The sequence below is a fragment of the Elusimicrobiota bacterium genome (assembly GCA_016180815.1).
In the GTDB taxonomy this organism is placed as follows: domain Bacteria; phylum Elusimicrobiota; class Elusimicrobia; order JACQPE01; family JACQPE01; genus JACPAN01.
On sequence record JACPAN010000017.1, the window covers coordinates 1 to 55523 of the forward strand.

General features: G+C 55.2%; 69 protein-coding genes (1 of these 69 running past the window's edge). 16 read left to right on the plus strand and 53 right to left on the minus strand.

The window, feature by feature from the left end:
- The 4 genes from HYT79_09585 to HYT79_09600 all read left to right on the plus strand — a co-directional run.
- On the plus strand, positions 1-174 hold a 174-nt coding region (locus HYT79_09585), incomplete at its 5' end, for a hypothetical protein (protein ID MBI2070836.1).
- A gap of 69 nt (positions 175-243) precedes the next feature.
- Positions 244-600, plus strand: a complete 357-nt coding sequence (gene erpA / locus HYT79_09590) for an iron-sulfur cluster insertion protein ErpA (protein ID MBI2070837.1) — start codon at positions 244-246, stop codon at positions 598-600.
- Between the two features lie 117 nt (positions 601-717).
- On the plus strand, positions 718-996 hold the full coding sequence (locus HYT79_09595) for a type II toxin-antitoxin system VapB family antitoxin (GenBank protein ID MBI2070838.1): 279 nt from the start codon (positions 718-720) through the stop codon (positions 994-996).
- A complete protein-coding gene (locus tag HYT79_09600; protein MBI2070839.1) occupies positions 993-1427 on the plus strand; it encodes a PIN domain-containing protein in 435 nt (144 codons plus the stop codon). The genes HYT79_09595 and HYT79_09600 overlap by 4 nt, the downstream gene beginning before the upstream one ends.
- A 134-nt stretch (positions 1428-1561) precedes the next feature.
- On the opposite strand, the gene HYT79_09605 is transcribed toward HYT79_09600, so the two are convergent.
- Positions 1562-2623 carry an ATP-binding protein gene (locus HYT79_09605; GenBank protein ID MBI2070840.1) on the minus strand — a complete coding sequence of 354 codons (1062 nt, stop codon included), beginning with the start codon at positions 2621-2623 and terminating at the stop codon, positions 1562-1564.
- A gap of 289 nt (positions 2624-2912) precedes the next feature.
- On the opposite strand from HYT79_09605, the gene HYT79_09610 reads away from it, so the two are divergent.
- Positions 2913-3716 (plus strand): hypothetical protein, encoded by an 804-nt coding sequence (locus HYT79_09610; protein MBI2070841.1) that lies wholly within the window; start codon positions 2913-2915, stop codon positions 3714-3716.
- 36 nt (positions 3717-3752) lie between these two features.
- Here HYT79_09610 and HYT79_09615 read toward each other — a convergent pair whose 3' ends face one another.
- Together HYT79_09615 and HYT79_09620 are read right to left on the minus strand one after the other, a co-directional pair.
- Positions 3753-6464, minus strand: a complete 2712-nt coding sequence (locus HYT79_09615) for a pyruvate, phosphate dikinase (protein ID MBI2070842.1) — start codon at positions 6462-6464, stop codon at positions 3753-3755.
- A 12-nt stretch (positions 6465-6476) separates the two neighbouring features.
- A complete protein-coding gene (locus HYT79_09620; GenBank protein MBI2070843.1) occupies positions 6477-7472 on the minus strand; it encodes a metallophosphoesterase in 996 nt (331 codons plus the stop codon).
- 72 nt (positions 7473-7544) lie between these two features.
- Here HYT79_09620 and hemB point away from each other — a divergent pair, with 72 nt between their 5' ends.
- Genes hemB through HYT79_09645 form a run of 5 tightly spaced genes read left to right on the plus strand, consistent with a single transcriptional unit; the run spans position 7545 to position 12985 of the window.
- Positions 7545-8564, plus strand: coding sequence for a porphobilinogen synthase (gene hemB / locus HYT79_09625; protein ID MBI2070844.1), 1020 nt, complete (start codon positions 7545-7547; stop codon positions 8562-8564).
- A 38-nt stretch (positions 8565-8602) separates the two neighbouring features.
- Positions 8603-10270, plus strand: coding sequence for a carbon starvation protein A (locus tag HYT79_09630; protein MBI2070845.1), 1668 nt, complete (start codon positions 8603-8605; stop codon positions 10268-10270).
- Entirely contained in the window at positions 10239-11408 is a 1170-nt protein-coding gene (locus HYT79_09635; protein MBI2070846.1) for a glutamate-1-semialdehyde 2,1-aminomutase, read from the plus strand. Before HYT79_09630 ends, HYT79_09635 begins: the two co-directional genes overlap by 32 nt.
- A 31-nt stretch (positions 11409-11439) precedes the next feature.
- Positions 11440-12177, plus strand: a complete 738-nt coding sequence (locus HYT79_09640; protein ID MBI2070847.1) for a hypothetical protein — start codon at positions 11440-11442, stop codon at positions 12175-12177.
- Entirely contained in the window at positions 12158-12985 is an 828-nt protein-coding gene (locus tag HYT79_09645; protein MBI2070848.1) for a hypothetical protein, read from the plus strand. The genes HYT79_09640 and HYT79_09645 overlap by 20 nt, the downstream gene beginning before the upstream one ends.
- Positions 12986-13011: 26 nt before the next feature.
- On the opposite strand, the gene HYT79_09650 is transcribed toward HYT79_09645, so the two are convergent.
- The 3 genes from HYT79_09650 to HYT79_09660 form a co-directional block, all read right to left on the minus strand.
- Positions 13012-13470, minus strand: a complete 459-nt coding sequence (locus HYT79_09650) for a response regulator (protein MBI2070849.1) — start codon at positions 13468-13470, stop codon at positions 13012-13014.
- A gap of 130 nt (positions 13471-13600) precedes the next feature.
- Complete coding sequence (locus tag HYT79_09655; GenBank protein ID MBI2070850.1) at positions 13601-13882, minus strand: ATP-dependent Clp protease adaptor ClpS; 282 nt, start codon at positions 13880-13882, stop codon at positions 13601-13603.
- A 4-nt stretch (positions 13883-13886) separates the two neighbouring features.
- Complete coding sequence (locus HYT79_09660; protein MBI2070851.1) at positions 13887-15152, minus strand: cation-translocating P-type ATPase; 1266 nt, start codon at positions 15150-15152, stop codon at positions 13887-13889.
- Positions 15153-15217: 65 nt separating this feature from the next.
- On the opposite strand from HYT79_09660, the gene HYT79_09665 reads away from it, so the two are divergent.
- From HYT79_09665 to HYT79_09690, 6 genes are all read left to right on the plus strand, one after another.
- On the plus strand, positions 15218-16351 hold the full coding sequence (locus HYT79_09665) for a branched-chain amino acid ABC transporter substrate-binding protein (GenBank protein MBI2070852.1): 1134 nt from the start codon (positions 15218-15220) through the stop codon (positions 16349-16351).
- Entirely contained in the window at positions 16352-17254 is a 903-nt protein-coding gene (locus tag HYT79_09670) for a branched-chain amino acid ABC transporter permease (protein ID MBI2070853.1), read from the plus strand. It abuts the gene before it with no gap.
- A gap of 11 nt (positions 17255-17265) precedes the next feature.
- Complete coding sequence (locus HYT79_09675; GenBank protein ID MBI2070854.1) at positions 17266-18282, plus strand: branched-chain amino acid ABC transporter permease; 1017 nt, start codon at positions 17266-17268, stop codon at positions 18280-18282.
- Between the two features lie 40 nt (positions 18283-18322).
- Positions 18323-19108, plus strand: a complete 786-nt coding sequence (locus tag HYT79_09680; protein ID MBI2070855.1) for an ABC transporter ATP-binding protein — start codon at positions 18323-18325, stop codon at positions 19106-19108.
- Positions 19089-19820: an ABC transporter ATP-binding protein gene (locus HYT79_09685; GenBank protein MBI2070856.1), complete on the plus strand. Its 732-nt coding sequence runs from the start codon at positions 19089-19091 to the stop codon at positions 19818-19820. Before HYT79_09680 ends, HYT79_09685 begins: the two co-directional genes overlap by 20 nt.
- An 85-nt stretch (positions 19821-19905) precedes the next feature.
- Positions 19906-21186 carry an amino acid permease gene (locus tag HYT79_09690; GenBank protein ID MBI2070857.1) on the plus strand — a complete coding sequence of 427 codons (1281 nt, stop codon included), beginning with the start codon at positions 19906-19908 and terminating at the stop codon, positions 21184-21186.
- 50 nt (positions 21187-21236) lie between these two features.
- On the opposite strand, the gene HYT79_09695 is transcribed toward HYT79_09690, so the two are convergent.
- From HYT79_09695 to rpoC, 47 genes are all read right to left on the minus strand, one after another.
- A complete protein-coding gene (locus HYT79_09695; GenBank protein ID MBI2070858.1) occupies positions 21237-21551 on the minus strand; it encodes a 4Fe-4S binding protein in 315 nt (104 codons plus the stop codon).
- 38 nt (positions 21552-21589) lie between these two features.
- Positions 21590-22528, minus strand: coding sequence for a thioredoxin-disulfide reductase (gene trxB / locus HYT79_09700; protein MBI2070859.1), 939 nt, complete (start codon positions 22526-22528; stop codon positions 21590-21592).
- Between the two features lie 45 nt (positions 22529-22573).
- Positions 22574-23356, minus strand: coding sequence for a hypothetical protein (locus tag HYT79_09705; GenBank protein MBI2070860.1), 783 nt, complete (start codon positions 23354-23356; stop codon positions 22574-22576).
- A gap of 40 nt (positions 23357-23396) precedes the next feature.
- The gene (locus HYT79_09710) at positions 23397-24212 is read right to left on the minus strand and encodes a PHP domain-containing protein (GenBank protein MBI2070861.1); all 816 of its coding nucleotides are present in this window, start codon (positions 24210-24212) and stop codon (positions 23397-23399) included.
- A gap of 3 nt (positions 24213-24215) precedes the next feature.
- Positions 24216-25865 carry a S8 family peptidase gene (locus HYT79_09715; protein ID MBI2070862.1) on the minus strand — a complete coding sequence of 550 codons (1650 nt, stop codon included), beginning with the start codon at positions 25863-25865 and terminating at the stop codon, positions 24216-24218.
- Positions 25862-27304 carry an Rne/Rng family ribonuclease gene (locus tag HYT79_09720; protein ID MBI2070863.1) on the minus strand — a complete coding sequence of 481 codons (1443 nt, stop codon included), beginning with the start codon at positions 27302-27304 and terminating at the stop codon, positions 25862-25864. Before HYT79_09720 ends, HYT79_09715 begins: the two co-directional genes overlap by 4 nt.
- Positions 27305-27342: 38 nt before the next feature.
- Entirely contained in the window at positions 27343-28644 is a 1302-nt protein-coding gene (locus HYT79_09725) for a DUF2344 domain-containing protein (protein ID MBI2070864.1), read from the minus strand.
- 10 nt (positions 28645-28654) lie between these two features.
- Positions 28655-30073 carry an FtsW/RodA/SpoVE family cell cycle protein gene (locus HYT79_09730; GenBank protein ID MBI2070865.1) on the minus strand — a complete coding sequence of 473 codons (1419 nt, stop codon included), beginning with the start codon at positions 30071-30073 and terminating at the stop codon, positions 28655-28657.
- A 2-nt stretch (positions 30074-30075) separates the two neighbouring features.
- A complete protein-coding gene (gene mrdA, locus HYT79_09735) occupies positions 30076-31878 on the minus strand; it encodes a penicillin-binding protein 2 (protein ID MBI2070866.1) in 1803 nt (600 codons plus the stop codon).
- 26 nt (positions 31879-31904) lie between these two features.
- A complete protein-coding gene (locus tag HYT79_09740; protein ID MBI2070867.1) occupies positions 31905-32408 on the minus strand; it encodes a hypothetical protein in 504 nt (167 codons plus the stop codon).
- Entirely contained in the window at positions 32405-33274 is an 870-nt protein-coding gene (locus HYT79_09745; protein ID MBI2070868.1) for a hypothetical protein, read from the minus strand. Before HYT79_09745 ends, HYT79_09740 begins: the two co-directional genes overlap by 4 nt.
- Before the next feature lie 71 nt (positions 33275-33345).
- Positions 33346-34383, minus strand: a complete 1038-nt coding sequence (locus tag HYT79_09750; GenBank protein ID MBI2070869.1) for a rod shape-determining protein — start codon at positions 34381-34383, stop codon at positions 33346-33348.
- Between the two features lie 57 nt (positions 34384-34440).
- The gene (gene rplQ, locus HYT79_09755; protein ID MBI2070870.1) at positions 34441-34806 is read right to left on the minus strand and encodes a 50S ribosomal protein L17; all 366 of its coding nucleotides are present in this window, start codon (positions 34804-34806) and stop codon (positions 34441-34443) included.
- Between the two features lie 30 nt (positions 34807-34836).
- The gene (locus tag HYT79_09760) at positions 34837-35880 is read right to left on the minus strand and encodes a DNA-directed RNA polymerase subunit alpha (GenBank protein ID MBI2070871.1); all 1044 of its coding nucleotides are present in this window, start codon (positions 35878-35880) and stop codon (positions 34837-34839) included.
- A 118-nt stretch (positions 35881-35998) separates the two neighbouring features.
- Positions 35999-36637: a 30S ribosomal protein S4 gene (gene rpsD / locus HYT79_09765; GenBank protein MBI2070872.1), complete on the minus strand. Its 639-nt coding sequence runs from the start codon at positions 36635-36637 to the stop codon at positions 35999-36001.
- A 13-nt stretch (positions 36638-36650) separates the two neighbouring features.
- Positions 36651-37055, minus strand: a complete 405-nt coding sequence (gene rpsK / locus HYT79_09770; GenBank protein ID MBI2070873.1) for a 30S ribosomal protein S11 — start codon at positions 37053-37055, stop codon at positions 36651-36653.
- Between the two features lie 14 nt (positions 37056-37069).
- Positions 37070-37483 (minus strand): 30S ribosomal protein S13, encoded by a 414-nt coding sequence (gene rpsM / locus HYT79_09775; protein ID MBI2070874.1) that lies wholly within the window; start codon positions 37481-37483, stop codon positions 37070-37072.
- 14 nt (positions 37484-37497) lie between these two features.
- Positions 37498-37611 (minus strand): 50S ribosomal protein L36, encoded by a 114-nt coding sequence (rpmJ, locus tag HYT79_09780; GenBank protein MBI2070875.1) that lies wholly within the window; start codon positions 37609-37611, stop codon positions 37498-37500.
- Positions 37612-37616: 5 nt separating this feature from the next.
- Entirely contained in the window at positions 37617-37835 is a 219-nt protein-coding gene (gene infA / locus HYT79_09785) for a translation initiation factor IF-1 (protein ID MBI2070876.1), read from the minus strand.
- Entirely contained in the window at positions 37836-38609 is a 774-nt protein-coding gene (gene map / locus HYT79_09790; protein ID MBI2070877.1) for a type I methionyl aminopeptidase, read from the minus strand.
- The gene (locus HYT79_09795) at positions 38606-39259 is read right to left on the minus strand and encodes an adenylate kinase (protein ID MBI2070878.1); all 654 of its coding nucleotides are present in this window, start codon (positions 39257-39259) and stop codon (positions 38606-38608) included. Before HYT79_09795 ends, map begins: the two co-directional genes overlap by 4 nt.
- Complete coding sequence (secY, locus tag HYT79_09800; GenBank protein ID MBI2070879.1) at positions 39256-40599, minus strand: preprotein translocase subunit SecY; 1344 nt, start codon at positions 40597-40599, stop codon at positions 39256-39258. Before secY ends, HYT79_09795 begins: the two co-directional genes overlap by 4 nt.
- A 34-nt stretch (positions 40600-40633) precedes the next feature.
- A complete protein-coding gene (gene rplO, locus HYT79_09805) occupies positions 40634-41104 on the minus strand; it encodes a 50S ribosomal protein L15 (protein ID MBI2070880.1) in 471 nt (156 codons plus the stop codon).
- 54 nt (positions 41105-41158) lie between these two features.
- A complete protein-coding gene (gene rpsE, locus HYT79_09810; protein ID MBI2070881.1) occupies positions 41159-41716 on the minus strand; it encodes a 30S ribosomal protein S5 in 558 nt (185 codons plus the stop codon).
- 87 nt (positions 41717-41803) lie between these two features.
- Positions 41804-42154, minus strand: coding sequence for a 50S ribosomal protein L18 (locus HYT79_09815; GenBank protein MBI2070882.1), 351 nt, complete (start codon positions 42152-42154; stop codon positions 41804-41806).
- 10 nt (positions 42155-42164) lie between these two features.
- Positions 42165-42749 (minus strand): 50S ribosomal protein L6, encoded by a 585-nt coding sequence (rplF, locus tag HYT79_09820; GenBank protein MBI2070883.1) that lies wholly within the window; start codon positions 42747-42749, stop codon positions 42165-42167.
- 7 nt (positions 42750-42756) lie between these two features.
- Positions 42757-43146 (minus strand): 30S ribosomal protein S8, encoded by a 390-nt coding sequence (gene rpsH / locus HYT79_09825; GenBank protein MBI2070884.1) that lies wholly within the window; start codon positions 43144-43146, stop codon positions 42757-42759.
- A 7-nt stretch (positions 43147-43153) separates the two neighbouring features.
- The gene (locus HYT79_09830) at positions 43154-43339 is read right to left on the minus strand and encodes a type Z 30S ribosomal protein S14 (GenBank protein ID MBI2070885.1); all 186 of its coding nucleotides are present in this window, start codon (positions 43337-43339) and stop codon (positions 43154-43156) included.
- 4 nt (positions 43340-43343) lie between these two features.
- A complete protein-coding gene (rplE, locus tag HYT79_09835) occupies positions 43344-43958 on the minus strand; it encodes a 50S ribosomal protein L5 (GenBank protein ID MBI2070886.1) in 615 nt (204 codons plus the stop codon).
- Positions 43955-44269, minus strand: coding sequence for a 50S ribosomal protein L24 (locus tag HYT79_09840; GenBank protein ID MBI2070887.1), 315 nt, complete (start codon positions 44267-44269; stop codon positions 43955-43957). The genes rplE and HYT79_09840 overlap by 4 nt, the downstream gene beginning before the upstream one ends.
- A 37-nt stretch (positions 44270-44306) precedes the next feature.
- The gene (rplN, locus tag HYT79_09845) at positions 44307-44675 is read right to left on the minus strand and encodes a 50S ribosomal protein L14 (protein ID MBI2070888.1); all 369 of its coding nucleotides are present in this window, start codon (positions 44673-44675) and stop codon (positions 44307-44309) included.
- Between the two features lie 4 nt (positions 44676-44679).
- The gene (gene rpsQ / locus HYT79_09850) at positions 44680-44964 is read right to left on the minus strand and encodes a 30S ribosomal protein S17 (GenBank protein MBI2070889.1); all 285 of its coding nucleotides are present in this window, start codon (positions 44962-44964) and stop codon (positions 44680-44682) included.
- The gene (gene rpmC, locus HYT79_09855) at positions 44961-45176 is read right to left on the minus strand and encodes a 50S ribosomal protein L29 (GenBank protein MBI2070890.1); all 216 of its coding nucleotides are present in this window, start codon (positions 45174-45176) and stop codon (positions 44961-44963) included. The genes rpsQ and rpmC overlap by 4 nt, the downstream gene beginning before the upstream one ends.
- On the minus strand, positions 45176-45589 hold the full coding sequence (rplP, locus tag HYT79_09860) for a 50S ribosomal protein L16 (GenBank protein ID MBI2070891.1): 414 nt from the start codon (positions 45587-45589) through the stop codon (positions 45176-45178). The genes rpmC and rplP overlap by 1 nt, the downstream gene beginning before the upstream one ends.
- A 4-nt stretch (positions 45590-45593) precedes the next feature.
- Positions 45594-46403, minus strand: a complete 810-nt coding sequence (rpsC, locus tag HYT79_09865) for a 30S ribosomal protein S3 (GenBank protein ID MBI2070892.1) — start codon at positions 46401-46403, stop codon at positions 45594-45596.
- The gene (gene rplV, locus HYT79_09870; GenBank protein MBI2070893.1) at positions 46381-46761 is read right to left on the minus strand and encodes a 50S ribosomal protein L22; all 381 of its coding nucleotides are present in this window, start codon (positions 46759-46761) and stop codon (positions 46381-46383) included. Before rplV ends, rpsC begins: the two co-directional genes overlap by 23 nt.
- 1 nt (position 46762) lies before the next feature.
- The gene (rpsS, locus tag HYT79_09875; protein ID MBI2070894.1) at positions 46763-47050 is read right to left on the minus strand and encodes a 30S ribosomal protein S19; all 288 of its coding nucleotides are present in this window, start codon (positions 47048-47050) and stop codon (positions 46763-46765) included.
- A gap of 30 nt (positions 47051-47080) precedes the next feature.
- On the minus strand, positions 47081-47950 hold the full coding sequence (gene rplB / locus HYT79_09880) for a 50S ribosomal protein L2 (protein ID MBI2070895.1): 870 nt from the start codon (positions 47948-47950) through the stop codon (positions 47081-47083).
- Positions 47951-47955: 5 nt separating this feature from the next.
- Complete coding sequence (rplW, locus tag HYT79_09885; GenBank protein ID MBI2070896.1) at positions 47956-48225, minus strand: 50S ribosomal protein L23; 270 nt, start codon at positions 48223-48225, stop codon at positions 47956-47958.
- A gap of 10 nt (positions 48226-48235) precedes the next feature.
- Positions 48236-48874 (minus strand): 50S ribosomal protein L4, encoded by a 639-nt coding sequence (gene rplD, locus HYT79_09890; GenBank protein ID MBI2070897.1) that lies wholly within the window; start codon positions 48872-48874, stop codon positions 48236-48238.
- Positions 48875-48892: 18 nt separating this feature from the next.
- Positions 48893-49597 (minus strand): 50S ribosomal protein L3, encoded by a 705-nt coding sequence (gene rplC, locus HYT79_09895; protein ID MBI2070898.1) that lies wholly within the window; start codon positions 49595-49597, stop codon positions 48893-48895.
- Between the two features lie 52 nt (positions 49598-49649).
- Positions 49650-50021, minus strand: coding sequence for a 30S ribosomal protein S10 (gene rpsJ, locus HYT79_09900; GenBank protein MBI2070899.1), 372 nt, complete (start codon positions 50019-50021; stop codon positions 49650-49652).
- Positions 50022-51218 carry an elongation factor Tu gene (tuf, locus tag HYT79_09905; GenBank protein ID MBI2070900.1) on the minus strand — a complete coding sequence of 399 codons (1197 nt, stop codon included), beginning with the start codon at positions 51216-51218 and terminating at the stop codon, positions 50022-50024.
- A gap of 19 nt (positions 51219-51237) precedes the next feature.
- Complete coding sequence (gene fusA / locus HYT79_09910) at positions 51238-53331, minus strand: elongation factor G (protein ID MBI2070901.1); 2094 nt, start codon at positions 53329-53331, stop codon at positions 51238-51240.
- Positions 53332-53337: 6 nt separating this feature from the next.
- The gene (gene rpsG / locus HYT79_09915) at positions 53338-53808 is read right to left on the minus strand and encodes a 30S ribosomal protein S7 (GenBank protein ID MBI2070902.1); all 471 of its coding nucleotides are present in this window, start codon (positions 53806-53808) and stop codon (positions 53338-53340) included.
- Positions 53809-53849: 41 nt separating this feature from the next.
- Positions 53850-54257 carry a 30S ribosomal protein S12 gene (locus tag HYT79_09920; protein ID MBI2070903.1) on the minus strand — a complete coding sequence of 136 codons (408 nt, stop codon included), beginning with the start codon at positions 54255-54257 and terminating at the stop codon, positions 53850-53852.
- 3 nt (positions 54258-54260) lie between these two features.
- A protein-coding gene (gene rpoC / locus HYT79_09925; protein ID MBI2070904.1) for a DNA-directed RNA polymerase subunit beta' crosses the window boundary here: on the minus strand, positions 54261-55523 show its end. 2922 nt of this gene lie beyond the right edge of the window; only the last 1263 of its 4185 coding nucleotides appear in the window; the start codon falls outside the window, past its right edge; its stop codon occupies positions 54261-54263.

A 55523-nucleotide genomic window follows, 5' to 3' on the forward strand; every position in this document is an offset into this window, starting at 1 on the left:
GAATTCGAAGGTAAAAATTACGCTCAAGCCGCGCTGGTGGGGCATCAACCGCAATTGGGCGGCCTCGTTCAATGGCTCACCGGAGAGACCCCTTCCATTTACCCCGGAACATGCCTCACGCTTGATACGGATGCAAAGCCAAAAGCCCGGTTGCTCGACATCGACAACCCATAAGCCCCCGGCAGGCGCCCCCCCTTGCGCTCTGATATAATAAGGAGGTACCCTTAATTGAAGGAGAATCTCATGGTCACATTAACCGAACCCGCAAGCCAAAAAGTCAAAGAATTGCTGGCCAAGCAAGCGGCCCAGGATTTAGGCCTGCGCGTTTTCGTGCAAGCAGGCGGGTGCCGCGGATTTTCCTACGGCATGGCCTTTGATAAAAAACAAGAAGGCGATACGGTCAGCGATCTTCACGGCATTACGGTTTTAGTGGACGCCAACAGCGTCAACTACCTCGATGGCGTGACCATCGATTACAAAGACGCCATGATGGGCGGCGGATTCACCATCAACAACCCCAACGCCACCTCGACCTGCGGCTGCGGTCAGTCCTTCAAAGCCAAAGGCGAGCAAGGCTCCCCCAAAAGCTGCTGCGGCTGATTTCAGCCGACGACGTTTTAGCTTAGACAATTCGTCGGTATTTTTTTCTGAACCCAACCATTTCTGTTATTTGCCCTTATTGACGTAAATATGGTTTTATGGTAAACTGTATTTGAAATGCATAAAACGACGCTGATGCTGGACGACTCTTTATTCAAGCAAGCTAAACGCTTGGCCTTAGAGCAGGATAAACCGCTTCGAGCGGTAGTGGAGGAGGCGTTACGCCAATATCTCTACAAACCTTCCCACGCTCCGGCGCAGGGAGATTCCCTCATGGATCGCTTTCCCCCCTTCAACGCGTCGCTTAAAGGCGGTTTGGATCGGGGGTCCATTTATGAAGAATACCTGGAGCATAAAGTGCCCAAAGTCAAAGAAAGGCGAGGTAAATACCGTTGACTTTAATCGATACCAACATCCTGGTTTACGCTTGGCTGACGAATGCGCCCGGGCATGAACGCGCCCGTTCGTTCCTATCGGACGCTTTCAACAGACGCGGGGAATTCTGCCTGGCTCCTCAGGTGTTATGGGAATTTTTTTCCGTCGTGACTCATCCTAAAAAAACCAACCCGCCCATTGCGGCTTCCGTCGCTGCGGAAATCGTGGAATCCATGATGCATTGCGGCCTCTCCATCCTCATCCCATCGTTGAAAGCGAATGCCATCACGGCGGAATTGCTCAAAAATTTTCCCCAAAGGCGTGGCGGGTTGATTTTTGATCTTTACCTAGCCGCCACGGCCCTGGAGCACGGCGTCAATCAAATCTGCACGGCGGACCTGAAGCATTTTGAAAACATTCAGGGGCTTTCCGCCGTCAATCCGCTTCAATAGCGGCCCGGCCGTCGTTTCTAGCTTGTTTCTCCCTTGTATCGCTTTTGAGAAAAAAGCCTGAAGGAAAGTATTTGTGCCAAAATTTTCGATCGCAGCCTGCGGCTGCGGCTGATTTAGCCGACGGCACTTCTTGACTAAATAAGACTTTTCAAAAATTCCAAAGCGTGGACGACGCGAATGCCATCGGGGGAAACGTAGTCTTTTTTGCCGGCGGCTGAAAGTTGCCAGGCTTCGGCCTCTGGGAACTTTACCTTAAGGTAGCGTAAATTTTTACTGATTTCCGAATCGCTCCACTTGCATTCAACCAGCTGTATCGGTTTCCTGTCTTCCAACACCACGAAATCCACCTCGCGGCCATCCGGAGTGCGGAAATACCTCAATTCCATGTCCTTGCCCTTGGCGTCCTCTTTAAAATGAATTGTCTTTAAAAGATGCGCGGCCACCATATTTTCAAAACGCGCAGCCAAATCTGGAACCAAAGACCAGTCGAAATGATAATGCTTCTGCTCCTTTTTGATGGCGCGAACTTTCGGTGGGCCGAATGGGGCAATTCGGAAAACAGCGTATAGGCGCTCGAGCGCCATAATCCAATGAGCCATTGTTTTGTGGCTTACCAAAAGATCCTCCCGGAGGGCATTTAAGGAAAGAGGGCTGCCCACCAATTCGGGCAGGCGAAGAATAAGAAGCTCCAAATTGCCAAGGTCTTGAATGCCTTCCAGGGCGGTTATGTCTTCGCGGATGAGGCGGTTGCGATATTCGCGGGCCCAGCGTTTGGCCGCCTCCGGCGATCCTTTAAAAAACGGCTCTGGAAACCCGCCGAGAGTCAAGAGTGCGTCAAAATCTTTTCTGTTGGTGATTTTTAATTCCGCGACAGAAAGCGGATGGAATCTTAAATAGTGATAGCGGCCTTGAAGCGAGTCGCCGCCAAAACGGTAGAAATCCAAACGAGCGCTTCCCGTAACGAGCATTTTCTGCCCGGGGCCGTTTTTATCGTAAAGCCCCTTTAAGTAATTGCGCCAAGAGCGGTATTTGTGTATTTCGTCAAACACCCAAAGGGGAGCCCGGGGGAGTTGGTATCTCAGAATTTTTTCGCGATGCTCTGGAATATCCCAATTAAGGTAGCCCTGCGTATTTTTAAGCAGGCTTTTGGCCAAAGTGGTTTTGCCCACCTGCCTGGGTCCCCCCACAATCACCATTTTTTCCTTAAGATCGCGGGTAACTTGCGGGGCCAGGTAACGTCGTATAGGAACCATAATGTATCTATACTATTTTAACCTATAGTATAAAAAAATCAATAGTTTTTTTGACCATAGATGAAATTAGTCAATTTTTAAAACCAGCCTTGCGAAATACGGTCTTGGCTCATCGCTAAGGGCAGGCTGCATTATCAATTCTTTACCCCTGGCCAACTTTTTATTTCCTCTTGAAATTCCCAGGGGGGGGTGTATACATATAAAAGACCTAAAAGAGCAGGGGGTGCTGAAAATGTCCTCTCGACAAAAATCGGCGGCCACCATGATGGCTTGGATTTTAACGCTGACCAATGTTATCGAGGCAGCAGCATGGACACAGAACGTCGCACTAATCGGCGACGGCGCGCACGAACTTATCAACGTCTACGATTTTCTTAATTTTCATGCCGGGGTTACGGTCAACGAAGGACAGACCGTGACGCTGATCAAAAGATTGCCGGATTCAAATAATGAGAATTGTACCTACACCTACTGGCGTTATGGCGCCAGCGAGGAAGAGGTGACCAAAATGCCTAATCCCGAGAGGCGTCACCCCTGCTGCCCCAACGCTTGGATTGGAGAAGCTGTCGTCCCCTGCAATCGCTATGGCCGCATTTCTCTTGGCGCGACAGGGCCAATTGATCCTCCCGAAAGTCCGATCGAACTGCTTCTCTTTCATATCATCCTCCCTGGCGCGATCATTAATGAGATCACCGACAGACTGTCCTCTTCTCCCCAAATTGTTGTCTCAAAGAGCAGAGATGGGCGTCTGGTTAGAGCATCGGTGGGAGATTTTTTGCATCGGTTTGTGGGACTAAAAAAGTCCAAAGCCCGTACCGGTGCAATCCTAAGCGTTTCCTATTCGAACGGGAATTTAGAAAGTCCCGATTGCCGGTCTGTTTTGTCTTATGCCTACAACGCAGGAATAGAAAATAGAAACTACCACGCTGAGGCTTCTGTTCTCTGCCGGCATATTCTTAGTATTGAGTACGACGGCGTCCCATCGACTTTAGATGGATCTAGAGAAGACTCAAGAACAGAACGGAAGGGGCCGTAAATAACAAAAGGCCGACGCATAGAGCCGCCAATGCTTTCACTCGTTCTCAGAAAGCGCGGCTTGGGCCGCGGCGAGGCGCGCGACGGGCACCCGGAAAGGCGAGCAACTGACGTAATCAAGGCCCGCTTTATGGAAAAAATGAACGGACGCGGGATCGCCGCCGTGCTCGCCGCAAATGCCGATTTTCAAATCCTTTCTTGTTTGGCGGCCCAATTTGACGGCCTGGATGACCAAAGCGCCCACGCCCTCCTGATCGAGCGAGCTGAAGGGGTCCGTTGCAAAAATTTTCTTCTCGACGTAAGACCCGATAAACGAAGCCGCGTCATCGCGGGAAATGCCCAAGGTCATCTGGGTCAAATCATTGGTGCCGAAGCTGAAAAACTCGGCTGTTTTCGCGATTCGATCCGCAACCAGGCAAGCCCTGGGCAGCTCGATCATGGTTCCGATTTTATAGTCCACCTTGGTTTTTAATTTTTGAAGCACGGCCCGGCACTGACGATCGATGTCCTCGCGGATCGCCTCGAACTCGGAATCATACCCCACCAGCGGGATCATGATTTCCGGCAACACCTCGACGCCCTGAATGGCTAGCTCCGCAGCCGCCTCCATAATGGCTTTGGCCTGCATCGAATAGATTTCCGGGTAAATCACGCCCAGACGGCAGCCGCGAAAGCCCAGCATGGGATTAAATTCTTTTAAGTGCTCCGCCCGGCGGTGGATGTCCTCGACGCTGATGCCTAAATCATCGGCCAGCTCTTTCAATTCCTGGTCGCCATGAGGCAAAAATTCATGAAGCGGCGGGTCCAAAAGACGGATCGTGACCGGAAATCCGCGCATGGACTTTAAAATACCGACAAAATCCTGCTTTTGCATGGGGAAAATTTTATGAAGGGCGCGCTCCCTGTCTTCGGCGGTCTTAGCCAAAATCATCTCGCGCACTGCGGTGATGCGATCCGGCTCAAAAAACATATGTTCGGTGCGGCAAAGCCCGATGCCTTCCGCGCCAAAGGAACGGGCTTGGGCCGCGTCTTTTGGGGTGTCGGCATTGGCCCGCACGCCCAAACGGCGGAATTCATCCGCCCAACCCATGAATTCCGTAAAATTTGCGTCGCCGGCCGCAGGGACCGTGGGCAGGACCCCGGCCATCACCTCGCCGGTTGCGCCGTCGAGCGTCAAGTCATCGCCTTCTTTGAAAACCCGGCCGCTGAAAGCGACCTCTTTTTTATTCTCATCGATCTCAAGCCCAGCGCAAGAAACCACGCAGCATTTGCCCATGCCCCTAGCCACGACAGCGGCATGCGATGTCATGCCGCCGCGCGCCGTTAAAATGCCCTGCGCCACATTCATGCCCACGATATCCTCCGGGCTGGTTTCCACGCGCACTAAAATCACTTTCTTTTTGGATTCTTTAACCCAGCGCTCCGCAGTTTCCGGATCAAATACAATAGCGCCGGAGGCGGCGCCGGGAGAAGCCGGAAGCCCACGGCCGATCACGTCTCTCTTGGCCTTAGGATCGATGGTCGGATGCAAAAGCTGCTCCAATTGCTCTGGGCGGACCCGCGAAATGCCCTCTTTCTTGTCGATCAAACCCTCATGAACCATATCCACGGCCATTTTGAGCGCAGCCTTGGCCGTTCTTTTTCCGTTGCGGCACTGAAGGATATAAAGCCGGCCCTGTTGGATAGTAAATTCAATATCCTGCATATCCCGGAAATTTTTCTCAAGGCGGCCGCCGATGGCGGCCAATTCACCGTAAAGCGCGGGCATCAAGGTTTCGAGCGTTTGATGATGGCCGTTCGCGGTATTCTGCGACGCCGCATTGATAGGCTGCGGCGTACGGATGCCGGCGACCACGTCTTCGCCCTGGGCATTGACCAAAAATTCGCCAAAAAATTCCTTCTCCCCGGACGCCGGATCGCGGGTGAACGCCACGCCGGTGGCCGAATCCTCGCCCATATTGCCGAACACCATGCACTGGACGTTGACGGCCGTGCCCCAGGACTCGGGGATATGGTTCAACTTTCGATAAGCCACGGCCCGGGGCTTCATCCAAGAGCCGAACACCGCGCCGACGGCTCCCCACAACTGTTCCTTGGGATCCTGAGGGAAGGGTTTCCCTGTTTTCATCATCACGATAGATTTATATTCCTCGACCAAGGCCTTCGCGTCCTGGGCAGATAACTCATGATCGGCCGTGGCTCCCTTCTCCCGCTTTTTCTTATCGAGGGCTTTCTCAAAAAAAGCCCCGTCCAAACCCAAAACGATTTTTGCGTACATGGACACAAACCGGCGGTAGCTGTCGTAAGCGAAACGTTCGTTGTCGGTCAGCGCCGCCAAAGCGCGCACCGTTGCGTCGTTTAAACCCAAATTCAAAATCGTATCCATCATCCCGGGCATGCTCGATCTCGCTCCCGAACGCACGGAAACCAGCAGCGGCTTGACCGAGTCCCCGAATTTAAAATTCATGGACGCCTCGATGCGGCCCAAAGCCTCCTCGACCTGCGCCTCAAGCGTTTTCGGGTATTGTTGATTCCTTTGGTAATAGTGCGTGCAAACCTCGGTCGTTATCGTGAACCCCGGAGGAACGGTCAAGCCCAGCTTGGTCATGGCATGCAGATTGGCGCCTTTGCCGCCCAATAAATTTTTTAAATCGGCATCGCCTTCGGCCGCGCCGGAACCGAAGGAATACACGAATTTTTGAGCCGTTTTTTTATGGTCCACTGTTGACTCCGGTGCCTCAGAGATCATACTTCCTCCGAATTATTTTGCGGCGCCGCTGCCCTGAAAAACATGATCCGTTTTCGCCTTAAGCAGAAAAGAATCGCCGACGCTCCACGCGCCTTGGTGAAGCCGGACCATTTCCACGCGCAGGCCGGCCGCTTCCGTCGTCAAACGCATGTAATGGAAATCCCGCAACGTCGTGTCCGATTCAGCGTATAAATCCAAATGGCGCCGGCCTTTTCCGACTTTAAGCTTAAAGCGCGGGGACCCGCCCCCGCCGGTCACGATATGTTGAATCCCTTCCCTGGGGATGCGCTCATAACTGTGCACATGCCCGGAGAACGCGGCTTTGACCTTTGCATAACGCTTAAACAATTCGACAAAATGTTCCTGGACTTCGCGCCGTTCCTTGACGTGGCGCGACACATTGGTGTAAGCCGGGTGATGATAAATGGGCAGGATATGCGTCACATTTAAATCAGCCTGCCCGCGCTCCAAAACCGCGCGCGCCCAGGCCACCTCTTCCTGAAGCGTTCGCTCGCCAAAATATTCAAAATTGGAATCCATCACCAAGAACAGAACCGGCCCCATCGACACGCTGTAATAGGTGCGGCCGCCCAAATGCGGGAATTGCTCAAAATAAAGGCGCAGTGCGCGGGCGGACACACCCGGAAGATGGCCCCAAACATTGCCGTAATCATGATTGCCGATGGCCGGAAAAAAATTGGCCCCGCAACCCACAGTCGCGCACACTTCGCGCCGGAATGTTTCCCAACCCGTCCATTTCCAAAAACCGGCACGCAAAGCGCCGTTGGCGGCGATATCGCCCGCATGAAAAATAGCGTTCGCTTTCTCACTGGCGATGGTTTGAAAAATTTGGGGCCGGATGCGGTCCGTATTTTCCAAACCGATCAGGCGTTCAAAGGGGTCCTGGGGCCGCGAATCCCCAAAAATAACCGCCTTGCCGGCGGGCCGAGTAAAGTCGTAGGCGGAAGCGTTCATAAAAACCAAAGATAACAAAATCCCGAACAACACGCGTTCGCCATTATAGCCGTTTCCCGGCGGCTCAAATTTTTTGACCCGGCTCTCGTATAATAGAAGGAAACCATGCCCCTAAAAACAGCCCCCCGGCAAACAACCCCTTCCAACCGCCGCCCCGATTTCGCCGTCGCCCAACGCCCCCGGCGCTTGCGGCGCACCCCGGCCCTGCGCGCCATGGTCCAGGAAACACGGCTGGCCAAGGATCAACTCATGGCCCCGCTTTTCGTCAGAGAAGGGCCGGAATCAAAAACCGTGGGCCAATTGCCCAATCACCCGCAACGCTGCTTGAGCGATCTCCTGCGCCATCTTGAAACCTTCGTTAAAAAAGGCGGCCGCTCCGTCATCCTCTTCGGCATCCCTGACAACAAAAATCCCGAAGCGACCGGAGCCTGGCACGAAAAAGGGATTATTCAAAACGCGGTTCGGGCGATTAAAAAATCGTTCGGCGACGAACTGGTCGTGGCCGCTGATCTGTGCTTTTGCGAATACACGGATCATGGGCACTGCGGAGTGTTGACAGGCGAACGCGTGGACAACGACGCCACGCTTGAGCTCATCGCAAAAACAGCCGCGAGCTTGGCCCAAGCAGGAGCTGATATCGTGGCGCCCAGCGCCATGATGGACGCTCAAGTGGCGACAATTCGCCAAAGCCTGGATCGAAATAATTTTAAGGAAACGATTATTCTCTCCTACGCCGCCAAATACGCTTCAACCATGTACGGCCCGTTTAGGGAATTAGCACAATCAACGCCGGGTTTCGGCGATCGAAAGTCCTATCAAATGAACCCGGCCAATGCCGAGGAAGCGCTGCGCGAAATCCGCCTGGATATCGAGCAAGGCGCGGATATGGTCATGGTCAAACCCGCTTTGCCGTACCTGGACATTATCGCCAGGGCCAAGCAAACCTTCTCCCACCCGATGGCCGCGTTCCAAGTTTCCGGCGAAGCCTGGATGCTTGAGCAATACGCTCAAAGCGGCATGGCCCGGCGCCAGGACGTGCTCATGGAATCCTTGCTGTCCATCCGCCGCGCGGGCGCGGATTTGATCATCTCTTACTTTACCGAAGAAGTCCTAAGCCTTCTCTAGCGGACACTGTCCCGTCTCAAAAGCTAAACTAAAACGAAATGCCGCTTGTTGTCATCGGTTTGGGCGGGGCTTTGGCCTTGGCCCTCGGGTATATTTTTTACGGACGCTTTGTCGGCCGCGTGTTCGGCCTTGACCCCAAGCGCGTCACGCCTGCCGTCGCCATGAATGACGGCAATGATTACGTGCCCGCCAAACCCGTTATTCTTTTAGGCCAGCATTTTGCGGCCATCGCCGCTGTCGGCCCCATTGCCGGCCCCATTTTAGCGGCGGGCAAATACGGTTGGGCGCTCTCTTGGATTTGGGTGGTCCTGGGCGCAATTTTCATCGGCGCGGTTCATGATTTTTCGGCCTTGATGGCTTCCGTGCGCCATCAAGCGCGCTCCATCGCGGAAGTGGTGGGCATTCACATCAACCCCTTCGCCCAGAAAATATTCTTGGTTTTTATCTGGCTCTCCCTCCTTTATGTAATCCTTGTTTTCACAGATTTGACCGCGGCTGCGTTTATCAGCCGCCCGGAATTAGGGGAGCAGAATTTCGGGCCGGGCGTGGCCACCACCTCGATTTTTTACCTGATTTTGGCCTTGGGCATGGGAGCGGTCATGCGCAAAAACAAACTCTCACTTTCTTTATTAACGATCATCGGAGTCGGCCTTCTTCTTTTCTTCATCCGGTTGGGGCAGCATTTTCCCCTGGCCCTAGGACTAAAAACCTGGCAAATCATTATTCTTGGTTATTGTTTTGTCGTCAGCGTCATTCCCCTGTGGACGCTTCTACAACCCAGAGGGTATTTAGGCGGATTCCTGTTGTACGCAAGCTTAGCTGCGGGCATTGTCGGATTTCTCTTCTACCGCCCTGCAATCCCGTCAGGGTGGACGCCTCCGGACACTCATTGGATCCCAACCGGAGTCACCGTATTCCCTTTTCTATTCACCACCATCGCTTGTGGCGCGTGCTCGGGTTTTCACGGGCTGGTGTCCTCGGGCACGACCTCAAAACAAATAGCCAAAGAAACGGACGCCAAAATCGTGGGCTACGGCGGCATGCTCTTGGAGGCTTTTGTGGCGCTGGTGGCCTTGGGAGCCTTTATCACCATGTCCGCCGAGGGCAAAGCCGCGCATTTATCTCCCGATGAAATTTATGCCCGGGGCTTGGCCGCATTTATGACCGTCGGCGGCATTCCCTATGCCTTCGGCGTTTCCTTCGGCAAGCTCGCCTTTGCCACGTTCATCTATGACACCCTGGATGTCTCAACACGCCTGGGCCGCTACATTTTCCAGGAATTAACCGGGCTGGCCGGACCGTCAGGCAAATACTTGGGCACGGGCGTCACCATGGCCCTGCCGCTGATTATTCTATTAGCCGCCAAACCAGGGGCTCCCCCGGCCTGGAAAGCCTATTGGCCGTTGTTCGGCGCATCCAATCAACTCTTGGCGTGCCTGACCTTGGCCGCGGTCACGGTTTGGCTAAAAAAAGAAAAGCGCCAATGGTTGGTGACCGCAATCCCCTGCGCGTTCATGGCCGTGGTCACTCTGGCCGCGCTCGCCGGCATCAATATCAACTGGATCAAAGGCGGGTTGACATTCTCTTTGGTCAACGCAGCCGGCGCTCTGCTCTTTCTTCTGGCCATTGTTTTTTTGTATCAAGCGGGGAAGGCATTTTTAACGACAACTGCCCATGATAAGGCCAAAATCAGAGCGACTGTTTAATCGCGCCAAAAAAATCTTGGTCGGCGGGGTCAATTCCCCGGTGCGCTCCTTTAAAAGCGTCGGCGGCCACCCTCTTTTTATCCGCAAAGCCAAAGGGCCTTATTGCTGGGATGCGGACGGGAAGCGCTACATTGATTTAGTTCAGTCCTGGGGCGCTCTGATCCTGGGCCACGGACATCCTCAGGTTTTGGCGGCCGCTCGCCAAGCCATGAACAAGGGCGCCAGTTACGGCGCCTGCCATGAAAACGAAATCCTTCTGGCGGAAACCCTCCGCCGGGCCTTCCCAAAAACCATCGAACGCGTGCGCTTAATGAGCTCAGGAACCGAAGCCGCCATGACCGCGCTGCGCATCGCACGCGGCGCGACCGGGCGGGATTTCATCGTTAAATTTTCAGGCGGCTATCACGGGCATCATGACAGCCTGTTGGTGGCGGCCGGCTCCGGCGCCTTGACCTTGGGGCAACCGTCTTCGCTGGGCGTGCCGGCAGCCTGGGCAAAAACAACCATCGTTGTGCCCTACAACGATTTGACGGCCGTTGAGGAAACGTTTAAAAAAACCGGGGATAAAATTGCGGCGGTGATCGTCGAACCCGCGGCCGCGAATATGGGCCTGGTTTTGCCCAAAGCCGGATTTTTGGAAGGACTGCGTTCCCTCACCCGCCGTTACGGCAGCCTCCTGATCGCGGATGAAGTCATCACCGGTTTTCGCCTGAAATGGGGCGGCTTGGCGGATGCCATGGAAGCCGATCTGGTTTGCCTGGGCAAAATTATCGGCGGCGGTTTCCCCATCGCGGCCGTGGGCGGCGCCGCGCGCTTCATGGATATTTTGGCGCCTTTGGGCGGCGTTTATCATGCGGGCACGCTCTCCGGCAATCCCGTGGCCGTGGCCGGAGGCTTGGCCGCGTTAAATGTCTTGAAACGCGTCAACCCTTACCCCAAACTCGAGGCCCGAAGCAAAAAATTTGCGGTCTCGCTCACGCACACGGCCACGCGCTTGGGGCTTCCTTTTCAAGTCATTCAACGGGGAAGTTTATGGACGGTATTTTTCACGGAAACGCCCATTTACGACAACGCATCGGCCCAAAAAACGGACACCAAGCTGTTCGCCCGCTTTTTCCAGGAGCAATCAATGCCGTGATCCGAGGCGCCCAGGAAGCCCTGGAGGTTTTATGCCGGCCAACCGGGAATTGAAACGCGTTTTAGCTTTATTCCAACAAAGAATAAGCCGGGCCCCGCTGGCCAGCAAGCTGGGGCATTTGCGCGAGGCGTTGAAGCGCCTCACGGCCGAACGTTATCAATTCCATTACGGCAAACTCGAAGAAAACAAGGAGTCGGCTCATTTTGACTCGGTCAACCGGGAAATCGTCATGGACACGGGGCTGCGCGATCAGCAGCCGGATTTTCAAGCCGCGATTTTAGCCCATGAAATCCAGCACGCCTATGATCACTTCCGCCGTCGCCCCTATTCCCTGGAATCCGAAGCCCGCGCGTTTAAAGCGGAGGCTATTTATCTCTCAGCCCTTGACGTGAATGTTTTAGCGGCTGCGGCCCGGGATTTTTACGGGTATATGTGGTTCGATTATTTATTCGAAGGGCGAATCGCTTATCTTGAAGGGCCGGATGCCTTCGATGAATTCGTCAACGGCTATTTCGTCAAATCGCGCTTAGGCCACAGTTTCGAAGGCTTGGAAACCATCCCCAAGCTGCTCGAAGACGCAAGCGGCGCCTTGCGGCATAAAGAAGCGCGTTTAAAACGTCAAAAGAACCGGTCGGGTTGGGCCCAGCCGGAAATTGCCCGCATTCTCAAAGCCCAAATCCGCATGCTCGGCGATCTGCAAAACACGCTTCGCCGCGAAGACCGCCATAATAAAACTCATCACTTGCCCCTTGTTGCCGCGAATCAATAAGCTCTTCGCCTTTGGCCTGTTCGGCCTTTATCTGGGCGGCTGCTCTCTGGGGCCTGTCGTCAGCAACCAACAAAACGTGGCTCAAAACCCGCGATTCATGCCCGGCGCGCCTTACCGGGAAATCGACGGTCTTTATTTTAAAGTGATCGGCCCTCCGGAAGCAGCCCAGGCCGTCGTTCGTTTGGCGGACGATATTTACCAGCGTATTTTAGCCGACACCAAGCTCACCGATGCCGTCAGGCCCTACAGCCTGTACCCCATTTATCTTTATCGCACAGGCGCCGAGTATTTTCAAAAGTCCGGCATGCCCGAATGGTCCGGCGCCATGTTCAGCCGGGGTTCGATCCTGACGTTCGACCAAGAGCAATTGGCCGAAGTGCTGGCCCATGAAATCGCTCATTTGGTTTTCTTTGAGTTTTTCGGCGGACATCGCGATGATTTGCTTTGGTTGAACGAAGGCCTGGCCATGCTGGAGGAATCGCGAGCCAAGCCCGACGGCGGACAAAACGCCTATAAAAACGCGCTTCCTTTTTTGAAAGGCTATTACCTGCCCTTAGCCAAGCTGACCACCGCCAGAACCGCGCTCGATCACAAAGAAAAAGAAGCGCGGATTTTTTACGTGGAGAGCTGGCTTTTGGTCAATTTTCTGATGGAGCAAGGCGGACGCGTTGGTTTTTATGAATTCCTCAAGAATCTCAAGGCCAAAAAAACCCTGGATCAGGCCGTAGCCCTCGGATTCCCGGGAAAATGGGCCTCGATCGCCGAACTGGAAACGAGTTTTCGAGCCCAGTACAGCGTCATTTGGTAAGGGTCCCTAAACATCAAAACATCGCGTCATTGTTCCATAAAAGGCTTCATCACATTGCGGGGCAACTGCTTCTCCCGCATGCCGGGAAAAGCGGGGTAAAGAAGTTTGGCGATTTTTTTATTCAATCGCTCCAAAAAAATGGGCTTGGTCATATAATCATTGGCCCCGCAGGAAAAAGCCGCGTCAATGCTGTCGCGATCGTCGGCCGCGGTCAGCATTAAAACCGGGGTTTCCCGCGTCGCTTCGTTTTGGCGAAGCTTCTTTAAAGCCTCCAAACCGTCCAACTCAGGCATACGGATATCCAAAATAATGAGATCAGGCTTCACTTGGTCGGCTAATTTCAACCCCTCCGCCGCTCCGGCGGCCAACAACAAATGGCAGCAATGATGCCGCATTAATGCGGCGACGATTTCACGGTCTTCGTAGTCATCGTCGACCATTAAAATGGTCGGTATGCTTGATTCGTGGGAATCCGGGGCATCCATGGACGCAACCTCCAGGTTGGGCCCTCAAATGGCGAAGCGGCGGCCAAACCATCAGTTATAACCCCGATGACGTTTTACCGCCATGTGAGTCAGCTCACATGTTCGGGTTGAAGTCGTCGCCCTCGAAATTCTACTGCGCTACGTTGACCTTGAGCTTGATGTCTTCCAGCACCGCGGCCACGGCTTCGCATTTTTCCCGGGGCCCTTGGTAGACGACGGCCGAGCCGGTGTTATGCACTTGCCAGGCAATAGTTTCAGCCTGATGACGGGTGCAGCGGATGGCCTTCAATAATTGCACGATCACATCCGCGAAGGTATGGCAATCGCAATTAAAAAGAATGGTTTTCCAGCCGAAAAAAACATCATCACTTGGCCGGCTCTTTTTTTCTTTAACGGGGTTTACCGTCGGCATCGGCTTAGGGACGCTTAAGCGCGATTTCAATGCGGCCGGAAGACGGCGAGCCTCTCCAGGACCGGGGTAAAGACGGGAAGACCGGGTGCTCGATCATTCCTCTGGCCGCGTCCTTGGGCGCGGGCAATTCCTGGGCTTTGTCTTTGGACACGAATAGGAACGCCTCCATATAAAACGGGCCTTTCCATGGGCGCGATGGAATGATCAAATCCGCTCGGGACAGGCGAAACGCCAGAGGAAATTTAGGATTCAGCCAGCGTTTGATGATGACCGGAACACCCCATTGATCCTTGGCGATCAAAAAACAAACGGAGTTGGGCTGATTAGCCACGGCGCTCAAACCGTCGTCGCCGAGCACGACGTTTCCCTGAAGAAATCGGGGGCTGTTAATGCGCTGGCAGCCGGCAAAAAGCAAAGACGCAGCGCCCAAGGCCAAGGCTAAAAGCGCGGCGCCTAAATAGCGCAGAGCCCAGCGCCGGGCGATCCAGGCTCTAGCCAGAAGGCTAAGGGCCACGCGCGGCTCCAGCATCACAACGCGCGTGAATCGAGCGCTCCATTCTTTAATCTGCGCCTCTTTTTCTTCCGGGCCGCAATCAAAGCGCCGCTCTTGGGCGCCGATGAGCCCGGCGGTTTGAACGACCATTTCTTCGGACGCGCCGGAACAGACGGCCAAGATGTTGACGCCTTGGTCCCGAAGAAGCTGGGCGGCTTCAACGGCATCATCAAACGGTTGTTCTTCGAATAAAAGCAAGCCGCGCACTTGCCCTTCCCACCCGGCATACACAACGCGGCGGCCGAGCACTTCCTGCCGGGCCGCTTCGCGCAGCAACGTGGGCGGGCACTCCACCGAGCTCATATGCATCAACCGGGCGCTGCCCGCGATCACGGCGCGACCGTTCACCACCGCGCCCAAGCCCAAACCCGGAAATTCCCGAAGATGTTCCGCGGGCCACGGCTCCCATCGATTGGCCCGGCCCACTTTCAATACAGCCCTGGTGATGGGATTATCCGCGGACGGATGGCCGCGCTCGAGGCTGTAGATGGTTTTTAAAAAATCGATTTGATCAACGGAAGATTCGGGCGGCAGCAAACAGCCCACCAAGGGCGTTGTCCTGCGTATGACCACGCCTCTTCTGGAAAAAATCAAAAAGCGCGGCCAAGAAAAACAATGGCGCAATGGAACGCCTTTCTGCAGCGCCCAGAAAATCATCATGCCCAGCGGCGCCAGCGCCATGGCCGCCATCAGCAAGAAAAGAAAAAGAATTTGCATAATAGACCTTGATCGTATTTTACAGAGGTTTGGGACGTTCGGGAGAGAGGGAGAAAGGGAGCGCTATGCATCCATTGTTACGCGCGGTTTGTTTAGGACTATTGGCCGCCCTTCCCGTTGCCTGCACGCAAAAATCAAAAACAGTGCGTATCGCCGTATCCGTTCCTTTAACCGGGGACGTGGGCACGGAAGGGCAAGGCGTACGCCGGGCCGTGGAATTGGCGGTGGAGGAAGCGAACAAATCCGGACGCTTCCCCTTTCCTCTCGAAGCGCGCGCTTTTGATGACCGAGCCGACCCCAAAGAAGCGGTGAGCGCCGCCAATCTTGTGGCTTCCGACCCCAACATCGTGGCCGTCATCGGGCACTACAATTCCGGATGCTCCATCCCCGCGGCCCAAGTGTACGCGCGCTCAGGCATTCCCATGATTTCCCCCGCCTCAACCAACCCCAAGCTGACCAGTCAACAACTCGAGGAATCCTGGGTTCTGCCTAAAACCGTTTTCCGCGTGGTTCCCACCGACGACGTGCAGGGCTCATTCGCCGGAGATTTCATCTTCGACAAACTCAACATGCGCAAGATCGCGGTGATTCATGACAAAACTCCGTATGGGCAAGGATTGGCCGAACAATTTAAGGATCGATTCTCCGGCCGCGGCGGGCAAATCACCAGCTTTGACGGCATTGCCATGGGCGACCGGGATTTCAAGGCTCTCCTCACCCGCATCAAAGCGGATAAGCCGCAAGGCGTTTATTTCGGCGGGCTCTACATGGAAGCGGCCCTGCTCATGCGCCAGGCCCAAGAGTTGGGATTTAAAACCACGTTTTTCTCGGGTGACGGCTCAAAAACCAATGAGTTGATCAAAGTCGCGGGCAAAGCCTCGGAAGGGGCTTATCTTTCCATCACCGGAATTCCGGTCGAGCACTTGGCCTCGGCCAAGCCTTTTCTGGAAAAATACAATGAGAAATACCCGGGCGTGGACGTCAAACCGTTCGACCATTTCGCTTATGAAGCCACCAATATCGTTTTAGACGCTTTGACCAAAGTCGGCCCGGACCGCGCCAAGGTGCTTGAGGAATTGCGCCGGACGCGCTTTGAAGGCATTCTGGGCGTGACCGAATTCGACGATAAAGGCGACACCAAAAACAAAATCATCACCATGACTCAGGTAAAAAACGGCGAATTCGCCATCGTCAACTAAATACTGGTGTTTCTTCAACAGCTCTTTAACGGTCTCGTTTTAGGCTCCATTTACTCCCTCATCGCCCTGGGTTATACCTTGGTTTACGGCATCCTCATGATGATTAATTTCGCCCATTCGGAATTTCTGATGATCGGGGCCTTCATGGGGCTGGGCGCCTCTTCGCTTTGCCTCAATTGGGGCTTGGGTTGGCCGGGCGTCGTGATTGTTTTTTTCGCGGCCATGCTGGGCGCCGGACTTTTAGGCGTGATCACCGAGCGCCTCGCCTACCGGCCGTTGCGCCATGCGATGCGCCTGGCGCCGCTCATTTCCGCGATCGGCGTGTCCATCATGCTGTCGAATGCCGTGTTCCTTTGGGTCAGCAATCAATCCCTGCCGTTCCCGGCGATTTTGCCGGAACGCTCTCTCACCATCGGCCCCGTGGCCGCGGGATCGCTTCAATTGCTCATTTTCGCCACAGCCTTGCTCTTGATGATTGTTCTGCACCTGATGGTGCAAAAAACGAAAATCGGCAAAGCCATGCGCGCCTGCGCGGATGACACGGCCACCGCCGGCTTGATGGGCATTAACGCGGACCGTATCATTGCCTTCACGTTTTTAGTGGGCGGAGCGTTGGCCGGCGCTGCCGGGGTTTTAAACGGCATGTATTACGGCTCGATCAAATATAATCTCGGCTTTCTTCCGGGCGTCAAAGCTTTTACCGCCGCGGTTTTAGGCGGCATCGGCAATATCACGGGCGCAGTGCTGGGCGGATTTCTTCTGGGCCTTCTGGAGGTCGCGGCCGCAGGGTACATCCCCAACGGCAGCCAATGGAAAGACGTGGTGGCTTTTGTCGTTTTGATCGGCGTGCTGCTGATTAGGCCCTCCGGTATTTTAGGCGAACGCGTGGCTGAAAAAGTATAGGGTTGTCCCTTATGCCTATTAAAATTTCCCCCCTGTCGAAAAAATCACCTCCCTTATCCACCGTCGGATTCTGGGTCGTGCTGGCGGCCGTGGCTTTATGGCCGGTTCTCTGCGGATTTAATCCCTATGCCCTGCGCGTGGCCGGGCAAATCGGCCTTTACGTTGTTTTGGCCCTGGGTTTAAATTTCACCTTGGGTTATGCCGGGCTTTTTGATTTGGGGTTCATCGCCTTTTACGCGGTGGGCGCGTATACGGCGGCGTTATTGTCCGTGCGCGGCTGGAGTTTTGTTCCGGCGACTTTAGCGGCTGCGCTGGCGGCCGTGGTCGTTCGGGTTTGGGTAGGCATTCCGATTTTAAGGCTGCGTGGGGACTATTTGGCGATCGTAACCATGGGCTTCGGAGAAATCGCGCGTTTGGTATTAAACAACTGGGATTCCTTGACCAACGGCCCCAAAGGCCTGCCGCGCGTGGGCGAAGCCATTTGGCCGGCTAAAATTTTCGGCTTCACATTAAGCACGAACACGCATTATTATTATCTGATTATGGGTGCCGTACTTTTGTCCGTTCTGATTGCCCGGCGACTGGAAGATTCTCGTCTAGGTCGCGCCTGGGTGGCGATTCGTGAAGATGAAACAGCGGCCCAGCTTTCAGGCCTGCCCGTGGCTCAGCTTAAGCTTGCGGCGTTCACCATCAGCGCGTTTTTCGCGGGTTTGGCCGGCTCGATTTTCGCTCATTGGGAGCGTTTTGTGACCCCGGAATCCTTCGTATTCTGGGAATCCATCCTTCTGGTATCCATGATCGTGGCCGGAGGCATGGGCTCGATCAAAGGCGTGATTCTAGGCACGGTGCTCTTAGGCGGCGTGCCGCAAATGCTCCAAGCCGTTTTAGTGGGTTCCCAATGGATCAATTACCGCTATTTTGTGTTCGGCCTTGTTCTCGTGTTGGCGGTTCTTTTTAGGCCTCAGGGTCTCTGGCCCTCCCGGCGCAGGGAATTTGAAATTCTGGATCAAGAGCATGCCGCTGTCTGAACTCGTGGATAGAGCTCCATCGCCGGCCGCTCAAACACCGATGCCGAAAGGGCCCGCATTGCTCAGCGTAGCCGGCTTGTCGCAAAATTTCGGCGGGCTCAAAGCCCTTGAAGGCGTGACCATGACGATTCATACGGGAGAAATTGTCAGCCTCATCGGCCCCAATGGCGCGGGCAAAACCACCCTATTCAATGTATTGACCGGAGTTTATAAAGGAACGGCCGGTTCGATCGCGTTTGAAGGACGCCCGATCAGGGGCTTGGCTCCGCATAAAGTCGTCAGCTTGGGTCTGGCGCGCACATTCCAGAACATCCGATTATTCGCCAATATGAGCGCCTTGGAAAATGTGATGGTGGGCTGCCACGTTCAAAGCAAAAACGATTTCTTAAGCGCGCTATTGAGGGCGCCGTCTTTCGTGCGCCAAGAAGCGGCCATCGAAAAACGCGCCAAAGAAAACCTGGCCACGGTGGGGCTGTTGAACCAGGCCAATCAATTGGCTAAGAATCTGCCCTACGGGGATCAGCGGCGCCTGGAAATCGCGCGGGCGCTGGCCACCGGCCCGAAACTCTTGATTTTAGACGAACCTTCCGCGGGGATGAACCCCAAAGAATCGACGCAGTTGGTGGGCCTGATCCGGCAATTGCGCTCAGCCGGATTGACCATTCTCTTGATCGAACATCATATGCGTCTAGTGATGGGCATTTCCGACCGAATCGTGGTCTTGGATCACGGCGTCAAAATCGCGGAAGGCACGCCCGCCGACGTGGCGGCGGATCAAAAAGTCATCGAAGCGTACCTGGGAAAACATGGTGGACAACACAAATAAAATTTTGGAGCTTCAAGGCGTTCATGCCGTGTACGGCAAAAAAATTCGCGCCTTAAAAGGCGTTGATTTAAGCATCCGGCGCGGGGAAATCGTGGCCTTGATCGGCTGCAACGGCGCGGGCAAAACCACGATGCTCAAAACCATCTCCGGCCTTCTGCCGGCCGAACAAGGAACGATTCTATTTAAACAAGCCGCTATCACAAATTTGGCGTCTCATGAAATCGCGCGCCTGGGGTTAGCCCATGTGCCCGAGGGCCGAAAAATTTTTTCCAGGCTCACCGTCCTTGAGAATCTCGAAATGGGAGCCTTCGCCAGATCCGACGCCGGGGGGATCGAGAGGGACCTCCGGCACGTTTTTGAATTATTCCCCATACTGGGCCAGCGCCGTGATCAATCAGGCGGCACATTATCCGGCGGCGAGCAGCAAATGCTGGCCATAGCCCGCGCCTTGATGATGCGGCCAGAGCTCTTGATGCTCGATGAGCCCTCGATGGGTTTGGCCCCGGTGGTGACGGACAAAATATTCGAAATCATCACCGCCATCAACCGCGAAGGCAAAACCATCTTCCTGGTGGAACAAAACGCGGCCCGGGCGCTGGAAATCGCCCACCGCGCCTACGTCATTGAAACCGGCGCCGTGATTATGGAAGACAAAGCGCAAAATCTCCTGGCCGATCCCAAGGTTCAGGACGCCTACCTCGGCGTCGCTTGACCAAGTCCCAGAGCCTGCCGCCGGCAGCTTCTGGCTCGCGAAGCGGGTCGGCGAGGAAATGGTTGAAGGTTGCAAACCGGAAACCATGAAAAAAGAACTCCGCCTCTTCGATATTCTTTGCCTAGGCGTCAATGCCATCGTGGGTTCGGGCATTTATCTGTTCCCGGGGCTTCTGGCCGGCCGTCTGGGACCGGCATCCGTTCTGGCGTTTCCTTTGTGCGGACTGATGCTGACCCCGGTGGCTTTGTGCTTTGCCTGGCTCGCCAGCCGCACGGAAAAAACAGGCGGACCCTATGTGTACGCCCAAGAAGCTTTCGGGCCATGGATCGGCTACGGCGTGGGCTGGCTCAGTTGGGTGATGCAAGTGTTAAGCTTCGCGGCCGTGGCTAATGCGATCGGCGCCTACCTCGGGCATTTTTCCGACGCCTTGGGTTCCACGGCAGCCGTCAAAATCGTAGCCGGAGCCGTGGTTTTGTTGTTAGGCATATTAAATTACCGGGGCATACGTCCGGCGGCCAAGACGACTGATTTTTTTACCATCGCCAAACTCATTCCTCTTGTGCTTTTTATCGTGATCGGCTTTGGTTTTATACGGCCCGAGCATTTTTCACCGTTCGCTCCGCACGGACTAATGCCCATGAGCCAGGCTATTTTTTTCGCTTTTTTTGCCTGTCAAGGTTTTGAGCACACCCCGGTTCCGGCGGGCGAAGCTAAAAATCCAAAACGCGACATCCCCTTGGCTGCGGTCGGTTCTTTATTAGGAGCCACGTTGCTCTACAGCTTAATTCAATCAGTGGCCGTAGGAAGCTACCCCGATCTTGCCGGCTCGACAAAACCGTTGGCTCAAGCCGCCGCCTTTCTCTGGGCGCCCCTGGGCGCTTTAATGGCGATCGGGGCCTCGATTTCCACCTTGGGCTACACCACGGGAGCGGCATTGACCACGCCGCGCTATTTATTCGCTTTAGGCGGCAGCGGTTTTTTCCCCCGCTGGTTCGAAGGCGTGCACCAAAAATATCAATCGCCTTACCGGGCCATTGCCGCGACAACCGCGGTTGTTTTTGTCTTAGCCATGTTTCTCGATTTCAAAAAATTGGTGGATTTATCCAATGTAACAACGGCCACGCAGTACCTGATCACTTGCGCGGCGGCGCTCAAACTCTCGCGCCAAGGAAAAAACGCCTCCTGGAGCCTGCCCTTGGGGTCGGCGGCGCCGCTCTTAGGCATAGGGGTTATTCTCTATCTAAGCTCCCAAGCCAAATCAACGGAAATCATTGCTTCGGCGGGAGCATTGGCCCTGGGATTATTGCTCGCCGCCGTTTACAGAAACAACAACGCGCGGCGACCGGCCGCCGTCAACCCTAAATAAAAGCGCCAGGCTCACGCCTGGCGCAAAAGAAACTTTGAGTAAACTCGCTTTTATTTAACCAGCTTGTTCCCCGGTTTCTTGGGAGGATCGTTCGGCGGCCGAACTTCAGGCTTGGGGCTGCCTTTAAACGAGGGCGTCAACTCCTTGTTGAGCGCGGCCCCGGCCGGGTCTTCATCAACGCTTGAAACAATGGCGCCGATCGGGCATTCCGGCAAACAAACCCCGCAATCGATGCAGACATCGGGATCGATAATCATGAAAACCTGACCCTTGTGTTCTCCGGAGTGAATGCATTCCACGGGACAGACGCCCTGGCATGTTGCATAACGCTCGCCGAGGCATTTTTCAGTAATCACATATGGCATACGTCAGAAACCCCCTTTTTAAGCTAAACCGTATTTTATCAGAGCAGATTTTTTTCCTCAAGCCACCAGCGCGCTTCCATGGCCGCCATGCAGCCGAAGCCTGCGGCCGTGACCGCCTGGCGGTAGCGAAAATCCACGCAATCGCCCGCGGCAAAAACACCGCCCGCCGAAGTTTTAACCCAGGAACCCTCGAGAACCTGAATATAGCCCTTGTCGTTCAACGGCAGGTGGCCTTTTAAAAAAGACGTCGCGGGCTCATGGCCGATGGCGATAAAGAGCCCGCCGCACGGTACGTTCTGGGCTTTACCCGTCTTCAAATTCTTCAAACGTACGCCGGTGACCAAATCGTCGCCTAAAACTTCCTCAACCGCGGAGTCCCACATGAAACTGATTTTCGGGTTGTGCCGGGCCTTTTCTTCCATGGCCGACGATGCGCGCAGTTTGTCGCGGCGATGAACGACCGTCACGCCGGAAGCGAATTGGGTCAAGAATGTGGCTTCTTCCATGGCCGTGTCGCCGCCGCCGACCACCACCAATTCCTTGCCTTTAAAGAAAAAACCGTCGCACACCGCGCATGCGGACACGCCCTTGCCCCGATATTTGCCCTCGGAAGGAAGGCCCAGCCACTTGGCATTGGCGCCGGTGGCCACGATCAGGGTCAGGGCATCGAAATCCTTGCCGTCGGAAGTCTGAACCGCAAACGGATGCCTTTTAAAATCCACTTTTTCTATCTGGTCGTTTAAAAAGCGCACGCCCAAACGGGCCGCCTGGCGGCGCATGTTCTCCATCAAATCCGGGCCCACAACCGGCTTCTCGAATCCGGGAAAATTCTCAACGTCGGAAGTCAGCATCAATTGCCCGCCCGGCACCAAGCCGCCGATGATCAACGGCTCGAGGCCCGAACGCGCCGCGTAAATGCCGGCCGTCAAACCCGCACAGCCGCTGCCGACGATCAAACACTTTTCCCTTGAAGCCATGATGAACAAATTTTAGCGATTTCGGAAGACAAACAGCGGCCGGCGCTATTCGCCGTTAGTGAGGCCGAGGGTGGGTTCCTGATATTCGGGAAGGCCCAGAATATCCGGATAATCGGTGAAAATCGCGTCCACGCGCCGGGTGGCCATCTCATCCCACTGCGATTTCATGTTAACCGTGTAAACGCCGACATGGAAACCCCGCTGATGCGCCTTTTGAATGAGGGTACGATTGGCTTGCCGTCTAGACACAAGCAAGGCATCGCAACGCAAATCCCGCATTTCCTTAATCACCACAGCCAGAGGTTTGACCCCCATTAAATACCCCAAGTGCATGGTGGATGACAGCTCGCGCGCGCGCTCCAAGCGTTTGATGTTGAAGCTGGAAATATAGGACATGCCGTTGTAGCCTTTTCGTTCCAAAATAGCCAAAACTTTTTCCTCGATGCCGGGATAAAGGTTGTCGGAACCCTTAATTTCCACGTCAACCACAGCCCGCCGGGCGATCAACGTCAACACGTCTTCCAGCGTTGGGATACGCTCATGGGCGTAACGCTTGTCCCAATGGCCGTCGATGGCGACCTTGGCGATTTCTTCAACCGTCATTTGAGCGACTTTCTTTTTAACGCGGGCGAATTTTTTCAAATTGTCGTCGTGAATGACCACGATTTGCCCGTCCTTGGTCTGATGCACATCCAGCTCAACAAAACGCGCGCCCATATCCAAAGCGAGCTTAAAAGCGGCCAAAGTGTTTTCCGGGGCATAACCGGAGGCCCCGCGATGGGCGATCAAGATCGGCCTTGATTCGACTTTAAAGAAAGGAAATGACACGCCTAGTTATTGTAGAGGGCTCCGCAAACTCTGTCAAGGGTCAATTGATGGCTTCAAGAAAATCTGAAAAATCCCGCTCCTCGAATTCGAAAGCGATCATTTCCTCGCGTCCGCTGGCCGGGCCGTGATAATCGGAGCCGCAGGTGGCGTGCAAGCCGTATTTTCTGGCCGCGGCCAAATAATCCCGGGTTTGAGCAGGACTGTGATTCGGGTAATAAACCTCGATGCCGCCCAAACCCATGCCCACCAAAGCGGCCAAACGTTCGTCGTTAATTTTAGCCACGCCCGGATGGGCCAGCACGGCCACGCCGCCGGCTTGGGCAATGGCGCCGATCGCTTCCTTGGGTTCCGGGCCCAAAGGCGGCGCGTAACCGGGTTTACCCTTTAATAAAAAACGATGGAAGGCTTCTTCTCTCGTTTCAACCACGCCTTTTTTCCTAAGCGCATCCGCGATATTGGGCCGGCCGATGCTTTCTTTGGCATGGGCGTCGACGTCCTCCATCGTGATCGCAACGCCCAAAGCAGCCAAGCGATCCACGATCGCCCCCGCGCGCTTGCGCCGGGACTCGCGAAATAATTCAAGCTTCTCCTGAAACGCCGCGTTGTTTAAGAGCGAACGGCCGAAACCCAAAATATGCAACGTTTCTCCCACGGCATTGGTGTTGATTTCAACGCCCGGAAAAATACGCATGCCCTTCAAGGCAGCCGTCTCAAGGCCGATATGCGCGCGCATGGAGTCATGGTCCGTAATCGCAAAAAAATCAACGCCTTCTTGGCTCAGTTTAGCGATGAGATCGGCGGGCGGCAATGTGCCGTCCGAGAAATGCGTGTGCAGGTGAAAATCAAATCGCGGCATTGATTACTCGCCGGCGTCCACGATCACACGGCCGCGCGCGCTGCCCTTGTCCGTTTTAACCTCAAAAATATACACGCCGCTGGCCACGAGGAAACCGTTTTCATTCTTGCCGTCCCAAGAGGCGCTCTCAAGCTCGCGTATGAGGCTTCCGCTGACATCATAAACCTGAACTTTGATATTGGGGCCGACGACGTCGTCGGGAACGGAGAACGTCGCCCTTCGGTTGTCGCCGGCTTTAAAAGGGTTGGGCAAAGCGATAGCCTGAGTGGTTGCGTCAAAACCCGACAGCGTGCCGTAACGGGCGAGGCGCATGCTTTTTAAAAGATTCAAACGGCCATGCCCGAATTGATCGTCGCGCCCCGCAGACCCCAAATCATCCGCCCCGCCGGTTAAAATGTTGAACACCTGAGTGGTCGTGGCCGCCGGCAAAACGGAAAAAATCAAGGCCGCGGCGCCGGCGACAATCGGGGCCGAGAACGACGTTCCGTCGTCGCCGTTATTGCCGAAACCGCCGTTTCTATTAGCGCCTAAAATATCCACTCCGGGAGCGACCAAGTCCACACCGGAACCGATGCTGGAAAAAGACGCCAGGCTGTCGGTTCTATTGGTGGCGCCCACGCCGAAAACCCCGGCATAGTCCGAAGGGATCACGGCCACGGAATTGCCGCAATTGCCCTTGGCCGCAATCACCGGCACATTATTGGCCAAGGCCCGGGCCATGGCATCTTCCTCCAAATTATTGGGCGGGCAAGGAGCGCCGCAAGCATCCGAACCGGGGCAACCTAATGACAAATTAATCACCGTGCGGCCCGTGTAGGAACGATGCGCCGTGGATACCCAAACCGCGTAATCGATGGCCGCGATAATATCCGCAGTCGACGCTGAATTGCAACCGAACGCGGAAAAAATCTTCAGCGGCAAAATTTTGGCTCCCCAAGAAACGCCGGCTGCGCCCGTGCCGTTATCCGTGGCTGCTCCGGCGGCGGACGCCACTAAGGTTCCATGGCCCAGGCAATCCGCCGGGTTGTTGTCGTTGTCCGCGAAATCCCAGCCCCAAAAATCATCCGTGCGCCCGTTGCCGTCTTGATCCCCGCCGCCGGGCACATCCACGGGATTGATCCAAATTTTTCCCGAGGCCGAGGATAAATCCACATGGTCGATGGCCACGCCGGTATCGATAATCGCGATGGTCGTGGGCGTCGAATTGCCGATATCGAATTCCCACCCCGCAAAAGCGCGGATCATGTCCAAATGGTACTGGCTGGCGACCAACGGATCATTGGGCACGCGGCCCAAAAGATAGCGGTAATCGTTGGTGGCATAAGACAAAACAGCGGGGTCCGAACCAAATAAGGCCGCGGCCTGGGCCGCCGGTCCGGAGACGGCCAAGCGTTTGCGAGTTTGATCGGCCTGGGCCGCAGCATAGGGCAGAACGGTTTCGACAGGTTTTTGACCCGCCACCCGCCAAAGCTCCAACCCGCTGGTGCCCACCGATTTGACCTTGACGATGGTCGCTCCCGACCCGGGCACGGTCCATGTGCTTGAGGCCGGAGGGTTCGCCCACTTGATTAAAATTTCATCCGGGACATGCGCCGCCGACAATAAAAAAGGCGAAGCCAGCATCCACATAAACGAATGAAAAATTCTTCTCATTCCAGAACAATCTTATATTCTTCCCAAGGAAGATTCATGTCCTCTTGGATGGCGATGCGACTGGCCTTGCCGTTTAGAGCGCCTTCAAAACGCTGCTGATTTTCCTTTAAGTACCGAGCCATGGGCGGCGGCACATTAATGCGCACGGCATTGACCGCACGCCCTTCAAGCAGATTGCCCAGCTCCCGGCCGACTTTGAGCAACAGCGTCTCCTTGGAAAGCACGCGCCCGGAACCTTGACAGGTTTCGCAGGCATCGGTCAAAAAAACCACATTCGATTCCCTCTTGCGCTCGCGGGTCATTTCCACCAGGCCCAATTTTGTGATGGGGTGAATTTTGACCTTGGCGCGGTCGTTTTTCAACGCCTGACGAAAGGCTTCCAGCACCTTGCGTCGATTGACCTCCCGGCGCATGTCGATGAAATCAATAACGATGATGCCGCCGATATTCCTGAGCCTCAATTGGCGCGCCACTTCCTGAGCCGCTTCGATATTGGTCTGAGTCACGGTTTCTTCCTGGGTCGTGGCCCCGACGAAACGGGCGGTATTGACGTCGATCATGGTGATGGATTCGGCCTCTTGAACTACGATCACGCCGCCTGATTTAAGCGGTATATGCGTTCTGAGCATTTTCACCAATTCGGTTTCGATGCCGAACGCGCCGAAGATGGGTGGGCGCTTATTGTAAAGCATCAGGCGATTTTTTAAATGCGGCGCCACCTCTTCCACAAACGCTTCCAAATCTCGATACACCTGAGGCGAATCCACCAAATAAACCGCGACGTCCTCGCTGAGAATGTCGCGCGCCACCTGATGAGCCAAATCAAGCTCTTTATAAAGAAGGCGCGGTCCGTCGGCATGCTCGAATTTTTTGTGAATCGTGTCCCACAGCTTCATCAAATATTTTGCTTCGCGCTTGATTTCTTCGCTGGAAACGCCCTCCGCTTCAGTGCGCACGATCGCTCCGATATGCGCGGGCAAAGCCGACGTCACGGCCTCGGCCAGACGCTCATGCTCCCCCGGATCCTCCAGATGCTTGGAGACATGCACCTGGCGCTGATAGGGCGTCAGCACCAGGTAGCGTCCGGGGATATTCACGTTCATGGTGATTTTCATGCCCTTGGTGCCGATGGTATCCTTGATCACCTGAACCATGACTTTTTGATCCTTTTTCAAAATATGATCGATCGGTTTGCCCCGATCCTGAATCAGCACATCGGTGATATAAAGATAAGCGTTCTTTTCGTAACCGATATTGACGAACGCCGCGTCCATGCCCGGAAGCACATTGGCCACCCGTCCGCAATAAATATTGCCGACCAAAAACTGGCTGGAGGCGCTTTTTCGCTCCCAAAAAAATTCGGCCAAACGGCCGTCCTCGATCAACGCGATGCGCGTTTCCTCGGCTGACGAATTAGCGACGATTTCAACTTTTGACATGACTCACCTCGCAAAATCAGGGTCTCTGCCGTGGACCCCTATAAATAACGCAAACGGCCGGATCCAAGCTCAAGGGCCAAGGCCGTGCGGCTGATTTTTAATTCCGTTTGGATCGTTCTAGGTTCAAGACCCAGAGCGATCTCTAAAATCTTTTCCGGCTTAAGATTCTTCTTGGGGCCGAAACGCAGGGAAAGCTTGACGCCCAACGAGGAATTCGGGCCGCCGGATTTGAGGCTAACCCCGCCAACGACGTCGGCCGCATTGATCAAATCCACTTTTTTCCCCGGTTTTTCTTTGCGCACCACCACCGGCTCGGCCCCGGCTGAAGACAGCCGCTGAAACCAAACCAGCAGGCGTTCCCAATCCAACGACGATTGGCCAGCCTCTTCAACCCAATATTCCGCCCAATTAGCGCTTTCCTCGAGAGAAGGAAAATGCGCGGGGATGCGCTGAACCTTTCCCAGACCGTAGCCCGGAGGCAGCGCGGCTCCCAAATTCTTCGCCATCTCATCCATCGTCAGGGGTTCCTCCAAGAGCATGTCGAAAAATTCCGTTTGAGATTCCCACCCAACGCTGACCGCGGGGCCGAAACTCATTTTGGCCCTTGGTTTTTTCCCCTCGCCCAAGGCCACGGGCAAGCCGGCTAAAAAAACCGCGCTTTTCAACAACTGAATCTGCTCCAAATGGGACACGAACCGCGACCAGCCCGCGCGGCTGCATTGCGCGCGATAAGCGGTCGGCCGCGCGAATCGAGGGCGAACGGACGCCCGGTGCGCCCGGTATTGAGGAGATTCCGCGCTTCGGTAAGCCAGCAACAGCGGCATTTTCCTCTCAACGGCGGGTGAATCAACGGCGCCTTGTTTGAACATCGCCACAATGCGCTTAACCGACTCCTCTTCCAAGGGACCGGGGGGGACGAGGACGAGAGGAAGACCACGCTCGTGGGCCGCGCGACCGGCCGCTTCTTGAAGCGCCGTGGACCCCTCCGGAGCGGCCACGATAAAACCGTCGAACGCCTCCAGCGGCTGTTTGTGCTCCAAGGAAAACCACGGATTTGGCTCTCCCCATTGAGCCAACTGTTCCCGATAATCCGCCTCGGGGATGGTAAACCGGTTGACTAAAATTCCGGCTTGAGCTAAGCGCGCATAAAGAACCGCCAGGCGCTCGTCCTGCATGGCGCGCTCATAGGAGGCGCACCAGATTAACGCCGCGCGTCCGCCCGGGCCCTGAGGCCATGGTTTAGCGGCGATGGAACCGATCTCGCAGCCCGCATAGCGCGACGGCCGCATCGAACACGCCGCGGCTTTTTCAAGAATCCCCTCTCGGTGCTGGGTGATCATAAAAGTCCCTTCATCGCTGGCCTCGATAAACGAAAAACCCGCGGGACACGGCCAGCAGCAATCCCATTTCCAGGGCATTGACCACCAAACGTGAACCGCCGTAAGAAAGAAACGGCAAACCGATGCCTAAAATAGGAAACAGCCCCGACACATAGGCGATATTGATGCTCACCTCGCCGAACCAGATACTTAAAAGCCCAAGGGCCACCAGCTTCCCCCATTCCTCGCGCGCCAATTCCGTAAAACGGGTCAACCGCCAAAATAGAAGGCCGAACAACACCAAGGCTCCGGTGGTGCCGATAAAACCCATGGTTTCCCCCAATGAAGCGAAGGCAAAATCAGTGTGGCGCTCCGGCAAAAAACCGAGCGAGGCCTGAGAGCCCGACAGCAGCCCTTTGCCCAGGAATCCGCCCGAACCCAATGCGATTTTTGACTGGGTAATGTTGTAGCCGGAGCCCAAAGGATCGGCGCGCGGGAACAAAAAACTGATCAAACGGTTCTTCTGGTAGCCTTTGAGCGTTTTCCAGCCGCTGTAACCGGCGCCGGCCGAAGCCCCCAACGCCAAGGCCACAACAAACGGCCAAACCCAGGAAGCCCTGGGGGACACGACGAATAGTCCCTGCAACAATTTAAAAACGGCGATGGCTGCCGCCAACATGGCCAGCGCCCAGATCAGCCATTTGCCGGCCGTGGCCCCCGGCCCGAAGCCCAAACCCATCAAGAATGAAGACACTTGGCCAAGCTCGCCGATGGAAAGTCCGGCCGTGATATGGCCCAACAAAAAAACAAAGGCGCCGAACCCGGACAAACCCAATAACGCGATCCAGCCCCCGGCCAATAGATCCAAACTCCAGGCGTACGCCGCCAAAATAAAAACAAAACTCAACGCGCTGGAAACATCGTTTTGAGCGAGCACCAAAATCATGGGCAGCGCGCAGGCGGCGACGAGCTTAAGCCGGTCCGCAATGGTGATCAGCGGATCCCGTTCGCGAAAACGAACCGCCAGATAAGACGCGTAGAGAATGGTCGTAAATTTGGCCAATTCGCTGGGTTGAAATTGAACAGGACCCATCACGAACCAGGATTTGGACCCATGAATAACGCGTCCGAACAACAGCACCGTCGAAAGCAGCGCCAGGCTCGCGACATACAACACCGGGCAAGCCTCGGCAATCAGGGCCGTGGGCAGGATGATCATGATCAAACCAACGGATAATCCGATGGTCAAGGCGGCCAGGTGGCGGGCCCAAAATAGATCAAAATTAGGAGAACCCCGCAACGCAGCATAAACAACCAGGGTGCCCAGGCCAACCAAGAGAAGCGCCGCAGCCAACAGCATGGTGTCGAGGCCGAAGAGGCGATAAAACAACGGCGCCCGGGCCTCATCAGTGCGTCCGACTAAAATAGGGCTGATAAATTCTCTTCCCATGGCTATAAAGGCGCGGAGGCTCCGGTCTCCGTTTTTGCGAAATCAGGCTCAATGCGAATGAATTCTTCAAGCACCCGGCGGGCCACCGGAACGGCCGCGGTCGAGCCTTGCCCCCCGTGTTCGATGATTACGCCCAAGGCTAAGCGCGGGGTCCCCTGATCGTCTTTTAAATAACAGGCGAATAGGGCATGATCTTTCCCCAACGGGTTCTGCGATGTTCCGGTTTTGCCGAAAATGGCCCTGTTGGGGATATTAGCTCCACGCCCGGTCCCGCCGTCGACCACGGCTCGAAGTCCGGCTTCAACTAATTCCCAAGTCTTGGCGGATAAGCCGCCGACTTGAATCGGGGTTTTCTGCGCGGTCAAACCCAAGGCGCCGCTGGAGACATCGCCCACGACTTCGACGATATAGGGCTGCGGCAGGCGCCCGCGCGTCGCCACCAATGAAAACAAAGCCGCCAACTGCAAGGGCGTGACCAACACCTCGCCCTGGCCGATGGACAGATTAAGAGTGTCCCCTGGATACCAAGACGATCGCTTTTTCTCCTCTTTCCATGCGGGCGTAGGGATAAACCCCTGCTTGGACCATTCCGGAAATTCGCGCACGAACATGCTCCGTCCCAAAGAAAATTTCATCGCCCAGGCACTGATGGATTCGCCGCCGGCAAAGAGGCCGGCGTTATAAAAATAAACGTCGCAGGAATGTTTCAATCCTTCGACTAAATCGCAAGATCCGTGCCCCTCTTCTTTCCAACAACGGAAAACCCGCCCGGGTAAAGCAAATTTACCCGTGCAATTGTACCGGCGTCCGGGATCGATGCCTTTTTCGAGAGCCGCGACGGACGTCACCACCTTGAACGTGCTGCCCGCAGGATAAAGCCCGGTCAATGCTCTGGGGAATTCGGCCCGGCCGGCTTCATCTTCGCCGGAATCAAGCCGGATGTAAGCGTTGGGATCGAATCCGGGCGTGGACACCAACACCAAAACACGCCCGGTCAACGGGTCCAACCCAACGACGGATCCCGCGCCCGAAGGCGAATCGCGCAAGGCCGCATAAGCCGTCATGAGCAAACGATGATCCACGGTTAAGGCCATGTCCTGGCCGGGATAAGCGTCCTCGATCAACCGAAGCCCCCCGCTTCCGGAATGGCCTTCGCGCAGGGTGTCTACCCCTCGATTGATGGGGCGACCGCGCACATCCACCTCGATGAGAACGGCCCCGTCCGTGCCCTTCAAATATTCTTCAAAATTTTTTTCAAGACCGTAGCCGCCCAACCACGAATCAAAACGGTAGCCCAGGTCTTTGAGCCGCTCGTATTGAGCGCGTGATTTAATGCGCGTCAAATAGCCCAGCACATGAGAGAACGCTTCCCCCAACGGGTAATACCGGAGGGATTCCGAAGCCAGAAAAAATTCCGGGAACGCCTCTTGACGCTCCATGAACCGAAACGCGGCCTCCGGCGCGATTTGCCTGGCCACGAGCTGAGTGCGTCCGCCGGAACGCGCCAGAGCGATCTCCTTGTCCAAATCCTGTTTCTTAAGGTTGAGGATGGCGCTGACCGCTTCTACGCGCTTGTCGGGTTCCTCCAGCAGCAAACGCGGATTAAAATATAAATTGAACACCCCGACATTGGACGCCAGAGGATACCCCGTGCGATCGAGGATCGCGCCGCGCGGCGCCTGGCGGTAAAAAATTTGAAAACGGTTGCGCTCGGCGAGGATGCTGTATTTCTCCCCGGAAACGATTTGAAGCAAAAACAGCCTCAAGGCAAAAACGCCCACAAAAATCAAAATGAGAAATCTCATCCACGCAACTTTTTCGGCCAAGGGGTTCATTCAAAAGCCTGCCTGGGTTTTAAAAGATAAACAAGCAACGCCAGCAATAACGGCGACCAGAGCACTTGCAGACAAGCCGTCATCGCATGCGTCCAGCGCAATCCGAAATCCAGAGTGGGCAGGTTCATGCCGTAACCCCACGATAGAAACGCGCCCAGGCCCAAACCAAACATCAGCCCGACGACGGTAATCAACACGCCCAAGGCCGGGCTCGCGGCGTCGGCGCGGCCATAAAAAAATTTACCGCAAAGCCATCCTGTCCAACAATAAGTCAACGGCGTCAAACCCACGGCGTGACCGGCACCGGCGAAATAGAGCTCTTCCAAAAATCCCGCGGCCAAACCAAAAACCAAACCCGTGCCTGGGCCCTGCAATAAACCTACGAAGGCTGTCACCTGAAGCATGAGGTAGGGGCAAAAATAAGCGACCAAGCGCCCGCCGGCCGAATTGTAAAAAGCTTCAACAACGACCAAAATCAGCAGCAACAGAACCAGCCTCATGGCTTAGCCTCCAAGCGAGGATAATGATCAAGAATCGTTAAACGCTCCAAGCGGGCCAAATCCATATAGGGCCGCACGTAAGCCGTGGCGAACAAACGGGTCGCGCGGGGAGGATCGACGTCTAAAATTTCTCCCACGGCGATCCCCGGAGGATACACCGAACTCGACGCCGCGGTGATGATGCGATCGCCGGGTTGAGCCTTGGATTCCTTGGGCAGATAATCAAGCCTGAGGCGATCCGGCTCCCCCAATCCGGTCAACAAAGCGACTTCGCCGGTGGTCTCAACGACGACGGAAACCATATGCCTTGGGCTGGTGATCAGTTCGAAACAATTTTTCCATGGGGAGCCCTCGGCCGGCAGCCAAGATCGCCCCGCCAACACGAACTGACCGGCGTCCTGCTTGAATTGGAAAGCCGGCAAATCCCAACGCAGCGGGATCGGCAACTCCTCGATGCAAGCGCGCGAAGTCCATCCTTCCTCGCCCAGTCCTCGGTAGGTAATGACCACACTGCGCGGCGCCCAACGGCTTAAAGCCGGCGCTTTAGCGGCCAATTCCGTTTCCAATCTCAATTCTTGGGACGTTCGCCGATGCTCATCAACGATGGCTTGATGCAAAGCTTCCAAGTCGCGCTCCTGTTGCGCCGTCTCCAAGGCGTCCAGGTACTGGCGCGCTGCGAACAACCGGCTCCATGAATCATTCAAGGAAGACGCGTGCCGGTAGGCGGATAGCATGGTTTGGCTGGTTGGATAAACGAGATAATAGGCGATCGCCCGCCAGGCGGCGACTTTAGGGGCGAGGGGCTGGCTGGCTAACGCCAGCAATATAACGGTTGCAACAATAACGGCAAAAAAATCTTTCTTCATAACACCCGCCATGGCCCCGGCTTGCGTCAAACAGCGCGGCAGCCCGGTCGTTTAATGAACCAACAATAAACTTATGTCGCGAGGAACGTGCGCTTCCTGACGTTGTCGAAGCGCTCAAGCTCTTCAAGAAACTTTCCGGTGCCCAGCACCACGCAATCCAATGGTTCCGGCGTCAAATGAACCGGCAGGTCCGTTTCGCGGGAAATAAGCTCAGGGATGCCGCGCAAGAGCGATCCGCCGCCGGCCAAAACTAACCCGCGATCCACCAGATCGGCGGCCAATTCCGCCGGCGTTTCCTCAAGCGCGGATTTAACAGTATCTACGATGGTTTTAACGGCCACCAACAACGCCTGGCGCACTTCTTCGGAAGTGATGGTAATCGTCCTCGGCAATCCCGTCACCTGATCGCGGCCTTTGACCTCCATCGACATCTCCTCCCCCAGCGGAAAAACGGAGCCGATTTGAATCTTGACATCTTCGGCCGTAGTTTCACCGATCAACAAGTTGTATCGCTTCCTGAAATACTGCACGATGGCCTCGTCCATTTCATCGCCGGCCACATCGATGGATTTCGACACTACCATTCCGCCCATGGAGATGATCGCCACCTCCGTCGTGCCTCCGCCGATATCGACGATCATGTTGGCGGAGGGATCCTCGATCGGCAAATCAGCGCCGATGGCCGCGGCCATGGGCTCTTCGATGAGATACACTTCACGCGCGCCCGCCTGTTGCGCGGAATCGCGCACGGCGCGGCGTTCGACCTCGGTGATGCCTGAGGGGATGCCGATAACGACTCTGGGATGAAGCAAACTCTTCCTGTTGTGCACGCGCCTGATGAAATGGCGGATCATCGCCTGCGTGACTTCGAAATCCGCGATGACGCCGTTCCTCAACGGTCGTATAGCCACAATGTTGGCCGGCGTTTTCCCCAGCATGCGTTTAGCCTCGGAGCCGATCGCTAACACTTGCTTGGTCGTTTTTTCAATAGCGACGACCGAAGGTTCCCGCAACACAATGCCTTGATTTTTGACGTAAACAAGGGTGTTGGCGGTTCCCAAATCGATACCCATATCGTTTGAAAAAATGCCCAAAAACAAATCAAGCATGAAGCGGCCTCATAAGCCTATTCTATGTTTTTAAAAATAAGGATTAGCGGCGAATGTTTAGCTGAGGAACTCGATACGGCTGAGTTTCGCCTGGTCGCAGAAACGCGGCGGCAACGCCAGCACCCTCAGGTACCCGCCGTTCCTCGCCTTATAACGCGGCAATACGGTGTCGCGGAACTTTTTTTCGGCCTTCAAGCCGTTGGGCGCCAGCCACCTCGACGTCGCCCGGGCCAAAAGAGCCGGATTATCGAGATTCTTCAATGTTGAAATCATCCGCTCCACGTAAGCCTTAAGCTCCTTGGCTCTGGGCGTCGTGGTCGTGATGCGTTCATGTTGAACCAAATGCGTGGCCAACTGCCTAAGCATCATCCGACGATGAGCCGGGCGCACGCCCAGTTTGCGTCTTGCGTAAGTCTTAATCATCGCATCCCCCGCATTACGGTCTCAACCGGCTCAGATTTTCATCCCGAGATTGAGCCCGAGTTCCTTGACTTTCTCCTTGACCTCAGTCAACGATTTCTCGCCGAAATTCTTATACGCCAAGAGCTCTTCCTCGGCTTTTTTCACCAAGTCTTTCACCGTTTTGATATGAGCGACCTTCAAGCAATTAAGCGTCCTGGGGGCCAACTCAAGAGCCTCGATGGGCTGGCCGAGCACTTCCTGGACTTTTGGGTCCTTCAAAGCCTGCGCGTAGTCGTTGGTTTTGGTTTTTCCGATTTCCTCGGTGACATCGTGCAACGCGCCGTCATCCATGGTGGTGACCGCGGCGGCCTCTTTCTTGCTGCTGCCGTTAGCGACCGCGCCCAAAAGAACTTCCGTCAAACTGGAGAGAATTTTCAAGCTCTTGGCCAACGCCTCGGTCGGCGTCAACGAGCCGTCCGTCCAAGCGTCCAAAATCAGCTTGTCGTAGTCCGTGATATGGCCGACGCGGGAATTCTCCACGTCGTAGTTGACTTTGATGACCGGAGAAAACAAAGCATCGACCGCGATAAACCCGGACGCTCGCCCTTCGCGATGGTTGTTCTCGGCCGGAAGATACCCGCGGCCCCGGGAAACTTCCAGCTCGATGTCCAATTTCGTTCCGGGTTCCAGCGTCGCAATCACGAGATCGGGATTCAAAATCTCCACGTTCGGGGTCTGCCGGATTTGTCCGGCTTTGACTTCGCCGGCTTTCTCAGCTTGCAAATAGAGAATTTCCGGGCCCTCGGCGAAAAGTTTCAGCCGCAATTTTTTGAGGTTGAGCAGGATATGCAAAACATCCTCTTTAACACCTTTCAACGCGGCGAACTCATGGCGAGCCCCGCCGATTTTGACGGCGGTCACGGCCACGCCGTCCAAGCTGGAAAGCAGGATGCGCCGCAGCGAATTGCCGACGGTATCACCCCAGCCTCGCTCCAGAGGCTCGGCAACGAAACGCCCGTAATTGGCGCCCAAACTTTCTTTGTCGAAGTTGATTTTCGAGGGGAAAACGAGTTCCCGGTTCACGGTTGCTGTCATTTCGGACATGAAATAGTAACCTCCAATTTTTTCTTTTTACAAATCGTCGCTATGGTTTCCGGTCTGCCGACCTTCAACCATTTCCGCGTCCACCCGCCGAGCGGGTACTCGGACTTGGTCATCGCCGGGTGTAAAACTCGACGATGTATTGGTCGTTGACGGGGAAGGAGACCTCGCCTTTTTCAGGAAGCCTCAAAATTTCCCCTTTGCTTTCAGCCTTGTCCCATTTAATCCAGCTGGGCATGACCGTGGCGCGGCGTTCATGGTTCTGCTGAGCCAAATCCACGAAAAAGTTCGATTTCATGGTTTTGTCAATCTGGATCTGATCGCCCGGCTGCACGGCGTAAGACGGAATGGTCACGCGTTTGCCGTTGACCATGACATGGCCGTGGCCGACCAACTGCCGCGCGAAGCGGGGGCTCGCCGCCAACCCGATCTTGCGCACGACATTATCGAGCCTGAGCTCAAGCAGATTGAGCAAATTTTCGCCCGTGCGGCCCGGTAGGCGCTGGGCTTCGTCGTAATAACGCCTCATTTGGGCCTCATTAATACCCATCATTCTCCTCAAACGCTGCTTCTCCCGCAAACGCAAGCCGTAATCGGTTATTTTCTTTCTGGTCCGGGCTTTTCCGGAAGGGCCCGGCGGGTACGGGCGTTTTTCAAAGACGCATTTGACGAAACACTTTTCGCCTTTCAAAAAAAGCTTGACGCCTTCGCGCCGGCAAAGTTTGCAAACTGGACTGCGCAGACTAGACATTCAACATCACCTCTTACACACGCCGCGCCTTAGGCGGGCGGCAACCGTTATGGGGCAAGGGCGTCACGTCCTTGATAGAGACGATTTTCAAACCCGCTCCCTGAAGCGTGCGGATGGCCACTTCCCTTCCGGGACCGGGGCCTTTGACTAAAACGGAGACGGTGCGCACGCCGAATTCGATGGCCCGCTTGGTCACTCGATCGGCCGTGATTTGCGCCGCATACGGCGTTCCCTTCTTTGTTCCCTTGAAACCGCAGGAGCCGGCGCTGCCCCAGGCGATGGCGCCGCCCCGATCGTCGGTAAACGTGACGATGGTATTGTTAAATGAAGAATGGATATACGCCCTGGCCAGCTCGATATTGGCGAAGCGTTTTTTATCCCTTCGCGTTGATGCCCCTTCTCTTGCGTCCTTAGCCATAAATCAACCTCTCTTTATTTCTTGACTTCCGGCTTGGCCGCCGCAGCGCCGGCGACGATGCCCGGCTTGGCGGAACCGACCGTCTTCCTCATGCCTCGGCGCGTTCGCGCGTTGGTGCGCGTGCGCTGGCCGCGCGCCGGCAAATTCCGGCGATGGCGCTGGCCTCGATAGCTGCCGATTTCGATGCAACGCTTCATATTGCCTTCTACTTCACGCCGCAATTCACCTTCAACCCTCAAATCTTTGGTGATCAAATTATTGATGGCGGACAATTGGGCTTCGCTTAATTCCTTGACGCGAAGCTGCCCCGGGATTTGCACGCGCTCGAGCAGGCCGCCGACGTTTTTACGCCCGATCCCGTAAATATAAGTCAACGCCACGTCGATGCGCTTATGAGGAGCCAAATCAATGCCTGCGATTCTAGCCATAAATCACCTCTCTGCTATCCTTGCCTCTGGTTATGGCGCGGATTTTTACAAACCACGCGCACGACGTTGTGACGCCGCACAATCTTGCACTTCTGGCAAATGGGCTTGACGGAACTTCTTACTTTCATATCCACTACTCCAAACGATAAACAATGCGCCCTCGGGTCAGGTCATAGGGCGACAACTCAACCCTGACCTTGTCCCCGGGCAGGATGCGCACAAAATGCATCCTCATTTTTCCGGACACATGCGCCAAGCAAACATGGTTGTTGCCCATGTCGACCCGGAACATCGCGTTCGGCAAAGCTTCCAGAACCACGCCTTCTAAAACGACCTTCTCTTCTTTGGTCATTTAAGCCGGTTTGGTCAAAATCTCGCAGCCCTGGTCCGTGACCAGCAGCGTATGCTCAAAATGCGCCGCCAGAGCGCCGTCTTTCGTGCGCGCCGTCCATCCGTCCGCGGCCACGACGACCGCGCCGCTGCCTAAAGTGACCATCGGTTCGACTGCGATCGTCATACCGGACACCAATTTGGCGCCTTCGCCCGGTCGCCCCCAATTGGGGATGGCCGGATCTTCGTGCAGACTGCGCCCGATTCCATGACCCACAAAATCTTTAACCACGTTCATGCCCAGGGCTTTCACGTAAGCCTCTACGGCATGGCCGATATCGCCGACCGTGGCGCCGGGGCGAATCACCCGGATCGCCGCTTCCAGGGCCTCGGCGGTCGCCGTCGTCAAACGCTTGGCGGCTTCGCTCACCTGGCCGACCATCACTGTGGTCGCGCAATCGCCGAAATACCCTTCATGCTCAACGCCCCAATCCAAGCTCACCAAATCGCCGTCCTTGATCACCTTGTTCTTCCTGGGCACGCCGTGTACGACCTCGGCATTCACCGATACGCACAGGCTGGCCGGGAACCCCCGATAGCCTAAAAACGCCGGGCGGACTTGCGGATAACCGGTAACCAACCGGCGCGCCTGCTCATCCAAATACTCGGTGCTCAGACCAACCTTCACCAGAGTGGCCAGTTCGGATAAAATCACGCTTGCGATTCGCCCGGACTCGCGCATTAAGGCGATCTCCCGGGCGCTTTTAACGTCGATGACCGAAACTTCCCGGCTCATTTTATTTTGGCCTCAAGATGCCGCATCGTGTCTTGAGTGACCTCGTCCACCGACCGAGAAGCGTCGACCGCGATAAAAGACGCCGTCGCTTTGTAATAAGCGATCAAGGGGCTGGTCAGCTCCTCGTAAACCATCAGGCGCTTCCTGACGGTCACCGGCTCATCATCAGGCCGGGCCAGTAACTGACCCGCGCAACGGTCGCAGACGGAATCTGCCTTCGGCGGATTGGTAACCAAATTATACACCATTTGACACTTCCCGCAGTAGCGCCGCCCGGAAAGACGGCCGACAATAACATCCTGGGCCGCTTCAAGATAAATAACCAGATCGAGCCGAAGCCCTTTTCTGTTCAAATAAACTTCCAGCTCCTTGGCCTGTTCGGTATTCCTGGGAAAACCGTCCAGTAAAAATCCGTTCAGGCAATCGGGCTGCTCCAACCGTTTAAAAACCATGGACAAAACCAGCGGATCCGGAACCAAGCGCCCGGACTTCACGCAAGCTTCAGCCTGAAGGCCTAAATCCGTTTTTTTGGCGATTTCTTCGCGAAAAATATCGCCGGTCGCGATATGGGGAACATGCAGTTGCGCGCATAAACGCTCGGATTGGGTTCCCTTGCCCGATCCCGGCGCGCCTAATAAAATCAGCCTCATGCGGTTTGCCCCACATTGAACCAACGGCCTTTGACCCGGCCTTGCTTCATAAATCCGTCATAGTGACGCATCAACAGATGCGCTTCCATTTGCCCGATCGTATCCAAGGCCACGCCCACAACGATCAACAGCGAGGTGCTCCCGAAGAAAAACGGCGCAGCCAAATGCTGCCTCAGGTAATCGGGAAGAACGGCGATGGTCGCCACGAATAAGGCGCCGAACAACGTTAAATGCTCCACGATCCATTCGATATGCTCCGCGGTCGACCGGCCGGGGCGTATGCCCGGGATAAATCCGCCCCATTTCTTCATATTTTCGGCTAAATCCTGAGGATTGATGGCGATGGAATTGTAAAAATAACAAAAGAAAATAATCAGGCTGGCGTAAATCAGGGAAAAAATAGGCAAGCCTTGGTTGAAACCGCCCAGGATACGCTGGATGAATCCAGAAACCGCGGAATTCGGGGCTAATTGACTCAAAAATAAAGGGGCCTGGATCACGGCCGAAGCGAAAATAACGGCAATCACGCCGCTGGGGTCAAGCTTGATGGGCAGGTAGGTGCTGGCCCCACCCATCATACGCCGCCCAACCAAACGTTTGGCATACTGGACCGGAATTTGACGTTGGGCCGTTTCCACCCAAACCACCAAACCGCATATCACAACCACCAAACTGACCAATAACAGCGCCCCAAAAGGCGAAATCTCCTCCACGCGGATCAAACGGATGACGTCGGCGGCGGCCGCCGGGAAACGCGCAATGATGCCCGCGAAAATAATCAGAGAAATGCCGTTGCCGATGCCGAACTCGGTAATTTGTTCCCCCAACCACATAACAAAAACAGCGCCGGCGGTCCAAGTCAACGCCGTCAATAAATAAAAACCCACGCTGGCGTCCATGACGATTTGGGGTGAACCGGGGTCCTGCGGGCTCGAAAAACCGATGGCAATGGCCACGGACTGGAACAGCGCCAGAAAAACCGTCAGGTAGCGCGTCAGCTGCTGGATTCTCTTGCGCCCGGTTTCACCTTCCCGGGAGAGCCGTTCCAAGTAGGGAATCACATGCGCTCCCTGAAGCAGGCTGATGATAATCGAAGCGTTGATATAAGGGATCGTTCCCAACGTAAGAATGGAAAACTTTGACAGCGCCCCGCCTGAAAAAATATCAAGAAAACCCAAAAATGAGCCGCGGTGTTGTTCAAACAACATCCGCAAAGCTTCGGTATTGATGCCGGGCAACGGGATGGCGGCGGCCACGCGATAAACAGCGAGCAAGCCGAACGTCATGAACAGCCGCGATCTGAGCTCCGGGATTTTAAAAAGATTAAGGATTTGCTCCACGTGCTTTTAGAACAAGTCTCCCATCAATAGCACGCTAAGCGGAGGCCTGTTTACCGATCAACTGGAATTCGCCGCCGGCCTTGGTGATGGCTTCACGGGCACGCGCGCTCGCCGCATGGGCCGCCACGGTCAATTTTTTCGTCAGCGTTCCGTTGCCTAAAATTTTAACCGGCGAATCGCGGCGCAACAAACCGCGCTCAAGCAACGATTCTGGATCAACTTTATCGCCGGCTTTGAAGCAACGCTCCAAAACTTCCAGATTAACCACGGAATACTCCGTACGAAATTCGGCGTTGTTGAAACCGCGCTTCGGCAACCTTCTGAGCAAAGGAATCTGTCCGCCCTCAAACCCAGGCATGCGGCCGTCTCCAGAACGCGAACGCTGGCCCTTCATGCCTCGCGTGGAGGTTTGCCCGTGTCCGGTGCCTTCGCCGCGGCCCAAAAGCTTGCGCCGGTGTTTGGAGCCGGGAGCAGGCCGCAAATCGGACAGATTTAAAACGTCCATTTTTTCTTGAGACTGTTTTTTATTTTCACTCATTGATTCAACCCTTGAGCGCTCTTAAAGATCCTCGGGTTTCTTGCCTCGGCGCTTGGCCAAATCCTCTTTGGTGCGCAGCCGGGATAGCGCTTCGATCATCGCATACAAAACATTATGGGCGTTGGACGTGCCCAAACTTTTGGTCAAAATATCCTTGATGCCGCAGGCCTCCAGCACGGCACGCACCGGGCCACCGGCGATAACGCCTGTTCCCGGCGCCGCAGGCCGAAGCATCACGCGAGCCGCCCCAAAAATACCGATCACCGGATAAGGAATGGTGTTGTTGATGATGGGAACCTTGACCAGGTGTTTTTTAGCCTGATGAGTGGCTTTGGCGATGGAGCCCTGGACGTCTCTGGCCTTGCCTTTGCCTATGCCCACTTGCCCGTTGCCGTCGCCGACGACGACCAATGATGCGAACGCCAAACGCTTGCCGCCGGAAACCACTTTAGCGACTCGATTAATCGCCACCACCGTTTCCTTAAAAGCGACAGCCGCGGGGGCCGCTGCTTTCGGCCGGAGAAGACTTTCCTCTTCCTCGCCTTCCAACCGCTCGGCGTCGGGTTTCTCCAACAGCATGTCGTCTTGAGCGATCTTGATCGGCGTCGTCGATTCTTTATCCACGTTGATACCCCGCGATTCCAATATGAAATTTGCCATTTACGTTTAAAATTTGAGTCCTCCTTGCCTTGCCGATTCAGCCAACGCGCGAACGCGTCCATGATACCGGCGGGAACCGCGATCAAAAACCACTTCTTTGACCCCTGCAGCCGCGGCTTTTTTAGCGATGAGTTCGCCTACGGCCTTGGCCGCGGTCATATTATGCTTGGACTTAAGCTCCTTGGAAAGATCGCCGGACAATGTCGACACGTAAGCCAACGTATGCCCCCGGACATCGTCGATGACCTGGGCATAAATATGGTTCAAACTCAAAGAAACGCAAAGGCGCGGGTGGGTGATGCCCCTGATTTTTTTGGCGACCCGCCATTTACGAATCTGCTGATGATCTCTTTTCATAAACGATCCTCTATTTCTTCGCTCCGCCGGCGCCGGCTGCAGCCGCGGCCTTACCGGCCTTGCGGATAATGTGTTCGCCGCTATAGCGGATCCCCTTGCCTTTGTAAGGTTCCGGCGGCTTTAGCGCCCTGAGCGCGCTGGCCACTTGCCCGACCAATTCTTTATCGCATCCGGAAACGATCATCTGCGTTTGTTTAGCGTCCACGGCCACGGTCACGCCGCTGGGGACGGTAAATGAAATAGGGTGGCTGGCGCCCAGGGCAAAAACGATTTTTTGGCCTTCCTGCCGCGCTTTATACCCGACCCCTTGAATCTCAAGCGTTCTGGCGAAGCCCCCGGTCACTCCCTGAACCAACGCCTCCACTCGGGATCGAACCAACCCCCACAAAGCTTTTGTTTTAGGTTCGGCCGAAACACCGGCGGCGACCGGCTCAACCTTCAAAACGGACTGATCCTTGCTCACTTTCATGGCGCCCGGGCAAGTCCACTTCAACTGGCCTTTAGGGCCTTTGACATCGATCACCCGGCCGGATGGGTCGATGCCCACGGTGACTCCTGCAGGCACGGGGATCGGTTTTTTTCCTAATCGGCTCATTGCAGCATTACCAAACCTTGGCCAAAATCTCGCCGCCGACTTTAAGCGTTTTCGCTTGGCGCGAGGTGACGATTCCTTTGGACGTGGACAAAATCACGGTTCCGAGCTCCTGAGCTCCGCCGTCCGCTTCCTGATAAGAGCGATAAATACGGCGCGATGGCTTCGACACCCGTTCGATGCGGGTGATGGCCGGCTCCTTTTCTCTCGTATAACGCAGAAGAATTTTCAACGTGCCGGCTTTGCCGTCCTCGAAAATTTTAAAGTTGGCGATATAACCCTCTTCTTTGAGAACGCGGGCGATTTCTTTTTTCATCCGCGAAGACGGAATTTCCACCACTTCTTTTTTGGCCTGAACCGCGTTGCGGATTCGCGTCAACATGTCGCTGATTGTATCCATGATTACCTCACCAACTCGCCTTGCGGACGCCCGGGATTTCTCCGCGATGCGCCATCTGGCGGAAACAAATTCGGCAAAGGCCGAAATCCCTATAGACGCCCCTGGGCCGGCCGCAGAGCAGGCACCGGTTGCGGCTGCGCCCGGGGAACTTAGGTTTTTTTCTTGTTTTCGCTATCCAAGCAGTCGTTGCCATAAATTTATGCCGTTCCTTTCGCTTTTCCCTTGGCCTGTTTTCTAAACGGCAGGCCCAGGAGTTCAAGCGTCGTTCGAACCTGTTCTGTGCTATCGGCGGTCGTTACAATCGTAATGTTCATGCCATGCGCCCTCGGGGAGCGCTCCAGGCTGACTTCGGGAAAAATATGATGCTCGCGCAGTCCGATATTGTAATTGCCGCCCTCATCGAAAGCCCCGCCGTCAAGCCCGCGAAAGTCGCGGATGCGCGCCAAGGCGATGGTTGTCAGCCGGTCCAGAAACTCCCACATCCGGTCGCCGCGCAAGGTCACGCGCAAACCGATGGGCTGACCCTGGCGGACTTTAAAACTGGCGATGGATTTCTTGGCCCGGCGGACATCCGGCAGCTGACCGGTGATCAGACTCAGGTCTTCTTTCATCTGATCGAAATATTTGACGTCTTCCTTGCCCTGACCAACGCCCATGTTGACCACGATTTTCGTCAAGCGCGGCGCCTGCCAAATGTTTTTCAAGCTGAACCGCTGCATCACCTCGGAAACAACGACCGCCTTGTAAAGAGCTTTGAGCCTCGGCGTATAGTCGCGATTCGGCGCTTCAGAAACAATGTTGGGTTTCGTCATGGGATTTGCTCCCCGCAGCGGCGGCAAACGCGCACCCGCGATTGATCCGTCAAAAATTGGACTTTAGGACGCGTGCCCTGGCTGCATTTAGGGCAAACCAGTTGCAGTTTCGACAACGCCACAGGCGCTTCGATGGTTTGAATGCCGCCCGGCTTTTCGCGCGAAGCCCGTTTATGTTTTTTGACCATGTTGATTTTGCTGACCAGGGCCCGATTCTTATCCGGATAAACTCTGATCACCTCGCCCTTCTTGCCACGGTCTTCTCCCGAAAGAACGAGAACGGTGTCTTTTTTCTTGATTCCCAGCGACATTAGCGTCCGATTCTCCTTAAATTCAACATTATTCCCGTCATACGACTTCGGGAGCCAAAGAAATAATCTTGAGGAAATTTTTGTCCCTCAATTCCCGAGCCACGGGACCGAAAACGCGCGTGCCTTTGGGTTCCCCGGTGTCATCAACGATACAAGCCGCGTTCTCGTCAAAACGGATATAAGTGCCGTCGGCGCGGCGGCAAGGCTTCTTGGTCCGCACAACGACGGCCTTAACGACCTCGCCTTTCTTTACCGAACCGTCGGGAGCCGCTTGCTTGACCGAACAGCCGACCAAATCCCCCAAGGACGCATAGCGGCGACGCGTGCCCCCGTAAACGTGAATGACCATCAACTTTCTGGCTCCGGTGTTGTCCGCCGCAGCCAGCATGGCCCTTAATTGCACCATTGGTTTAAGCCGCTCCTTTTCCCAAAACCTTGGCTACGCGCCAGCGTTTCAGCTTGGACAACGGCCTCGTTTCTTCCAAGAGAACACGGTCCCCCGCTTTGGATTTGTTGTCCTCGTCATGCGCGTAATAGCGCTTTTTATGGCGCAACAATTTGTCGTAAAGGTGATGATGCGTCAACAGCAGGACCTCGACGACCCTCGTTTTCGCCATCTTGTCGGAAACCACGACGCCCACCCGCGACTTTCGCCGGTGTTCGCCCTCGGTCACGCTAACCAAATTCGTTGTCATTGCTGAGCGGCCTCCTCGCTTTTCTTTTGTCGAATCCACGTCATCATCCGGGCGATATCCTTCCTGAGCGAACGCTGCTCGAGCGGATTCTTGGCCTGGCGGAACGTCCCCTGAAATTTGAATTCAAAAAGCTGCCGGCGCCGTTTGTCGAGTTCGCTTTGCAGCTCAGCCGGCGACAACGCGCTCATTGATTCCTTGTCTTTGCGTTTCATCAGAATTCCAACCTCTTAACCACGGTCGAGCGAAACGGAAGCTTATCGCCCGCCAAACTCAGCGCCTCATGCGCCGCCTCTTCCGTAATGCCTTCGATTTCAAATAAAATCCGGCCCGGCTGCACCACGCAACACCAATAGGAAGGCTCTCCTTTGCCTTTGCCCATGCGGGTTTCAGCGGGTTTTCGCGTAATCGGACGATCCGGGAAAACGCGAATCCAAAACTTGCCGCCCTTTTTCAAAGCTCGCGCAATGGCCAGACGGGCCGCTTCGATTTGCCGGGACGTCAAATACCCGAGTCCCAAAGCCTTGAGGCCGTATTCTCCGAACGCCACTTCAACGGCTCTGGAAGCAACGCCTTTTAGAACGGGCTTATGCGCCTTGCGATATTTGACTCTCTTAGGCATCAACATAAATTTAGGTCCCGGGATTCCCCTCGGCCTTGCTCGAGGAAGAAGGTGATTGAGCCTCCGGCACAGGAGTCGGCTTCGGCGCAGCCGTCGGGCTGCCTAAAGCAACCATCGGGATGCCCTCTTCCTGGGTCATGCCGGTTTCCTGGGCCTTGGCTTTTTTGATTTCGTTGACCAAATCTTCCTTGCTCTTGGTGAAATACTCTTTCTTGAAAATCCAAACCTTGACGCCGATTTTTCCGGAAACAGTAAACGCTTCGGCCGTTCCATACGTCACGTCCGCGCGGAATGTGGACGTCGGCACACGGCCCTCTTTATGCCATTCGAACCGGGCGATCTCGGCGCCGCCTAAGCGTCCGCTGACCATCACCTTGATGCCTGAAGCGCCCTGAGCCATACCGCGTTCAATCGCGCGTTTAACGGCCCGACGATGATTAACGCGGCGCTCAAGCTGGAAAGCGATGCTTTCCGCCACCAACGCGGCGTCTAGTTCCGGGTATTTGATTTCCAACACATTAACGAATGTTTTGCGGCCCGTTCTCTCTTCAAGCAAAGATTTAAAGGACTCAATATCCGCGCCGCGGCGGCCGATCACCATGCCCGGACGGGCGGTATGAAGGATGACGCGTAAAAAGCTGCCCGCGCGCTCGATCACCACCTTTGAAATGGACGCGTGCTTGAAACGCTCCGCCACAACCCTTCGGATCATGGCATCTTCGACGATCAACGCCGGGGCGTTACGCAAAGGGAACCATCGCGAATCCCAGTCTTGAATATAACCCAGGCGCGTGGCCTTAGGCGGTACTTTTTGTCCCATGAAAACTCCTTGATTCCGGTTCGTCCGATACCACAATGGTCAAGTGGCAAATTTTGCGCTTATAAGGAAAAGCTCGTCCCATGCTCCCGGCATGAATTCTTTTGAGCGCCGGGCCCTGGTCAACCTTGCAGGTTTTAATCCAGGCTTCCTTGGGGTCAACTTTGCGCCCCAGTTTTCCACCGAGATTGCTCAGGGCGGATTCGAGCGTCTTTTTAACCAGAACGGAAGACCCCTTGGGTAAAAACTCGAGAGACAACAGCGCTCGCTGAGCGTTCTTCCGGCTGATCAACGAGGCCACCTGGCCCACCTTGCGGGGGGCGTAACGAGCCCAGAGTGCGCGTGCAACAGCTTCAGCCATGTTATGTCTTCGCCGTTGCTTCCTTGGTATGAGCCTCGCCGTGGCCCCTAAAGAAGCGCGTAAATGAAAATTCACCCAATTTATGACCGACCATCTGCTCCGTCACGTAAACGGGCAAAAATTTGCGGCCGTTATGCACTAAAAAAGTCACACCGACAAAATCGGGAACGATGGTGCAGCGGCGCGACCATGTCTTAATGCTTCTCTTTTCACCGGAACGCACCGTTTCCTGCACTTTTTTCAGCAGCTTCCAATCGACATAAGGGCCCTTCTTCGATGATCTAGCCAAGCTTCACCTCCGGCGTCCTATCCAAAATTTTCATTCGGCCGGCCCGGACAATTGCTGGGCCGCCAACACTTTCGTTCTTCTGCGATCCTGAAGAATCATCCAATCCCAAATCTTTTTTCTTCTGGTCTTCAAACCCTTTGACGGCTGATTCCAAGGGCTTCTGGGAATATTATTGCCTTTGGATTTACCTCGGCCGCCGCCCAAAGGATGGTCCACCGCATTCATGGCCGTGCCTCGAACATACGGCTTCCATCCACGATGGCGATTGCGGCCGGCATTGCCGATGGTCATGGTATTGGCTTCAATATTGCCCACCTGCCCGATCGTCGCCATGCTTTCCTTGGGGATCAATCTTGTTTCTCCGGACGGAAGGCGGATGGTCGCGAAACGGCCTTCCTTAGCCATGACTTGAACCTGGGTGCCGGCGGATCGGGCGAGTGCCGCGCCGAGGCCGGGCTTCAACTCAACAGCGTGCACGTAGGTGCCTTCGGGGATGGATTCCAAGGGCAAGGCATTGCCTGGTTTAATCGGCGAATCCGGACCGCTGTAAAGCACATCTCCGACTTTGACGCCCACGGCATGCAGAACATAACGCTTAGCGCCGTTGGCGTAATGAAGCAAGGCGATACGGGCGTTGCGATTGGGATCATACTCGATCGTCGCCACTTTCGCGGGAATCCCCCAAAAATCACGCCGTTTAAAATCCACAAAACGATACGCCTGTTTCGAGCCGCCGCCGCGATGGCGGACCATGATCATGCCGGTATTGTTGCGGCCGCCGTTTTTGCGCTGGCCGGCAAGCAAGGACTTCTCCGGTTTGACCCGGGAGAGCTCGGAAAAATCCTGAGTCTGAATAAAGCGACGGCTGGGCGTGTACGGTTTATATGTTTTTACAGGCATTGCAACTACACCTTCTCAAAATCGATCTTTTGGTCGGCCGCAATGGTCACCATGGCCTTTTTCCAGTCGGATAAATATCCCTGGGTCCGGCCCATGCGACGTAATTTACCGCGCATGTTGACGGTGCGGACTCTCAGCACCCTGACCTTAAACAATCCTTCGACCGCGCGGCGGATATCGCCTTTGGTCGCCGCATTGTGGACCTTGAAAGAATATTGATGAGCGTCCTCTTTGAGACCGGTCGACTTTTCCGTAATGAGCGGGCGAATGAGCACTGCGCCGAAATCAGAGGCCACGTAAGCGCACCTCCACAAGCCGGTCCCAAGCCTTACGGGTGACCACAAGGGACTTGGCCGTCAAAATGTCGACGGCCGTGGCTGAATCGCAGAGCCTGACCGACAAGGACTGTAAATTTCTGGCCGCTCTTAAAAACGTGGGTTTAGGTTCGCTGACCAAAACCACGGTTTCATCCAAACCGCGAGCATGCAGTAACTGATGCAACTCCTTGGTTTTTTCGATATTGGCCAAATTCTCTTCAAGAACCACTTGGAAAGCGGCTTCGTTTAAACGCGCCGCCAACGCATGCACAAACGCCGTTTGACGCTTCACCGGTCCGACGTCGATGCGGTAGCTGCGCGGCTGGGGTCCGAAGGTGATGCCGCCTTTGCGCCACAGGGGCGAACGAATAGAACCCGCTCTGGCCCTGCCCGTATGCTTTTGTTTCCACGGTTTTTTGCCGCCACCGCTGACCTCGCCTCTGGTCAGCGTCGCATGCGTTCCCCGGCGCGCGTTGCTCTGGTACGCGATCACGACCTCGTGCAGCAACGCTTTGTTGGGCTTGATCGAAGCCAGCGCTTCCGGAACCGTTAGCTTTTCTCCGGTCGGTGAACCCGTTGTTAAATCGATAACGTCAAGCTGTTTCATAAAACTTTTTTTGGTCCTCTACTTTTTAGCCGGAGCCGCCGGTTTTTTCTTCGAGGCCTTGGCCGTTTGAACCACTTCGATACGGTGCTTACGGCGTTTCACTGTTTCACGAACTAAAACGTAACTGCCGGAGGTTCCGGGCACGCCGCCGTAAACAAACAAACGGTTATTGGCCGGATCGACCTTCAAAACTTCCAATTTATGAATGACGAGATGTTCAACGCCCAAGTGGCCGGCCATTTTTTTGCCGGGCAAAACGCGGCCCAACGACCGGCGGCCCGCCAAAGAACCCGGGGCCCGGTGCCGGTCGGATTGGCCGTGCGTTTTTGGTCCGCCTCGAAAATTCCAGCGTTTCACGCCGCCGGCAAATCCTTTCCCCTTGGAAACGCCGGCCACATCCACGTAATCGCCGGGAGTGAACATCCCCTCCAGCGTTACGGTCTGCCCCGGTTCCCAGCCGGCCGTATCCACAAGACGAACTTCGCGCAATAAACGCGCCGGAGTTATTCCGGCCTTCTTGAAAACGCCTGATTGTGGACGGTTGACCCGATCTTCGGCCTGATCATCAAAAGTCAGGGTCAGGGCCGAATACCCGTCCGTATCCTTGGTTTTGACCTGAACAACCCGCATGGGCCCGGCCAACAGCTCGGTCGCCCCTTGAGCCAGGCCATGATTGTCAAAAACCTGGGTCATGCCCAGTTTTTTGGCCAAAATGACTTTCAGCTTGGGCGCCGTTTTATCCTGTTGAGCCTGGGTTGTTTCAGACATTGCTTTATTAGAGCTTGATCTCCACGTCCACACCCGGAGGCAAATCGAGTTTCATCAATTCATCGATTGTCCTTGGGGTCGGTTCCTTCAAATCAACCAATCGTTTGTGGATGCGCAATTCAAACTGTTCCCGGGATTTTTTATCCGTATGCGGCGAACGAAGAACCGTATAGAGCTTTCGGCGCGTCGGCAACAGAACCGGGCCTACGATAACGCCGCCTGTCCTGCGAACGGTCGCCACGATCTTCTCAACCGACTCGTCAAGCATTTTATGGTCGTAACAACGCAGCCGGATGCGAATCCGATGATCCGCCGGCAAAGCGGCCCTGGAGGCCGTTTCCGTTTTTGCGCCGTGCGCTGTGTCCTTCGCCGCCACCATTTACTCCTTGATCTCCGCAACCACGCCGGCGCCTACGGTTTTGCCGCCTTCTCTAATGGCGAAGCGCACGCCTTTTTCCATGGCGATCGGAGAGATCAGCCGGCCCACGATTTCCACGTTATCGCCCGGCATCACCATCTCCACAGCCGCGGGCAATTCAACCTCGCCCGTCACGTCGGTGGTTCGAAAATAGAACTGAGGCCGGTAGCCTTTAAAGAAGGGGGTATGGCGGCCGCCTTCGTCTTTGTTCAAAATATACACCTGACCCTTGAAGACTTTATGTGGCGTGATGGATCCAGGGGCGGCCAGAACCTGACCGCGCTCGATCCCTTCTTTCTCAACGCCGCGCAGGAGCACGCCGACATTATCTCCGGCGATGGCTTCGTCAAGCGTCTTTTGGAACATCTCCACGCCGGTCGCCACGGTTTTCTTCGTATCGGTGATACCCACGATTTCCACGTTATCGCCGACTTTCAGCCGTCCGCGCTCTACGCGGCCCGTGGCCACGGTGCCTCGGCCGGTAATGGAGAACACGTCTTCGATGGCCATCAAAAACGGCTTGTCAACGTCGCGCTGCGGCTCCGGGATGCTGGCGTCAAGAGCGTCCATCAGCTTCATGATGGCCGCTTCGCCCAACTCGCCCGCATCGCCCTGAAGCGCTTTCAAGGCGCTGCCCCGGATGATGGTGATCTTATCCGCCGGGTATTCGTATTTTTTTAATAGATCGCGAACTTCCATCTCAACCAAATCCAGAAGCTCGGGATCATCGATCAAATCGCACTTATTCAAAAAAACAACGATGTGGGGGACGTTCACCTGGCGCGCCAAGAGAACATGTTCCCTGGTCTGCGGCATGGGGCCGTCAGGAGCGGAAACCACGAGAATCGCGCCGTCCATTTGCGCCGCGCCGGTGATCATATTTTTGATGTAGTCCGCATGACCCGGACAATCGATATGAGCGTAATGGCGTTTTGGCGTCTCGTACTCGACGTGCGAAACAGCCACGGTCACGATTTTGGATGCGTCGCGCACAACGCCGCCTTTAGCGATATCGGCGTATTCTTTAAATTGAGAAAGACCCTTCTTCGAAAGTACCTTCGTAATAGCCGCCGTCAACGTGGTTTTTCCGTGATCCACGTGACCGATCGTGCCGACATTCACATGCGGCTTCGTCCGCTCAAACTTGCCTTTTGCCATGTGTTCTCATCCTCCTTGCTTACTTAACAGATTCTTTAGCGCCCGTCGCTTTGGCCACGATGGTTTCCTGAACGGCGCGAGGAACCTCTTCGTAGTGAGAAGGCTCCAGATTAAATGACGCTCGTCCTTGAGAGAGGCTGCGCATAGTGGTCGCATAGCCAAACATCTCGGCCAGTGGGACGGTCCCGCGTACTATTTTACTATTACCGCGGCTCTCCATGTCGAGCACTTTGGCCCGCCGCGAGTTTAAATCTCCGATGATATCGCCCATGTATTCCTCGGGCATTGATACCTCAAATCGCATAATCGGCTCCAAAATCACAGGATCGGCGTGCTGACAACCGGCGCGCAAGGCCATGGCCGCCGCAATTTTGAAGGCGATTTCCGATGAATCCACTTCGTGATAGGAACCGTCGGTCAACGCCACTTTTAAATCCACGATCGGGTATCCGGCCAACGCGCCTTCTTCCATCGCTTCCTTAACGCCTTTTTCAACGGCCGGGATATATTCTCTGGGAACGACGCCGCCGAAAATTTTGCTCTCGAATTCGAATCCTTGACCGCGTCCGCGGGGCTCGATCTCAAGAATGACATGACCGTATTGACCGCGTCCGCCGGTTTGCCGTATGTACTTGCCCTCTCGCTGCACTTTCTTTCTGACGGTTTCTTTATAAGCGACCATGGGCTTGCCGATATTGGCGAGCACGTTGAATTCCCGCTTCATGCGATCAACGAGAATTTCCAAGTGCAACTCGCCCATGCCCGACATAATGGTTTGACCCGTTTCATGATCGCGGCGAACGCGAAACGTGGGGTCTTCCTCCGCCAAACGCGAAAGGGCAATGCCCAATTTTTCCTCGTCCGCCTTGGTTTTCGGCTCGATGGACACCGAGATGACGGTCTCGGGGAATTTAATCTGTTCTAAGGCCACGGGCTTATCCTCAAAACAAATCGTATCGCCGGTCGAAGCGTTTTTCATGGCCACGGTGGCCGCAATGTCGCCGGTCCTCACTTCCTTAACTTCTTCCCGATGTTGCGCATGCATACGAAGCAATCGTCCCACGCGCTCGGTGGTGCTGCGCCGGGTGTTCAAAACGCTTGTTCCCGTGGCCAGAACTCCGGAATAAACCCGAAAATACGCCAATTTCCCCACGTAAGGGTCCGTTTGAATTTTAAAAATCAACGCACTAAAGGGCTCATCATCGTCCGGTTTCCTCTCGGCCTCGGCGCCGGTATTAAGATCGGTGCCTTTGGCCGGAGGAATATCCAGCGGATTGGGTAAATAATGACAGACGGCATCGAGCATGGGCTGAACGCCTTTGTTTTTATAAGCGGCGCCGGATAAAACAGGAAAAAATTTACCGGTGAGCACGCCCCTTCTGATGGCGGCGCGGATTTCCTCGATCGAAATCGGCTTGCCATCGAGAAATTTCGTCATGAGCGTGTCGTCGAACTCGGAAATTTTTTCCAGCATCCGTTCGCGCCACTTTGCGGCGTTATCCTTGAGCTCGGCCGGGATGTCTTCTTCGTGATATTGAAGACCGTCTTTATCATCCCAAACAACGGCTTTCATTACCACTAAGTCGATCACGCCCTTAAACGAATCTTCGGCTCCAATCGGGATATTAATCGGCGTGCAATTGGCCCCGAGCCTCTCCTCGATGGATTTGATGCACATGTAAAAATCAGCGCCGATACGGTCCATTTTGTTGACGAAACAAATCCTGGGAACATGGTATTTATCCGCTTGGCGGAACACGGTTTCCGACTGCGGCTCAACGCCCTGAACACCGTCAAACACAACCACGGCGCCGTCTAAAACGCGCAAGCTGCGCTCCACTTCGGCCGTAAAATCCACATGGCCCGGGGTATCGATGATATTGATGTGATAATCGCGCCACGTCACATAGGTTGCCGCAGAGGTAATGGTGATGCCGCGCTCGCGCTCCTGAGGCATCCAGTCCGTGGTCGTCGTTCCGTCGTGCACTTCGCCGATTTTATGGATCCGGCCCGTGTAAAAAAGAACGCGCTCGGTGGTCGTGGTCTTGCCGGCGTCGATATGAGCGATGATGCCGATATTGCGGACTTTTTCCAGCGGAAAAGCTCTAGGCATTAATTCTTACCACCGATAATGAGCGAAGGCGCGATTCGACTCCGCCATTTTGTGCATTTCCTCGCGCTTCTTGAACGCGGCGCCTTCCTTGCGGGAGGCTTGCATAATCTCTTCGGCCAATTTTCCGGCCATGGGTTGCCCCTTCCGGGAACGGGCGAAATCAATGATCCACCGCATGGCCAGAGTTTCGCCGCGATACGGCCGGACCTCAATGGGCACCTGATAGGTGGCGCCGCCGACTTGGCGGGGCTTGGTTTCCAACAGAGGCCGGCAATTTTCCACGGAACGCGACAAGACGACGATCGGATCCTCGCCCGTTTTATTCTTGATCAAATCCAAGGCATCGTAGAGCACCCTCGTCACTTGGACTTTTTTACCGGTGAATGTCAATTTTCCGATCAGCCGGCTGACCAACTGGCTGGAATGGCGAACATCCGGAGGCGGAGGGGAACGTCGTTCAACGGGACGTCTAGGCATAGTGCACCTCTGAAATTTGATATTTAAAATTTAACGTCATCTTAGGCCTTCGCTCCCGCCGCAGCCTTGGCTCCGGCATCTTTCGGCCTCTTCGCCCCGTACTTGGAGCGGCCCTGGCGCCGGCCTTCGACCCCGGAGCAATCGTAAACGCCGCGAACGATATGGTAACGGACGCCGGGCAAATCTTTCACGCGGCCGCCCCGAACCAACACGATCGAGTGCTCCTGAAGATTATGGCCGATCCCTGGAATGTAAGCCGTGACCTCGATGCCGGCCGTCAACTTGACGCGCGCCACTTTACGCAACGCCGAATTGGGTTTTTTGGGCGTGGTGGTGAACACGCGCACGCAGACGCCCCGGCGCTGAGGGCAATTCATCAATGCGGGTGATTTGGAACGAGATGTCTGCCGTTTGCGCTTAATGCGAAGCAGCTGATTAATTGTGGGCATATTTTAAGTCTCGGCCTCCATAGCTTGGCGCGCAACCAGGCCGGTTCCGGCCGGGATCAATCGCCCGATAATGACGTTTTCTTTCAATCCGCGCAGATAGTCCAGCTTGCCGCTGACAGCGGCGTCGGTCAGGACTCTGGTCGTCTCCTGAAAGCTGGCGGCTGAAATAAAGCTTCGCGACGACAGGGCCGCTTTGGTGATGCCCAACAATACGACTTGGGCTTCAGCCCGCGTGCCTTTACCCTTGGTGACCTTTTTGTTCTCGTCCTCGAACTCGAAACGATTGACGATTTCACCGACCAAGAGCTTTGTGGTTCCGGCTTTGGTGATGCGGACATTCTCCAACATCTCGCGCACGATCAACTCGATATGCCGGTCATCCACGACCACGCCCTGGAGCCGGTACACTTCTTGAATGGCGCCCACTAAATGCTCCTGGCACTCTTTAACGCCCTTGACCCTTAAAATATCATGGGGGTTGACGGGGCCGTCGGTTAAAGCCTCGCCGACGCCCACGCTGTCGCCCTCATAAACCATCAAATGCTTGCCCTGAGGGATAATGTATTCGCAGACCACGCCGGTTTCTTCGTTCTTCACGATGACCTTCTGGCCTCCCTTGGGGGTCATGCCTAAAGATACGATGCCGTCAATTTCCGAGATCACCGCTGAATTCTTGGGCCGGCGCGCCTCGAAGAGCTCGGACACGCGCGGCAGGCCGCCCGTGATATCGCGCGTCATGCTGACTTCGAGCGGAATCTTGGCCAACACGTCGCCTTCACTCACCCCATCGCCGTCGACCACCACGATAATGGTGTCCACCGGCAAGGTATACGTATCCAACGCTTTGCCGTTTTTATCAACGATGGCTAAACGCGGCCGCTTCCTGGCTTCGCGATGTTCGATGATGCGCCGCTCGATCAAACCGGTAATTTTATTCTTCTCTTCGTGCGCTGTGATGCCTTCCGCGATGTCCTCATAGCGGACCACGCCTTCGACTTTAGAGAGAATGGGCAGCGCATACGGATCCCATTCAGCCAAAAGCGTGCCTGCGGCCACAGGCGTATTTGTCTTGACCTTCAGACGGCCGCCCTGGGGCACCCGATGGGATTCCTTCTCTTTTTTCGTGACCGGATCAATAACGGCGATTTCGCCGTTTCTCGAATGAGCCAGCACCTCGCCGTCCTTTCTTTTCAAAATCTCGATATTTTTGAACACAGCGACGCCCTCGACATTGGCCATGGCTTGCGATTTGGAAACCACGCGCGC

Coding starts and splice junctions, on each gene's coding strand:
- erpA (MBI2070837.1), top strand. CDS start 244: ATGGTCACATTAACCGAACCCGCAAGCCAAAAAGTCAAAGAATTGCTG.
- HYT79_09595 (MBI2070838.1), top strand. CDS start 718: ATGCATAAAACGACGCTGATGCTGGACGACTCTTTATTCAAGCAAGCT.
- HYT79_09605 (MBI2070840.1), bottom strand. CDS start 2,623: ATGGTGATTGTGGGGGGACCCAGGCAGGTGGGCAAAACCACTTTGGCC.
- HYT79_09610 (MBI2070841.1), top strand. CDS start 2,913: ATGTCCTCTCGACAAAAATCGGCGGCCACCATGATGGCTTGGATTTTA.
- HYT79_09615 (MBI2070842.1), bottom strand. CDS start 6,464: ATGATCTCTGAGGCACCGGAGTCAACAGTGGACCATAAAAAAACGGCT.
- hemB (MBI2070844.1), top strand. CDS start 7,545: ATGCCCCTAAAAACAGCCCCCCGGCAAACAACCCCTTCCAACCGCCGC.
- HYT79_09630 (MBI2070845.1), top strand. CDS start 8,603: ATGCCGCTTGTTGTCATCGGTTTGGGCGGGGCTTTGGCCTTGGCCCTC.
- HYT79_09635 (MBI2070846.1), top strand. CDS start 10,239: ATGATAAGGCCAAAATCAGAGCGACTGTTTAATCGCGCCAAAAAAATC.
- HYT79_09640 (MBI2070847.1), top strand. CDS start 11,440: ATGCCGGCCAACCGGGAATTGAAACGCGTTTTAGCTTTATTCCAACAA.
- HYT79_09650 (MBI2070849.1), bottom strand. CDS start 13,470: ATGGATGCCCCGGATTCCCACGAATCAAGCATACCGACCATTTTAATG.
- HYT79_09655 (MBI2070850.1), bottom strand. CDS start 13,882: ATGCCGACGGTAAACCCCGTTAAAGAAAAAAAGAGCCGGCCAAGTGAT.
- HYT79_09660 (MBI2070851.1), bottom strand. CDS start 15,152: ATGCAAATTCTTTTTCTTTTCTTGCTGATGGCGGCCATGGCGCTGGCG.
- HYT79_09665 (MBI2070852.1), top strand. CDS start 15,218: ATGCATCCATTGTTACGCGCGGTTTGTTTAGGACTATTGGCCGCCCTT.
- HYT79_09675 (MBI2070854.1), top strand. CDS start 17,266: ATGCCTATTAAAATTTCCCCCCTGTCGAAAAAATCACCTCCCTTATCC.
- HYT79_09680 (MBI2070855.1), top strand. CDS start 18,323: ATGCCGAAAGGGCCCGCATTGCTCAGCGTAGCCGGCTTGTCGCAAAAT.
- HYT79_09685 (MBI2070856.1), top strand. CDS start 19,089: ATGGTGGACAACACAAATAAAATTTTGGAGCTTCAAGGCGTTCATGCC.
- HYT79_09690 (MBI2070857.1), top strand. CDS start 19,906: ATGAAAAAAGAACTCCGCCTCTTCGATATTCTTTGCCTAGGCGTCAAT.
- HYT79_09695 (MBI2070858.1), bottom strand. CDS start 21,551: ATGCCATATGTGATTACTGAAAAATGCCTCGGCGAGCGTTATGCAACA.
- trxB (MBI2070859.1), bottom strand. CDS start 22,528: ATGGCTTCAAGGGAAAAGTGTTTGATCGTCGGCAGCGGCTGTGCGGGT.
- HYT79_09710 (MBI2070861.1), bottom strand. CDS start 24,212: ATGCCGCGATTTGATTTTCACCTGCACACGCATTTCTCGGACGGCACA.
- HYT79_09715 (MBI2070862.1), bottom strand. CDS start 25,865: ATGAGAAGAATTTTTCATTCGTTTATGTGGATGCTGGCTTCGCCTTTT.
- HYT79_09720 (MBI2070863.1), bottom strand. CDS start 27,304: ATGTCAAAAGTTGAAATCGTCGCTAATTCGTCAGCCGAGGAAACGCGC.
- HYT79_09725 (MBI2070864.1), bottom strand. CDS start 28,644: ATGATCACCCAGCACCGAGAGGGGATTCTTGAAAAAGCCGCGGCGTGT.
- HYT79_09730 (MBI2070865.1), bottom strand. CDS start 30,073: ATGGGAAGAGAATTTATCAGCCCTATTTTAGTCGGACGCACTGATGAG.
- mrdA (MBI2070866.1), bottom strand. CDS start 31,878: ATGAGATTTCTCATTTTGATTTTTGTGGGCGTTTTTGCCTTGAGGCTG.
- HYT79_09740 (MBI2070867.1), bottom strand. CDS start 32,408: ATGAGGCTGGTTCTGTTGCTGCTGATTTTGGTCGTTGTTGAAGCTTTT.
- HYT79_09745 (MBI2070868.1), bottom strand. CDS start 33,274: ATGAAGAAAGATTTTTTTGCCGTTATTGTTGCAACCGTTATATTGCTG.
- HYT79_09750 (MBI2070869.1), bottom strand. CDS start 34,383: ATGCTTGATTTGTTTTTGGGCATTTTTTCAAACGATATGGGTATCGAT.
- rplQ (MBI2070870.1), bottom strand. CDS start 34,806: ATGATTAAGACTTACGCAAGACGCAAACTGGGCGTGCGCCCGGCTCAT.
- HYT79_09760 (MBI2070871.1), bottom strand. CDS start 35,880: ATGACAGCAACCGTGAACCGGGAACTCGTTTTCCCCTCGAAAATCAAC.
- rpsD (MBI2070872.1), bottom strand. CDS start 36,637: ATGTCTAGTCTGCGCAGTCCAGTTTGCAAACTTTGCCGGCGCGAAGGC.
- rpsK (MBI2070873.1), bottom strand. CDS start 37,055: ATGGCTAAGGACGCAAGAGAAGGGGCATCAACGCGAAGGGATAAAAAA.
- rpsM (MBI2070874.1), bottom strand. CDS start 37,483: ATGGCTAGAATCGCAGGCATTGATTTGGCTCCTCATAAGCGCATCGAC.
- rpmJ (MBI2070875.1), bottom strand. CDS start 37,611: ATGAAAGTAAGAAGTTCCGTCAAGCCCATTTGCCAGAAGTGCAAGATT.
- infA (MBI2070876.1), bottom strand. CDS start 37,835: ATGACCAAAGAAGAGAAGGTCGTTTTAGAAGGCGTGGTTCTGGAAGCT.
- map (MBI2070877.1), bottom strand. CDS start 38,609: ATGAGCCGGGAAGTTTCGGTCATCGACGTTAAAAGCGCCCGGGAGATC.
- HYT79_09795 (MBI2070878.1), bottom strand. CDS start 39,259: ATGAGGCTGATTTTATTAGGCGCGCCGGGATCGGGCAAGGGAACCCAA.
- rplO (MBI2070880.1), bottom strand. CDS start 41,104: ATGGACGTTTTAAATCTGTCCGATTTGCGGCCTGCTCCCGGCTCCAAA.
- rpsE (MBI2070881.1), bottom strand. CDS start 41,716: ATGCTGTTGGAGAAACCCGACGCCGAGCGGTTGGAAGGCGAGGAAGAG.
- HYT79_09815 (MBI2070882.1), bottom strand. CDS start 42,154: ATGAAAAGAGATCATCAGCAGATTCGTAAATGGCGGGTCGCCAAAAAA.
- rplF (MBI2070883.1), bottom strand. CDS start 42,749: ATGAGCCGATTAGGAAAAAAACCGATCCCCGTGCCTGCAGGAGTCACC.
- rpsH (MBI2070884.1), bottom strand. CDS start 43,146: ATGGATACAATCAGCGACATGTTGACGCGAATCCGCAACGCGGTTCAG.
- HYT79_09830 (MBI2070885.1), bottom strand. CDS start 43,339: ATGGCAACGACTGCTTGGATAGCGAAAACAAGAAAAAAACCTAAGTTC.
- rplE (MBI2070886.1), bottom strand. CDS start 43,958: ATGACGAAACCCAACATTGTTTCTGAAGCGCCGAATCGCGACTATACG.
- HYT79_09840 (MBI2070887.1), bottom strand. CDS start 44,269: ATGTCGCTGGGAATCAAGAAAAAAGACACCGTTCTCGTTCTTTCGGGA.
- rplN (MBI2070888.1), bottom strand. CDS start 44,675: ATGGTGCAATTAAGGGCCATGCTGGCTGCGGCGGACAACACCGGAGCC.
- rpsQ (MBI2070889.1), bottom strand. CDS start 44,964: ATGACAACGAATTTGGTTAGCGTGACCGAGGGCGAACACCGGCGAAAG.
- rpmC (MBI2070890.1), bottom strand. CDS start 45,176: ATGAAACGCAAAGACAAGGAATCAATGAGCGCGTTGTCGCCGGCTGAG.
- rplP (MBI2070891.1), bottom strand. CDS start 45,589: ATGTTGATGCCTAAGAGAGTCAAATATCGCAAGGCGCATAAGCCCGTT.
- rpsC (MBI2070892.1), bottom strand. CDS start 46,403: ATGGGACAAAAAGTACCGCCTAAGGCCACGCGCCTGGGTTATATTCAA.
- rplV (MBI2070893.1), bottom strand. CDS start 46,761: ATGGCTGAAGCTGTTGCACGCGCACTCTGGGCTCGTTACGCCCCCCGC.
- rplB (MBI2070895.1), bottom strand. CDS start 47,950: ATGCCTGTAAAAACATATAAACCGTACACGCCCAGCCGTCGCTTTATT.
- rplD (MBI2070897.1), bottom strand. CDS start 48,874: ATGAAACAGCTTGACGTTATCGATTTAACAACGGGTTCACCGACCGGA.
- rpsJ (MBI2070899.1), bottom strand. CDS start 50,021: ATGGTGGCGGCGAAGGACACAGCGCACGGCGCAAAAACGGAAACGGCC.
- tuf (MBI2070900.1), bottom strand. CDS start 51,218: ATGGCAAAAGGCAAGTTTGAGCGGACGAAGCCGCATGTGAATGTCGGC.
- fusA (MBI2070901.1), bottom strand. CDS start 53,331: ATGCCTAGAGCTTTTCCGCTGGAAAAAGTCCGCAATATCGGCATCATC.
- rpsG (MBI2070902.1), bottom strand. CDS start 53,808: ATGCCTAGACGTCCCGTTGAACGACGTTCCCCTCCGCCTCCGGATGTT.
- HYT79_09920 (MBI2070903.1), bottom strand. CDS start 54,257: ATGCCCACAATTAATCAGCTGCTTCGCATTAAGCGCAAACGGCAGACA.